The 57671-nt window shown below is 34.7% G+C and carries 45 protein-coding genes, 3 tRNA genes, 1 pseudogene, 2 riboswitches and 1 other annotated feature; of the genes and pseudogenes, 15 read left to right on the forward strand and 34 right to left on the reverse strand.

Annotation, left to right across the window (positions count from 1 at the left end; all coding sequences use genetic code 11):
• Positions 1–185 precede the first annotated feature (185 nt).
• A complete protein-coding gene (locus tag EKM77_RS09875; RefSeq protein WP_125593902.1) occupies positions 186–1163 on the forward strand; it encodes a GMP reductase in 978 nt (325 codons plus the stop codon).
• A 586-nt stretch (positions 1164–1749) separates the two neighbouring features.
• Here the strand turns inward: EKM77_RS09875 and EKM77_RS09880 are convergent.
• The gene (locus EKM77_RS09880; protein ID WP_125593903.1) at positions 1750–2712 is read right to left on the reverse strand and encodes a glycosyltransferase family 2 protein; all 963 of its coding nucleotides are present in this window, start codon (positions 2710–2712) and stop codon (positions 1750–1752) included.
• A 15-nt stretch (positions 2713–2727) separates the two neighbouring features.
• Positions 2728–4992, reverse strand: coding sequence for a glycosyltransferase family 39 protein (locus EKM77_RS09885; RefSeq protein ID WP_125593904.1), 2265 nt, complete (start codon positions 4990–4992; stop codon positions 2728–2730).
• 222 nt (positions 4993–5214) lie between these two features.
• On the opposite strand from EKM77_RS09885, the gene EKM77_RS09890 reads away from it, so the two are divergent.
• Positions 5215–5901, forward strand: a complete 687-nt coding sequence (locus EKM77_RS09890) for a response regulator transcription factor (protein WP_125593905.1) — start codon at positions 5215–5217, stop codon at positions 5899–5901.
• Positions 5891–7192 (forward strand): sensor histidine kinase, encoded by a 1302-nt coding sequence (locus EKM77_RS09895; protein WP_164507769.1) that lies wholly within the window; start codon positions 5891–5893, stop codon positions 7190–7192. Before EKM77_RS09890 ends, EKM77_RS09895 begins: the two co-directional genes overlap by 11 nt.
• A gap of 255 nt (positions 7193–7447) precedes the next feature.
• Here the strand turns inward: EKM77_RS09895 and EKM77_RS09900 are convergent, their stop codons facing one another.
• On the reverse strand, positions 7448–7969 hold the full coding sequence (locus EKM77_RS09900) for a GNAT family N-acetyltransferase (RefSeq protein ID WP_125593907.1): 522 nt from the start codon (positions 7967–7969) through the stop codon (positions 7448–7450).
• 287 nt (positions 7970–8256) lie between these two features.
• Here EKM77_RS09900 and EKM77_RS09905 point away from each other — a divergent pair, with 287 nt between their 5' ends.
• Positions 8257–10776, forward strand: a complete 2520-nt coding sequence (locus EKM77_RS09905) for a hypothetical protein (RefSeq protein ID WP_125593908.1) — start codon at positions 8257–8259, stop codon at positions 10774–10776.
• Positions 10777–10837: 61 nt separating this feature from the next.
• Here the strand turns inward: EKM77_RS09905 and EKM77_RS09910 are convergent, their stop codons facing one another.
• The 4 genes from EKM77_RS09910 to EKM77_RS09925 all read right to left on the reverse strand — a co-directional run bounded on the left by EKM77_RS09910 (position 10838) and on the right by EKM77_RS09925 (position 17091).
• A complete protein-coding gene (locus EKM77_RS09910) occupies positions 10838–14059 on the reverse strand; it encodes a BspA family leucine-rich repeat surface protein (protein ID WP_125593909.1) in 3222 nt (1073 codons plus the stop codon).
• 211 nt (positions 14060–14270) lie between these two features.
• The gene (locus EKM77_RS09915; RefSeq protein ID WP_125593910.1) at positions 14271–16196 is read right to left on the reverse strand and encodes a copper-translocating P-type ATPase; all 1926 of its coding nucleotides are present in this window, start codon (positions 16194–16196) and stop codon (positions 14271–14273) included.
• A gap of 15 nt (positions 16197–16211) precedes the next feature.
• Positions 16212–16583, reverse strand: coding sequence for a cupredoxin domain-containing protein (locus tag EKM77_RS09920; protein ID WP_125593911.1), 372 nt, complete (start codon positions 16581–16583; stop codon positions 16212–16214).
• An 82-nt stretch (positions 16584–16665) separates the two neighbouring features.
• On the reverse strand, positions 16666–17091 hold the full coding sequence (locus EKM77_RS09925; protein ID WP_125593912.1) for a MerR family transcriptional regulator: 426 nt from the start codon (positions 17089–17091) through the stop codon (positions 16666–16668).
• A gap of 90 nt (positions 17092–17181) precedes the next feature.
• On the opposite strand from EKM77_RS09925, the gene EKM77_RS09930 reads away from it, so the two are divergent.
• Positions 17182–18210, forward strand: a complete 1029-nt coding sequence (locus tag EKM77_RS09930; protein ID WP_125593913.1) for an NAD-dependent epimerase/dehydratase family protein — start codon at positions 17182–17184, stop codon at positions 18208–18210.
• Positions 18211–18300: 90 nt separating this feature from the next.
• Here EKM77_RS09930 and EKM77_RS09935 read toward each other — a convergent pair whose 3' ends face one another.
• From EKM77_RS09935 to EKM77_RS09945, 3 genes are all read right to left on the reverse strand, one after another.
• Positions 18301–20211 carry an SLAP domain-containing protein gene (locus EKM77_RS09935; protein WP_125593914.1) on the reverse strand — a complete coding sequence of 637 codons (1911 nt, stop codon included), beginning with the start codon at positions 20209–20211 and terminating at the stop codon, positions 18301–18303.
• Between the two features lie 138 nt (positions 20212–20349).
• A complete protein-coding gene (gene argH / locus EKM77_RS09940) occupies positions 20350–21735 on the reverse strand; it encodes an argininosuccinate lyase (protein ID WP_125593915.1) in 1386 nt (461 codons plus the stop codon).
• Complete coding sequence (locus EKM77_RS09945) at positions 21735–22961, reverse strand: argininosuccinate synthase (protein ID WP_125593916.1); 1227 nt, start codon at positions 22959–22961, stop codon at positions 21735–21737. The genes argH and EKM77_RS09945 overlap by 1 nt, the downstream gene beginning before the upstream one ends.
• A 627-nt stretch (positions 22962–23588) precedes the next feature.
• Between EKM77_RS09945 and brnQ the strand changes: the two genes are divergently transcribed.
• On the forward strand, positions 23589–24998 hold the full coding sequence (gene brnQ / locus EKM77_RS09950; protein ID WP_125593917.1) for a branched-chain amino acid transport system II carrier protein: 1410 nt from the start codon (positions 23589–23591) through the stop codon (positions 24996–24998).
• A 222-nt stretch (positions 24999–25220) separates the two neighbouring features.
• On the opposite strand, the gene EKM77_RS09955 is transcribed toward brnQ, so the two are convergent.
• The 10 genes from EKM77_RS09955 to EKM77_RS10000 form a co-directional block, all read right to left on the reverse strand.
• Positions 25221–25787: a TetR/AcrR family transcriptional regulator gene (locus tag EKM77_RS09955; protein ID WP_125593918.1), complete on the reverse strand. Its 567-nt coding sequence runs from the start codon at positions 25785–25787 to the stop codon at positions 25221–25223.
• 20 nt (positions 25788–25807) lie between these two features.
• Entirely contained in the window at positions 25808–27814 is a 2007-nt protein-coding gene (locus EKM77_RS09960) for a cation:proton antiporter (protein ID WP_125593919.1), read from the reverse strand.
• 122 nt (positions 27815–27936) lie between these two features.
• On the reverse strand, positions 27937–28578 hold the full coding sequence (gene thiE / locus EKM77_RS09965) for a thiamine phosphate synthase (RefSeq protein ID WP_125593920.1): 642 nt from the start codon (positions 28576–28578) through the stop codon (positions 27937–27939).
• The gene (gene thiD / locus EKM77_RS09970; protein ID WP_125593958.1) at positions 28568–29395 is read right to left on the reverse strand and encodes a bifunctional hydroxymethylpyrimidine kinase/phosphomethylpyrimidine kinase; all 828 of its coding nucleotides are present in this window, start codon (positions 29393–29395) and stop codon (positions 28568–28570) included. The genes thiE and thiD overlap by 11 nt, the downstream gene beginning before the upstream one ends.
• Positions 29388–30188, reverse strand: a complete 801-nt coding sequence (gene thiM, locus EKM77_RS09975; protein ID WP_164507770.1) for a hydroxyethylthiazole kinase — start codon at positions 30186–30188, stop codon at positions 29388–29390. Before thiM ends, thiD begins: the two co-directional genes overlap by 8 nt.
• A 75-nt stretch (positions 30189–30263) precedes the next feature.
• Positions 30264–30365, reverse strand: a riboswitch (TPP riboswitch).
• A gap of 28 nt (positions 30366–30393) precedes the next feature.
• Complete coding sequence (mscL, locus tag EKM77_RS09980; protein ID WP_125593922.1) at positions 30394–30771, reverse strand: large-conductance mechanosensitive channel protein MscL; 378 nt, start codon at positions 30769–30771, stop codon at positions 30394–30396.
• 15 nt (positions 30772–30786) lie between these two features.
• Positions 30787–31167 (reverse strand): DUF805 domain-containing protein, encoded by a 381-nt coding sequence (locus EKM77_RS09985; RefSeq protein WP_125593923.1) that lies wholly within the window; start codon positions 31165–31167, stop codon positions 30787–30789.
• 72 nt (positions 31168–31239) lie between these two features.
• Positions 31240–31788, reverse strand: coding sequence for an O-acetyl-ADP-ribose deacetylase (locus EKM77_RS09990; protein ID WP_125593924.1), 549 nt, complete (start codon positions 31786–31788; stop codon positions 31240–31242).
• 77 nt (positions 31789–31865) lie between these two features.
• A complete protein-coding gene (locus tag EKM77_RS09995) occupies positions 31866–32777 on the reverse strand; it encodes a peptidoglycan recognition protein family protein (RefSeq protein ID WP_125593925.1) in 912 nt (303 codons plus the stop codon).
• 132 nt (positions 32778–32909) lie between these two features.
• Positions 32910–32993 (reverse strand) — tRNA-Leu (locus EKM77_RS10000).
• Positions 32994–33063: 70 nt separating this feature from the next.
• Here EKM77_RS10000 and EKM77_RS10005 point away from each other — a divergent pair.
• Together EKM77_RS10005 and EKM77_RS10010 are read left to right on the forward strand one after the other, a co-directional pair.
• Positions 33064–33903 carry an NAD(P)H-hydrate dehydratase gene (locus EKM77_RS10005; protein ID WP_125593926.1) on the forward strand — a complete coding sequence of 280 codons (840 nt, stop codon included), beginning with the start codon at positions 33064–33066 and terminating at the stop codon, positions 33901–33903.
• 20 nt (positions 33904–33923) lie between these two features.
• Positions 33924–34778, forward strand: coding sequence for an alpha/beta hydrolase (locus EKM77_RS10010; protein ID WP_125593927.1), 855 nt, complete (start codon positions 33924–33926; stop codon positions 34776–34778).
• A gap of 57 nt (positions 34779–34835) precedes the next feature.
• Here the strand turns inward: EKM77_RS10010 and EKM77_RS11095 are convergent.
• From EKM77_RS11095 to EKM77_RS10030, 3 genes and pseudogenes are all read right to left on the reverse strand, one after another.
• A pseudogene (locus tag EKM77_RS11095) lies at positions 34836–35219 on the reverse strand (iron-sulfur cluster biosynthesis family protein).
• 15 nt (positions 35220–35234) lie between these two features.
• Positions 35235–35600 (reverse strand): iron-sulfur cluster biosynthesis family protein, encoded by a 366-nt coding sequence (locus EKM77_RS10025; RefSeq protein WP_125593930.1) that lies wholly within the window; start codon positions 35598–35600, stop codon positions 35235–35237.
• Between the two features lie 311 nt (positions 35601–35911).
• Positions 35912–37507 carry a putative polysaccharide biosynthesis protein gene (locus EKM77_RS10030; protein ID WP_125593959.1) on the reverse strand — a complete coding sequence of 532 codons (1596 nt, stop codon included), beginning with the start codon at positions 37505–37507 and terminating at the stop codon, positions 35912–35914.
• Positions 37508–37746: 239 nt separating this feature from the next.
• Here EKM77_RS10030 and EKM77_RS10035 point away from each other — a divergent pair, with 239 nt between their 5' ends.
• On the forward strand, positions 37747–39078 hold the full coding sequence (locus EKM77_RS10035) for a replication-associated recombination protein A (RefSeq protein ID WP_125593931.1): 1332 nt from the start codon (positions 37747–37749) through the stop codon (positions 39076–39078).
• 233 nt (positions 39079–39311) lie between these two features.
• On the opposite strand, the gene leuS is transcribed toward EKM77_RS10035, so the two are convergent.
• Positions 39312–41732 carry a leucine--tRNA ligase gene (gene leuS, locus EKM77_RS10040; RefSeq protein WP_125593932.1) on the reverse strand — a complete coding sequence of 807 codons (2421 nt, stop codon included), beginning with the start codon at positions 41730–41732 and terminating at the stop codon, positions 39312–39314.
• A 53-nt stretch (positions 41733–41785) separates the two neighbouring features.
• Positions 41786–41991 (reverse strand) — a binding site (T-box leader).
• Complete coding sequence (locus EKM77_RS10045) at positions 41991–43190, reverse strand: glucosaminidase domain-containing protein (RefSeq protein ID WP_164507771.1); 1200 nt, start codon at positions 43188–43190, stop codon at positions 41991–41993. Its footprint overlaps the feature before it by 1 nt.
• Before the next feature lie 58 nt (positions 43191–43248).
• Between EKM77_RS10045 and EKM77_RS10050 the strand changes: the two genes are divergently transcribed.
• The gene (locus EKM77_RS10050; RefSeq protein WP_125593934.1) at positions 43249–43908 is read left to right on the forward strand and encodes a phosphatase PAP2 family protein; all 660 of its coding nucleotides are present in this window, start codon (positions 43249–43251) and stop codon (positions 43906–43908) included.
• Here the strand turns inward: EKM77_RS10050 and EKM77_RS10055 are convergent.
• Positions 43843–45312 carry an MDR family MFS transporter gene (locus EKM77_RS10055; protein WP_125593935.1) on the reverse strand — a complete coding sequence of 490 codons (1470 nt, stop codon included), beginning with the start codon at positions 45310–45312 and terminating at the stop codon, positions 43843–43845. The genes EKM77_RS10050 and EKM77_RS10055 overlap by 66 nt on opposite strands.
• Positions 45313–45381: 69 nt before the next feature.
• On the reverse strand, positions 45382–46578 hold the full coding sequence (gene metK / locus EKM77_RS10060; protein ID WP_125593936.1) for a methionine adenosyltransferase: 1197 nt from the start codon (positions 46576–46578) through the stop codon (positions 45382–45384).
• A riboswitch (SMK box riboswitch) is annotated at positions 46576–46668 on the reverse strand. (Overlaps the previous gene by 3 nt.)
• 90 nt (positions 46669–46758) lie before the next feature.
• Between metK and EKM77_RS10065 the strand changes: the two genes are divergently transcribed.
• Positions 46759–47424 (forward strand): hypothetical protein, encoded by a 666-nt coding sequence (locus EKM77_RS10065; protein ID WP_125593937.1) that lies wholly within the window; start codon positions 46759–46761, stop codon positions 47422–47424.
• A gap of 231 nt (positions 47425–47655) precedes the next feature.
• On the opposite strand, the gene EKM77_RS10070 is transcribed toward EKM77_RS10065, so the two are convergent.
• Positions 47656–47728 (reverse strand) — tRNA-Val (locus EKM77_RS10070).
• Between the two features lie 9 nt (positions 47729–47737).
• Positions 47738–47809 (reverse strand) — tRNA-Glu (locus EKM77_RS10075).
• Between the two features lie 104 nt (positions 47810–47913).
• Here EKM77_RS10075 and EKM77_RS10080 point away from each other — a divergent pair.
• Positions 47914–48537 (forward strand): DNA-3-methyladenine glycosylase, encoded by a 624-nt coding sequence (locus tag EKM77_RS10080; protein ID WP_125593938.1) that lies wholly within the window; start codon positions 47914–47916, stop codon positions 48535–48537.
• On the opposite strand, the gene EKM77_RS10085 is transcribed toward EKM77_RS10080, so the two are convergent.
• The 3 genes from EKM77_RS10085 to nrdD all read right to left on the reverse strand — a co-directional run bounded on the left by EKM77_RS10085 (position 48532) and on the right by nrdD (position 53159).
• Entirely contained in the window at positions 48532–50325 is a 1794-nt protein-coding gene (locus tag EKM77_RS10085; protein WP_125593939.1) for a heavy metal translocating P-type ATPase, read from the reverse strand. The genes EKM77_RS10080 and EKM77_RS10085 overlap by 6 nt on opposite strands.
• 100 nt (positions 50326–50425) lie before the next feature.
• The gene (gene nrdG, locus EKM77_RS10090) at positions 50426–51007 is read right to left on the reverse strand and encodes an anaerobic ribonucleoside-triphosphate reductase activating protein (RefSeq protein ID WP_125593940.1); all 582 of its coding nucleotides are present in this window, start codon (positions 51005–51007) and stop codon (positions 50426–50428) included.
• Positions 50952–53159, reverse strand: a complete 2208-nt coding sequence (gene nrdD, locus EKM77_RS10095) for an anaerobic ribonucleoside-triphosphate reductase (RefSeq protein WP_125593941.1) — start codon at positions 53157–53159, stop codon at positions 50952–50954. Before nrdD ends, nrdG begins: the two co-directional genes overlap by 56 nt.
• Positions 53160–53506: 347 nt before the next feature.
• Here nrdD and EKM77_RS10100 point away from each other — a divergent pair, with 347 nt between their 5' ends.
• The 3 genes from EKM77_RS10100 to EKM77_RS10110 are packed head-to-tail and all read left to right on the forward strand — an operon-like array spanning position 53507 to position 55784.
• Complete coding sequence (locus tag EKM77_RS10100) at positions 53507–54025, forward strand: TetR/AcrR family transcriptional regulator (protein WP_125593942.1); 519 nt, start codon at positions 53507–53509, stop codon at positions 54023–54025.
• Positions 54026–55087 carry an ABC transporter permease gene (locus tag EKM77_RS10105; protein WP_125593943.1) on the forward strand — a complete coding sequence of 354 codons (1062 nt, stop codon included), beginning with the start codon at positions 54026–54028 and terminating at the stop codon, positions 55085–55087.
• Position 55088: 1 nt separating this feature from the next.
• Positions 55089–55784: an ABC transporter ATP-binding protein gene (locus EKM77_RS10110; protein ID WP_125593944.1), complete on the forward strand. Its 696-nt coding sequence runs from the start codon at positions 55089–55091 to the stop codon at positions 55782–55784.
• Here EKM77_RS10110 and EKM77_RS10115 read toward each other — a convergent pair.
• Together EKM77_RS10115 and EKM77_RS10120 are read right to left on the reverse strand one after the other, a co-directional pair.
• A complete protein-coding gene (locus tag EKM77_RS10115; RefSeq protein ID WP_125593945.1) occupies positions 55781–57091 on the reverse strand; it encodes a hypothetical protein in 1311 nt (436 codons plus the stop codon). The genes EKM77_RS10110 and EKM77_RS10115 overlap by 4 nt on opposite strands.
• Positions 57092–57114: 23 nt before the next feature.
• Positions 57115–57669 carry a sugar O-acetyltransferase gene (locus tag EKM77_RS10120; protein WP_125593946.1) on the reverse strand — a complete coding sequence of 185 codons (555 nt, stop codon included), beginning with the start codon at positions 57667–57669 and terminating at the stop codon, positions 57115–57117.
• Between the last annotated feature and the right edge of the window lie 2 nt (positions 57670–57671).

Here is a 57671-nt window from a genome sequence, read left to right on the forward strand (position 1 = left end):
GGCAATCGCTGTATCTAAGCAAATTGTGGTCGTTACACTATTAAGTGCAATTCTCACAAGCTTCTGACTTTAGTCAGGAGCGGTTGACATTTGACAATACAACAATTACAAGTTAAATTGTATCTATACGAACGAATTAAAAAATAAATATAATTATTGTTCGTCATTATGGAGTGATTAAGCAAATGCAAGTATTTGATTATGAGGATATTCAATTAGTTCCGAATAAATGTATTATTGATAGTAGATCTGAATGCGACACAAGTATTAAATTTGGACCAAAGACATTTAAAATTCCAGTCGTTCCAGCTAATATGCAGACTGTAATTGATGAAAATCTTGCAGAAATGTTTGCAAGCAATGATTATTTTTACGTAATGCATCGTTTTGAACCCGAAAAACGTATTGATTTTATGAAAGATATGGAAGAAAAAAATCTTTATACTTCTATTAGTGTTGGAATCAAACAAGAGGAATTTGATTTTATAGATTCATTAGTAGAACAAAAAATGATTCCTGATTATATTACGATCGATATTGCCCACGGTCATAGTGATCGTGTTATCAATATGATCAAATACATCAAAGAAAAGTTACCAGAATCATTTTTAATTGCCGGAAACGTCGGTACACCTGAAGCTGTTAGAGAACTTGAACATGCCGGTGCAGATGCTACTAAAGTTGGGATCGGTCCTGGAAAAGCTTGTATTACTAAGTTAAAAACAGGATTTGGTACTGGCGGTTGGCAATTAGCTGCCATTAGACTTTGTGCAAAAGCTGCAACTAAGCCGATCATCGCTGATGGTGGTATTAGAACCGATGGAGATATTACCAAATCGATCCGTTTTGGTGCTGATATGGTTATGATCGGTTCTATGCTTGCCGGTCATCAAGAATCCCCTGGTTCAGTTTATGTTGAAAACGGTAAAACATATAAAGAATATTTTGGTTCAGCCTCAGAATATCAAAAAGGCGAATATCGAAATGTTGAAGGAAAAAGAATGTTGCTTCCTGAAAAAGGACCAATTATGGATACTCTAAAAGAAATGCAGCAAGATCTTCAATCATCTATTTCCTATGCCGGTGGCAAAGATCTAATGTCCCTACGTAAAGTAGACTACGTTATTGTTAAGAATTCTATCTACAATGGCGACTTACATTAAAATTACGTATAGCACAGTTGATTATAAATTTTGAATCTACTTTAAAAATCTGAAACGTTTTAAAAAGAATAAAAAACTAGTCGGAGAAGCTGAAAAAGAATTATTGGCAGTGAAAGTGGCGTTAGCGATTTATCGCTTACACCACCAGGCGTGTTTGAAGACTTGCTGAACTTGCAAGGCTTCAAACCGAGGCTAGAGACTGCTTCTCAGGCTCTGGCCGGTCTGCACCGCCAATGATTCTTTTTTCGGCTTCGGAGACGGCATATTAACTAGGTATTTAAATATAAAAAAGAAGCTGACGACTGGGTGTTCGTCAGCTTCTTTAAATGAATGGGATAGTTCATATTCAATTTGACAAAAGTTGCTACTCCTATCAAATTTAACATTACTGTAACATATTGACCTAACTTTAAAAAGTATCTTAACCTCACTTTTTAAAATTTTACTAAGTTAATTTGGAGAACCGGTTTTCACCTCCTTTTCTTATTCTTCGGACCAATATCACTCGGTAGCATCAACAGTCCTAAAGATATGAATAACGCCGAAACCATTAACAAGATTTTAAGCATCTCTATTCCTTATTTCACTAATTTTGAGATCTGGCATGCAAATGGTGGATGCCTTTATTGCGTTCTTGAAATCCTTTAGTCTCACTAACAATAAATCTGGGACGATTGTTCACTTGATCTAAAACCCGACCTAAATAACTTCCTAAAATTCCGATCGACAATAACAATAAACCAAGTGTAAATAATAAGATCGTCACACCAACCGAGGCCAAACTATAACTGCCGCTAGCGAGTAAATATCCTAAACTAAATATTCCACTGACAATCGGTACGATCGAGAAAATATTTGCTAATTGCAATGGTTTCATCGAAAACGATGTTATTCCGTCAATTGCCAAACTGATCATCTTTGTTAAAGGATATTTCGTTTCACCGGCAATTCTTTCTTGACGATGATACATAACACTTGTTTGCTTAAATCCGATCCACGTCACTTGTCCTCTAACAAAAGGATCTTGTTCATGTAATTTTCTTAATTGATCAACCGCTCTTCGATTCATTAATCTGAAATCACCAGTATCTAGCGGCATATCGATCGTGGAAATTTTCTTAAAAATTCGATAAAAAGCTGATGCTGTAAACTTTTTAAAGACAGTTTCACCATCTCTTTTTATTCTTTTGCCATATACTATATCGTAGCCTTCGTGCCATTTTTGAATCATTTCTGGAATGACTTCAGGTGGATCTTGCAAATCTGCATCCATAACTACCACAGCATCCCCAGTGGCATACTGTAAACCAGCCGTTATTGCCAATTGATGTCCAAAATTTCTTGAAAATCTAACTAATTTAATATTCTCATTTAACTGCATAGATTTTTCAATAATTTTAGCAGAATTGTCTTTAGAACCATCATCAACAAAAATTAATTCATAACGTTCTTTTTGTTGTTCGACGTAATTTAATAAGGTATCAATCGTGGATTGAATTCCTGCCTCTTCATTGAATACAGGCAGAATAATAGAAATTAATTGATCCATGATCACCATTCCTTTCTAATCATAAATGCTCGATAGATCATATAAAGTACCCGATTGTCCGGGTCCGCCACCTTCTGACATTCCGCCAGGTGCATTTGTACCTGATGGTTTCTTAGAAGGTTTTTTCATTTTCTTAGATCCACTAGGTTTTTTCATGCCTTCTGGAGCATTGCCGCCAGATGGAGGAGTTCCTTGTTGTCCAGGATTTGCTCCACTTGGTGCGCTCGGTGGATTTGATGAGCTCTTAGTTTTGGTACTTGTTGTTATAGAAGATACTGCTGAGGTTTCACTATTTTTTAAGGTAACTTTCTTAGCATTTTTCTTGATCCAGTTAACAATTTCAGAGTTACTGCTGCCGGTCTTTCCAGCGGCGTAGTAATACTTGATTTTTCCTTCTTTAACTAACTTTTTAAATTGTTTCAAAGTTATAGCCTTATCGGTACCATTAAAGCCACCCATAGCCATAACTGCTTTTCCAGTTTTTATAATGTATGGGGCTGCTGTACTTGAATCATCGGTAGCAAATAAATATTCAGCACTACCTTGATGTTTTTCAAGATAACTCAATAAGGTATTATCGACTGAACCACTGCCGACACCACCGCTACCCATGCCACCAGAACTTAACAGCGATGGTCCAGCACTTGGGATTCCATCACTAGAACCTGCGATCGTTGGTGTTAATGACCACCAAGTTGGAGCAAGCATTACTAAGATCACACTGGCAGTCGTTAAAGGCTTTCCAATCTTTAATTTGCTTGAGATCCACGGAAGGATAAATAGTGGAATCGAGATTATAATTCCTAATGCCAATAAAACCCAAGCTAAAACTTTGTAATCATCATAGATATACCAAGACTGCAATGCAGTTGTAGCAAGTATCGAAATTGGTAAAAGCATTGATAATCCAGTCTTGTCTTTCCACTGTTTGATCATGGTAAAAATACCGATACCAGCTAAAACTGAAATTGCTGGAGCTAACATGATCGTGTAATAAGGGTGGAAGAAACTAGCAACCGAGAAAAATCCAAATACTGGAACTAGCCAGCCCGTCCACAGCCAAAGTTCTTTTCTTTGTGGAGTCAATGAATACCAACGTTTCATTTTTGAACCACGATAATAGAAGTAACTGGAAATCAATCCTAATAATGAAATGATCAATAACCAACTAATTTGAGGTCCCAATTCTTTTTGGAATAAACGCAATGGACCAGCAGTACCAATATTAAAGGCACCACCACCAGCTCCGCCAGTTCCTGGATTTCCTTTTTTAGAATTTCCGCCCGGTACAGCAGGTGCACCGGTTTTTTTACTTCCAGAAGGTGGTGTCGGAGCATTTTCTGAAGACTTAGCTTTTGTGCCACCAGGTGGTGTATTTGACTTACTACTCTTTTTAGATGAATTTCCCATTCCGGGAAAGGCGCCTCCGGTACCTGTTGTTTGTCCTAATAATCTTTGTGTCCCGTTATAGCCAAAGGCCAATTCCAATGCGGAATTAGTTTCAGAACCACCTTCATAAGGACGATTAGCCGAATTAGTCATATCAACTGATAATGGCCAAATCAAAGTAAAAATTGCTAAAAATACTGTGGCAATTGATAAATGTATTAATTTCTTTTTCCAGTTAATATTTGTAGCGATCCAGTAATACAAATATAGTGCTGGAAGGATCATAAATGCCTGCAACATTTTGACGTTAAATGAAACACCCATCAAAGCAAAACCAATCCACAAATATCTTTGCTGCCCCTTTAAAACAGCCTTTTGAACAAAGTAAACTGATAACAATAAGAAGAATACTAAAGTAGCATCCATATTATTAGTTCGAGAATCAGCGACCACGATCGGCGTTAAAGTCATAAATAATGCGGCTAGTCTTGCTGGAATTTTACCAAATCTTTTATGAACTAGGTTATAGATCAAATATACCGATCCAATACCGAACAAAATTGAAGGTAAAACAACACTCCAACCATGAACACCAAATATTTTGGCACTAATGGTCATAAACCATAACGCTACTGGAGGTTTATCGACAGTTATAAATCCAGCCGGATCAAAACTGGCATACCAAAAATTTTTAAAACTCTTGGTCATACTTACAATGGCAGCAGTATAAAAGTTATTAGCTTCCCCTGCTTCCCAAATGTTCCATGCATATAAAAACGCGGCCAAAATCAAAATAGCAATCAACCAATAATCATATTTAATTCCTTTAAATCTGGTTAAAAAATCTGCTCTTTTGTTCCTAGTTGAACGCGTAGAATCTTTTTGTTCCATAATTTATCAATCTCCAATTCTTAAAAAGTAATATTAATTAAGAAACAAATGATTGAATAAATAAGGAGTGAGACTAGTATTGCTCTTGATTTCATCAACTTATTTTTCATTTGTTTAACATCCTTTCTTCATGACGAAATCTAGATTATCCAAACTAACTTAAATTAAGCTTAAATTGAAATTATTGCTTTATAATGGAACCATCGATTAAAGGAGTTAAGTATGCAAAATAATATAAAAATTCTTGTCGTTGAGGATGACGAGAATTTAGCCAAGAATGTTGCCTCATTTCTTTCTGATTTTGCTCAAGTGGATATCGAAAATGATGGTCTTAGTGGAAAGTTTGCGGCAATAGAAGATGTACATGATTTAATAATTCTTGATTTAATGTTGCCAGGAATGAATGGTTACGACATTTTAAAAAACATTCGTGAAGAAAAGATCAATACACCGGTTTTAATTTTAACTGCCAAGACTGAACTGGATGATAAAGTCCACGGCTTTAACTTAGGTGCTGATGATTATTTAACAAAGCCATTTCATCGAGAGGAATTACAAGCTCGTGTTAAAGCACTTCTTAAACGAAGTGGTATCGCAGCTGATGAATCAGTTTTAAAGCTGAATAACATTGCAATTAATTTAAATAATCATGAAGTGACAATTAATAGTGAAACTGTTGCCCTAAATGGAAAAGAATATGATTTATTAGTCTACCTTTTACAAAATAAAAATATTATTCTAACTAAAGATCAAATATTTGAACGTATCTGGGGCTTTGATTCTGACACTTCCATCACCGTGGTTGAGGTTTATATGAGTAATTTGCGGAAAAAATTACGACCATCAAAAAATGATTATTTGATCAAAACTATCAGAAATGTTGGGTATATTTGCCAAGATGAAAACTAAAACTAAGCAAAAAAAAATAACCCGTCGACAACAATCGAGGTTATTCATTTCAATCATGGCAACCTTTGCCATTTTATTTTTAACTTTAGGAATAATTATTTTCAATCGTTTTCAAAATTCAACCTATCGAAGTATCGACCAGGATATTAAAAGTCAGGTCAATACCATTCAAAAACAACCTGATATGAAGCCAGATCAAGGGGATCCACACGGACCTGATGATAATAAAAAACAACCTGAACCACGCGCTCCCTTTCAGACTTCTATTTTAGTATTTGACTCTAAAGGAAATCTTTTAAACAAAACTAGTTTAGGTAATCGTTATTCTGTACTCAAAAAAATCAAATTAAACAAGAAAAATCTTAATACTAAGCAGACTTTAACTGTTAAAAAAATGAATTTTAGGACTCTTTTAATCAAAGTCTCCAAGAAAAATAATAATCCCATGTATGCAGGAAATTATGTTTTGGTCATGCAAAATATTGATACTCAAATGCAATCAATGGAAAACTTTGAAAAGATCTTGATTGCGACCTTCTTCATTTTCTGGGTCATTGCCTTGGTATTATCTTATGTTCTAACTAGAATAACTATGTTTCCGATCATTAAATCATGGAAACAGCAAAGTGAATTTGTTAACGACGCAGCCCACGAGTTGAGAACTCCTTTAACTATCATTCAAGGAAAATTAGAATATATGCTGACTCGGCCTAAAAATACCATTATGGATGAAGCTGAATCGATTTCTGTTTCGCTTGATGAAGTTAACCGTTTAAATTCTCTAACTAATAATCTATTAACTTTAGCTCGAGCTGATCAGGCAACGACCAAATTCGACTTTAAATTAACTAAACCAGATTACTTTATCAAAGATCCAATTATGCCCTTCAAAGAAATAATCAATTCTCAATCAAAAGTATTTCAAGAAAATATTCGACATACTGTAACCTTGAATGTTGATCGAGATAAGATCAAACAGGTTTTGATTATTCTTTTGGACAACGCTACTAAATATACTCCAGAAAACGGAACCATTAGAATTTATGACAATGTTGAAGGTTCTAAATATCAAATTATTATTTCAGATACTGGTATTGGTGTTAAAGATATTGATAAGAAAAAAATCTTTGGACGCTTTTATCGTGTTGATAAATCAAGAAATCGCAACAGCGGTGGTCATGGATTGGGATTAGCCATCGCCCAGCAAATTATGAATGAACACCACGGGAAAATTTTTGTTCGTGATAATTTACCACAAGGTAGTGAGTTTGTGATCGAATTTAGAATTTAGATTGTAGTGGTGTGCCGCCTCTGGACGCAGGAAAACTAGTCCGCTGTGGGGAACGGGCTCGAGCCAGGAACGTCTCGAACCTCGATTTTGAACTTCGAGAAGTACACTCGAATTTCAAAATTCGTCCCGCGGAGTAAGTGCTAAAGCACTAACTCCGCCTTCACTACGGACTGGTTTTCCTGCATCCAGAGGCTAAATTGTGGTTTGTTTTCTTATAAGTTTAACCTTTAGATATTTATTGAAACGCTCTTCTTTTTACATATTCAATTCATATGCAAGACGACGATCGTCTTCTTTTGGTCCTACATAAATAATTCCTCGATATTTGAAACCGGCTTTTATGGAGATGTGCTGCATCCCCTTATTCATGGCATGCGTATCGATTCTAAAATTTCTAAACCCTAATTCATAACCAATGGTAAATAAATTTGATATCATAAAATCACTTAAATGTTTGCCACGGTACCCATCTGCAATTGATACACGATGTAAGGTTGCATATTTATCAGTCGTATTATTCCAAGCACCATCTTGAATAATTTCGTAATGTGGATCACTGGTCTGCATCAAAGCGGTATATCCCACGACTATTTCATTAACTACTAATACGTATCCGCGACCGACTTTTAAATCTTCTTCTAAAACGGATCTACTAGGTTGGCCGTCTTGCCATTGCGGACTGCCTGTTCCCTTAATTAATTTTTTGGCATCATTTATAACTTCGATAATTTTAGGTAAATCATCAGCTAAAGCTTTTCTAACAAATACATTAAACAAAGTGACCACTCCTCTTATTCTAGAAAAAATATTATTTATAATGATAGCCCTACTATCCCTTATGTCAAACCAGTAAAGCGTGCATTAAGACACCTTCCACAAAATAAAAAAAATTCATTTTTTAATATTTTACCTCTCAAAATTGATAAGCTCGTCTTATAAAAAACGAATACATTTCATAAGTTTTTCGTGATAATATAATAAAATGTCAATCAGAGAGGAAATGTTTTTAGATGAGAAAACGCACCTTAAGCTTATTCCTAGCAATAATTGTAGGGATATTTTTTTTGTTCTTTAACACATATGTGGGAAACGCTGAAACTGAAGAAATCGTCAACGATAATTCAAATGAAGCAACTTCATCACTACTTACAGAATCAAGTGATTCCAATATTTTAGAAGCTGATCCTAATACATCAGAAGATCAAGATTCTGAAAATAATTCAAACAACCAAGAAAATACTGACATTAACGAAAATCAAATCAATGATACTGATATTCAAGAAAATCAAGATGACGATACTGATCAGCCTGACACAGATGAAATAACTTGGACTAGAAGTGACAGTTTGAGAATAAGCCGTGGTCCGATCCTTCGTCATGCTGATGGTACGTCTGCTGTTCCATATATTTATTTTGGTGACTACACTTATGCATCTGCCAATATTAAAGTCAAAGCTGCATTCGCAAAGGATATCCATGATAGCTACGCTCACGGACGAGTTGATAGTCTAACCGCTCCCAATTCATTAGTAATAACTGTTCCTAGAGGTGGCAGTATTGAAAATGGTCCTAACAGTGGTGGCAATCACATCTATGGAAATGCCTATGGTGATGCCCATTCACAGGACGGTTCACTAGGTTCAAAGGGGGATTTCATTACAACTGATATTTATAATTTAGAAGTTCCATCTGACAAATTATCTAAACCATCCGTTGCAGGTCCAGGTATTTTAGATAAAAAATATAGTATGTCTGAATCACCAATATTTTCATATCGAGTTGATCCAGAAACTGGATTTGAACAACAACGAATGATTTTTTATCAGCAAGTAAAACGTAATAAAGATTTATATGAGGTTGAAGTAAAGATCGTTCAAAAATTTGAAAAAAATGGTCGTGTTGTGACTGAAATCACCTACACCAATGTGGGCGATAAACCGATCCAAAGATTCATGGGATTTGCTTTTAAAGATTTTTCCCTAACAAAAGATTTTAAAGAAATTAGAGACAACAAAGGTAAAAAAGTTGGTGATTTTATTCCGATCAGGGCCCTTGGTAATGGTCGTGGTATTTACCTGCAATCTGGGATTATCGAATCCAGATACAACCTATTCACCAATCTTCCTAATGGCCCTTCAAGTTGGGCAGGACGTTCGATCAGCAAGGCCCACGATCAACAAAAAGGTTATGAAAGCGGCTTTTTAGGAATTGGTAGTAGTTCAAAATTCCCTTGGGCCCCTGGTGAAGGTGATATATCGAATGGCCACTATAAATCACCTGATCTCCCTAAAGGACTAAAGAACAGTTTTTCAGATATGAATGACTTGGGGGATGCCGGACTTAATCTTAATGCTGGAGCACGTTTAGGTGGCGTAAAGGAAACTGAAAAGTTCTGGGATTCTGGTTTTGCCATGCATACTAAACAACAAACATTAGAAAAAGAAAAATCTGTAGTAATGAACTATGCATCCCAAATTGATATTGTTGGTGCTAAGTTTGCCCCCGCTATTGAGCTGGATCAAAAAGGTACTGAAGCCGTACCCGATATTATTCAATCAGGTGCCGAAAACTACCGTATTACCGGTACTTGGTACGATTTTGACAGTACCAATGCTGAACTCTACTATACCGTCGATCTTGATGACACTCATCACGGTAAATTAATTAAAAGCTTGAGCCAGTCTGAACAAAACTCAAAAGCTGGTAAGCCGCAAGAATGGTCCAACAGTATCTCTATTGCTGACTTAGAAGAAGGAATTCATTACCTTAGAGTTTGGGTAAAAGATAGTGATGGAAACTTATCAGAAGTGGCTCAAACGGTCATCAATATTACCGCTCCACCAAATCTAGTTCCCACGATCGATATTTTAAGCCCTGAATCATCTGAAGGTAATCCTTATAATCCAACTACTAATAGTTTATCTATCACTGGTACTTGGTCAGATGCAGATAGTAAGACAATGAAAAGTGCTACTTATAAAGTTGACGATGATGATGAAGTTGTTTTATATGAAAACTTTGATAATGAAAAACCAGGTTCTACTTATTTTTGGGAACTCCCAGAGTTGTCGATCAGTAAGTATAATGATTTAAAACTTCACCAAATAAAGTTCACCTTGACCGATGATGAAGGTAATAGCGATAGTAAAAGTTTTTACTTTAAGCATCAAGATGGATCATTTCAACTCGTAGCTCCCCACTCTATCGATTTTGGTACAGAGCATTTATTTGGAGAAAATACTAAAAAAATAAAACCAGAGATCGATGGCAGCTTGCAAGTACACGATTTCAGATCTAAAAATCAGTCTCCACTAAAAGTTACTTTATCAGTCGATGATTTTATCAATGAAGACGATACAAATTGCACTCTCGACCACAGAGTCTATTGGAAAAATCAAAGAAGAGTCGAACAAGAATTATTTATCGCTGAAACACCTGCCGCAAGTAGCGAGAATTGGTTGACTACCACTAATTTAACTGATTTAGTCAAAGAAAATATTAAATTAGATTTCAAAGGTAACGAAACCACTACTTCTGGAACATATACTAGTAATTGGACTTGGAAAACCGTTGAATCAGTTTAAAAACGTATGACAAATAAGCACAGTAATACCAAATTAATTGGATTACCGTGCTTATTTTTTTCTAATTTATATCCGATTTTTTTACAAATCCATTAGTAGAAACTCGATAATATGGTTCATTGTTTATTTGAACGATCTTATCGGTTTTATAATCCATATCAGGCTTTAATGTCTGCGAAAGACGATTTCCACGTTCATCAAAAATTGGAGTTGCCCTTTTTGAATGAATTATGTTTGATGAATCTTGATATTCATAGACTTTATCAATTGGTACAAATTCATTAGTTGAAACTCGATAATATGTTTGACCAGCAAAAATTGCATACCGATCAGTTTTCCAATCAGTTGAAGGCATTAGAATTCGAGCATTATCCAAATGAGAATTCTTTAGTTGAACATTACTTTCCTTATAAGTTCTAATTTTTGAAGGATGCTCCACATAAACATAAACGTCATCGGCCTTGACCCATTCATCTGTGGATACACGATAATATGTTTGTCCGTTTAAAACCATTTCTTGATCATTTTTCCAATCAGTATTAACACCTAATAAGCGGTCTGAAATAATATTACCGTCATAATCATACAGATGTACTGCCGGTCGATCGCTAAAAGTTGCACTAGTTTGATTAATATCTTGGACAACTCGATTGATAGCTGTTCCTCCAGAATGACTAGGATTTCCAGTATCAGGTTTATACGCCACGGTTATTTCTATATTTAACGGCGTTAGGACCTCTTGTTTATCATCTTCACGTCCGAGATACTTAATGATGTCTCCGACAAGTGATTTAACGGTTTTTGCCGGTGATGCCAGTTCTAGCATTAAATAAAATCGAGTTTCTGACACATCTTGACCCATCAAACTAATCATAGTTTTATCAGGATCAAGTTGCTTTGTGTTATTCAAATTTTGTAACGTCCGATTATCTTTTATAGCATTAGGATCATTTACGGTCAGACTAATAGTATCTGGAACATCACTAATTTTGATAACAAATGGGGGTACCGCTTTGACTCTAACCGTATACACTAAATTATCAGCAGCAGGTGTTCCATATTCAGGCAAAGTTTGACGAGACATTAGATCATCATCATCAAGATCATAATTTTCTGAACTATCGTACCCTGGAACATTTGTCCCCTGACTGGTAAATAACGTAGGTATAACAACGGTCCAACCTTCTCGACCAGACGTATTTATATCATAACTTGAATTTATATCCTTTTTTGTATCGTAATCGACATATTTTATTTGGTAATTAATAGTTTTACGCTCGGCAATCACCCATGTTTCATCAGGACCACTGCCATTTGTATATGTACTCATCATTTCATCGCCGTCGTGTAATCCTAAATTACTTTCAGGGTCATCATCACTTCCGTTACCGACATTATTCCAACCCTTATAAATATTGTAATAACTTAGACTTGTACCATCCAAATCAACTTTGTTATTTAATATTAATTTGAATAAATGATCAGCTCCATAGAACATGCTCATTTTATTAGCATTCTGGGGAACTACAAACGTAGAGAAGTCCAATAAATTTAATTTACCACATTGACTAAGCATATAACTCATATTAAGTGTAGGGTAAACCGGATTATCAAACTTTGGCAACTTTAAATTAATCAAGTTGGTACAACCGCTTAAAAACTCATCGAGAAATTGAGCATTGTTAATAGTCCATTTTGACAAATCCAGATTGGTTAACGAGGTATCCCCTTGAAACATTGATCCTAAATTATTTGCTGAAGTCATATCCCATGATTCAACTTCTGGAAGTTTAGTAATACTGACACAGGTAGAAAACATTGAATTAAAATCTTTTACCTTTGAAGTATTAAATTTACTCAAAAAGTTCAGATCATTCTCAGTTAAACTCATATCACCAGAGAACATACTATCAAATGAAGTGGCAGAATCAGTTGAAACATCAGGCCAAATTATTGTCGTTAATTTTGGACATTTATAAAACATATTTCCATAATTATTAATATTTTTACCGTCAAATTTAGATAGATCAACCTTTTGTAAACTGGAACAATTTTCAAATTCATTCCAGACTGCCAAATTATTGTTATCTTTATCAATCAGATTAGGCGTATTTAAATTGCTTAAATTAATTTCTGTCAATTGACTGGCACTATCAAACATTTGAGACATCGTATTTAAACTATCACCAACAAAGTTTGATAAATCTAATTTCCCAATGATTTTAGACGACAAAAACATACTATTCATCTTTGTTACTTTTGAAGTGTTAAAATTCTTTAATCCGCTTGGGTCAAAATTAAGTTCCGCAAACATGAAGGACATATCAGTTGTATTTGAAGTATCCCAATTTTCTAGACCCTTGATATCAACAACTCCAGTATTTGCACTACCTACGCCATGAAACATATTTTGCATATTAGTTACATTACCGGTCTTAAAACCGGAGACATCCAATGATTCAATATTTTTGTCATCATCAAACATATTGGAAAAATCAGTGGCGTTACTAGTATTTAAACCGGTTAGATCCAAGGATTGTAATGTTGAACTATTTGCAAACATTGATGAAAAATTAGTTACATCCGATGTATCAAAATTTGCTAAATTTTTAATAGAATTTGCCGTAGTTCCTTGGAAGAAATTGGCGACACTTCCATGGGCTGTAACTTTACCATCAAAAGTAATTGTATTGTAACTTTTTACTTGTCTAAATATTGAACCGTCTTCTTTTTGATCACTTTTAACTTGATTATAAAGAGTATCGTATTGATCTTGAGTAAAATCACCCGCACCAATATGTAGAACTTGGTTGTCATCGACGTAATATTGGCAAGTTCCTAAATTATAAACATCGTTTGTGTTAGTTGTTTCACCTGTTGAATCTGCTTGTACTTGATTTGTTGTTTGAACCGGAGCTTGCGCACTGGTTTGTGCAGCTGGTTTTGTTACAGTTTGATTATTACTTATTTGAACATTCTGAGCCTGTGAATTATTTTGATTTACTTCTGTTTCTTGATCATCAACCGGTTTATCATCCATAGTATTTGTATTCACATTAGAATCAATTTTGGTAGTATCGTTTGTTTGCTGCGACCCGGAGTCCTCCGTCGTTTCTGTGGGTGTTACAGTATCAGCAGAAACATTTATAACTTGAGTTGCTCCAAAAAGGATCAATCCACCGGCAAAACTTAAACTTGATTTAACGATCCAATTTTTCCCTGATTTATAAAGTCTTTTCTTTAAAACTACATTGGACATTTTCTTTAATTGTTCAAATCTCATGATAATCGCTTTCCCCTCTTGGTTATTATCATAGTTCAATTTCAAAAAAAGTGATCAAGAAAATGAAATATATTCTGGAGAAGAAATAAATTTTTACTTAGCTAAAAAACATCTTGACATAACTTGATTTTTTTGACTAAAAAAACAGGGATAGTAATCTAAAAATCGAATTACTATCCCTGTATTAAAATACTCTAAAAATTAATTTATATTATGCAAATTTAGCCTTACTTGTAATTTTAGATTTATTTAATAACATCGAACTAGTTACAACCGATAGTGAGCTAAATGCCATCGCTAAGCCTGCTAACTCAGGACTTAGACTTAATCCAATACCATAGAATATACCTGCAGCTACGGGAATTCCTAAGATGTTGTAAATAAATGCCCAGAATAAGTTTAGCTTTATTCTATTAAAGGTCTTTTTACTCAATGCCAATGCACGATCAACATCCCTCAAATCGTTTTTAACAAGTACGATACCACCGGATTCAATCGCAATATCGGTACCAGAACCCATGGCAATACCGACATCGGCAACTGTTAAGGCTGGGGCATCATTTATACCATCACCTACAAAAGCAACCTTGCCATCTTGCTGTAAAGATTTAACATGATCAGCTTTATCACTTGGCAAAACGTCAGCTATAACTGAATCGATGCCAACTTGTTTTGCAATAGCTTTGGCAACTCGTTGGTTATCACCAGTTAACATAACTGTCTTTAGTCCACGAGCTTTCAGATCAGCAATTGCTTCTTTAGAAGTTTCCTTAGGCGCGTCTTGAATTGCAATCAATCCAATAACTTCATTTTCCACTCCAACAAAGACAACCGTCTTAGCCTCTTCTTGAAGTTTTATAACTCGTTGCTTCAATTCAGCGTTAATTTTAACATCTGAAAGTAATTTATCATTACCAATAAAAGCACTTTGACCATTAACCGTTGCTTTTACACCCTTACCTTCAATTGCTTTAAATTGACTAACTGAAGGTACATTAATATTTTCACTTTTAGCTTTCTTTAAAATCGCAGAAGCTAGGGGATGCTCTGAAGATTGCTCCAAACCTGTGGCAAAGTTTAGAATATTTTTCTCATCCCCGATAATGTCGGTAACTTCAGGTTTACCAATTGTAATAGTCCCTGTTTTATCAAAAACTACTGTTTTAATATCATTAACTGCTTCAAGGACTTCACCATTTTTAATCAGAATACCCATTTTAGCAGAACGACCTGTACCAACCATAAGTGCTGTTGGTGTTGCCAAACCTAAAGCACAAGGACATGCGATAACAACTACGGCAACCGCGAAAATCAATGAACTGGCAACTGTTGCTCCTAAGAAGACATACCAAACCATAAACGTTAATATCGCTATTACTAAAACTGTTGGAACAAAAATATCAGATACTTTGTCAGTTAAATTTTGAATCGGAGCATGGCTATTTTGGGCTTTTTTAACAAGTTCCACGATCTGTGAAAGCATTGTATCATCGCCAACTTTTTCCGCCTTAAACATGAAAGTTCCATTACTGTTTATTGTCGAACCAATAACTTTGTCACCCGTTTTCTTTGAAACAGGCATACTTTCACCAGTCACCATCGACTCATCAATTGTTGAAGTACCTTCAGTAATAACACCGTCAACAGCAATTTTTTGTCCTGGTTTTACACGGATAATATCACCAACGACAACTTCTGAAAGCGGAATTTTTACTAATTCACCATTACGCATAACTTCAGCATCTTTTGCTTGAAGATCGACTAATTTTTCCACAGCATTTGAGGCATTATTTCTCATACGTTCTTCAAAAACTTGTCCTAACAAGACAAAAGTTGTAACAAAAGCTGCACTTTCAAAGAAAACTGCCTGATGTGTCGCCATAGCATAAATACTATATACATATGCAGTAACCGTACCTATTGCAACTAATGTATCCATATTGGAATGATGCTTAGTAAAAGATGCCCAGGCACTTTGCCAAAATGGTACGGTCGAAATCGCCATAATGACTGTTGTCAAAATTAATTGTGTCCAATTACCTCCAGGCAAATGCCAGCCAAAGGGCATTAAAATCATATTTGCCAACATGGGTAATGAAAAAATTAATGATATCCAAAATCTTTTTGTAATTGACATTTATAATTCACCTCCTTATTTGATGATCAATTTACCGTGGAACATATCCATACCGCAGGCCCATTGATATTCACCAGCTTTACTTGTATCAATTTTAATTTCTTCTTTTTTATTAATAGGTAAAGCTTGATTAATTCCAAAGTCAGAAAATACTACTCGGTCTAAGCAACTCGACTTATCTTTTCTTGTGAAATTAAGTGTTGCAGGAACCCCTTGTTTCAAAACAACTGTTTCAGGTGAATATCCCCCATTGACCTCAACATCGATACTTTGTCCATCATTAGATAGATCTGCTGAAATTTCTGCTACCTCATGTTTTCCAAAGAACCACCAAACTATAAATCCAATTACTAAAAGCCCAACGATCAATACTAATAATTTTGCCATGATTATTCCTCATTTCTATGTTTACATTTGTAATCAACAAATACATTCTATTATTGATGTTTACATTTGTCAACATAGAAAGTTATAAATTCAATTTTTTCTTCTCTCTAGCTACATATTCCAATTCATTCTTTATCACACTTTCAGCATCTGGAGATTCATATTTTTTGATTTTAAAATCGACCTCTCTTAAATTATCAGCAAGAACTTGTTGTTCTTGAAGAACCTGACGCCTATGGTTCAATAAAAGCTTTTTACGCTCATCAATGGAGCTTGGGCCAGCCATTACTAATTCAATATAAGTCTTAATATTATTAATAGACATTCCAGTATTCTTTAAACAAACAATGGTCTTAATTAAATTCAAATCGGTTTCCGTAAAAATTCGATATCCGGCTGCATTTTTAGCAACGAATGGTAGTAATCCTCGTTTATCATAATATCTAATTGTCGAAATAGATAAATCAAATTTTTTAGCGACTTCTTTTATAGAAAAAGTTTTTAACATTATTTTCTCCTAACGGTTGCCCTAAACTATAGTTTAGGGTTTAAGATCATGATATTGAATTAATATTAATTAAGCAATGGAGAAATTTAAATGACAGAAACAGTTTTAGTAACAGGTGGTACGGGATTTTTAGGATTACATATTTTATTACAATTAATGAAAACTGATTATAACGTTAGAACCACAATTCGCTCGCTAGGTAAAAAAAATCACGTTTTAAAAATATTAAAAGAGAATGGTATAGATAATTTAGATCGATTGAGTTTTTACGAAGCTAACTTAACTTCTGATGAGGGTTGGGATGAAGCCATGGACAATGTAAATTATGTTTTAAGTGTCGCCTCACCCGTATTCTTCGATAATTCAAAAAAAGAAATAGACGCCATTCGTCCAGCTACTGATGGTATTACTAGAATTTTAAAAATGGCTCAAAGAAAACATGTTAAGCGCGTTGTCATGACCGGAAATTTTGGAGCCATCGGCTTCAGTAACAAACCATCATCAATACCAACGACCGAAGAGGATTGGACAAAAACCGATCAACCTGGAATTTCCATCTACGAAAAATCAAAGTTGATTGCTGAAAAAGCGGCTTGGAAAATAATTGACCAACCTAGCAATATGCTCGAATTTACAACTATAAATCCCGTGGCCATGTTAGGTGATTCATTAGATTCTCATGTTTCAGGAAGTTTTGATATTATTACAAATATTTTGAATGGTTCTATGAAGAGAGTGCCAAATATCAACTTAAATATTGTCGATGTGAGAGACGTTGCCGCTTTGCACATCAAGGCAATGACTGAACCTAAGGCAAATCATGAACGCTTTATTGCTTCAGCAGATGGTTCAATATCATTACCTGAAATTGCAAATTTAGTTAGACATGAATACCCTGACCTAGCTCCTAAAATATCCTCGAAAATATTACCTGACTGGATAATTAAATTGGGATCATATTTTAATCAAACTGCCAAAGAAGGTAAATTATTATTAGAAGTCAATCGAAACATTAGTAATCAAAAGGCTAAAGATATTTTGAATTGGTCACCAATCGCTGATAACAAAGAAATAATTTTTGACTCAGTAAACACATTGTTAAAGAATAATTTAATTTAAAATTTCTGATATTGATGACAAACAAAAACCGTAATCCCATTTTTTGGATTACGGTTTTATTCGGGCCTAAGTCAAATCATATTGGTAAGACTAGCCATTTTCTGTTACAACATCATCAGCTTTAACCCACTCATTGGTTGAAACACGATACATAAGCACACCATCAATAATATCTGATGAACTTCTATCCACTTTCCAACTAGTATCAGCCATTAATGCACGATTATTAACTAAAGATCCGTGGCTATTATATAAATTAGTTTGCTTAGTCGTTAAAACATTATTACTTAGATCTTGGTAAATATAGATATCAGGTACTTTTACCCATTCATGAGTAGAGACACGATAATAAACTGTCTTTTTACCGTTTACTGTATTCATACGCTTTTTATCGACTAACCAATCTGTATTCTGTGCTAGTGCTCGGTTATCAGACGCTTTACCATTGTCATCATACAAACTAACAATGCCATCTTCAGGATATGTTGCCGCCTTTAAATTTACATTATTAGTTGAACTATTATTGTTATTTTGCTCAGAATTACTAACTATTTTCTTAACCAATACAACTTGTGGCAAGCTACTGTCACTAGAATCTTTAATAGTTAATTCTGAATTATTAACTAATTCATAACCCTTAGGAACTAATTTTTTTAATTCATCTAAAGGAAACTTATCTCCAATAACTCCATAGATTACTTGTTTGCCATCAACAACCTTTTTATCTGAAGTTTCAAAACTAATTGGATTTGTAACCTCATTATCTTTAGCGTCAAAAACTAAATTGGCTGTAATATCAAGACCAACTGGATTATCAACATAAGCGTCATTTATAGAATCAAACAGATCACTCATGTATCCAGATACTGAATCACTATCAGATACATAATTATCCGTATTGTTACCAAGGATAAAACTATATCCATTTTGTTCGACAACCTGAACGTAAGTTTTTTCATTTGAGAATGTTCGATCAGAAATATCAGAAGGGACTTTTAAACTTTCAGTTGAATTAATCGGAATGGAATCAGTTTCGGAATCCTTAATTGGTATTAAATTACCATCGACAGAAGCATAATAATTGGTCGTCAAGTTAATTTCTTGCTTATTCAATAGGACATCGACTGTTCCCTTAGCATAATCCGCCTTTATATCAGACTTACTTTCTGGTTTTCCATATCCTTGCAAATATTTTTCTTTATCTCCTTCAGGAATTTTTGAATAAAATCCATCTGGATCTCCCAAAGTATCTGGTTCTTCACTTGTTCCAGAACCAAAGATGAAAACACTTGCTGATGCTGGTTCATCCATCGAATAAAGCTTTTCTCCAGCATCATTATAATAATTAAAAGTAACCGGTTTAAATGGACGATAATATAACTTAACAACAGGTTTTTCAGGTAATGTACTATCCTTGCCTGGATCTATCTTGTATTGAAATTTGTCATTACCGCTGGCCCAGCCCAAAGGTGTAGATACATAATAGTTATCGGAATAATTAGGGTTATATATTACCTTTTTATCTTCCATATTCGGATAGGAATTTGTGAACAAGTTAGTGGTAAAACTACCAATTTGCTTACCCGTTGTCATATCGTATTGTTCGACGCTTGCCTCATACGCCATTGGAGTCGTGTAGGAAACTTTTAAGGGCTTTGACGAATCCCATGTCAATGTTTGAGACATATCATTAATAGTATCAGTACCCTGTGTTGCATTTGTAAAACTATATCCATAATAATTGGGTTCAAAATAATCAGATAATTTGAATTGCTTTCCATCTGACAACGGTAAGGAAATACTTTCGTCCTTCTTCGTTTCATCAATTGCATTTGGCATACTATTACCATATACAATCTCTGCATTCACATCTGCTTTAGCAATAGTTGTTAAAGACGATATATTATTGTTTTTATCAATAAATACTTGTGTCCCTACTAATAAAGCCAATGCTGCTAAAATCAAAGTTCCAACATACAAAAATTTCTTTATATAAGTCATTTCATCACCCCTATTCAAATGCATTATAAAATATTTTATTTATGTTTAAAAGTAATTGATATACAAAACAAAAAACCGTAATCCTTTTTTCTGGATTACGGTTTTTTCTAGAGAATTAAACCTACTTAGTTTTGTTCTCTATTTTTCAGCCAACTCTAGTTTGGCTTGTTGTATTTGTTTCTTTACTTGCTCGAAACCTGTTCCGCCATATGAGTTTCTTCTGGCAACGGCAACTTCCGGCTGCAGGACCGGATAGACATCTTCTTCGATTAAAGGAGAGATCTTCTTAAATTCTTCCATCGTAATGTCTTGCAAGTTTCGATGCTCTTCAAGGCCCTTCAAAACTAATTGGCCAACTATACCATGAGCTTCTCTAAATGGAATTCCCTTGGTTGCCAAATAATCGGCCAATTCTGTTGCGTTAGAAAAATCATTAATTGTCGCATGATGCATTTTTTCTTTATTAACTTTCATGGTAGAAATCATCCCATTAAAGACCTTCAAAGCAGGCAACAAGGTTTTGACGGTATCAAAAGTACCTTCTTTATCCTCTTGCAGATCCTTATTATAAGCCAACGGTAATGACTTCATAGTCGAAAGCAATCCCAAAAGATGACCATAGACACGGCCACTCTTACCACGAATAAGTTCTGCCATATCAGGATTTTTCTTTTGCGGCATTATTGAACTTCCGGTTGTATATTGGTCGCTCAATTCAATATATTTGAATTCATAGCTGACCCACATACTTAACTCTTCACAAAAACGTGATAAATGCATCATTAAGATTGAAGCATTACTTAAAAATTCCAATGCAAAATCACGATCCGAAACTGCATCTAATGAATTAGTATAAATATTATCAAATCCTAATTCATCGGCTGTAAATTGACGGTCAATTGGGAAAGTCGTTCCTGCCAATGCTGCAGCACCTAGTGGTGAAATATCTGTATGTTTCATATTAAATTCAAATCGTTCAACGTCACGTTTCAACATAGAATAGTAAGCCATTAAATAATGACCATAAGAAATTGGTTGAGCGTGTTGCAAATGCGTGTAACCTGGCATAACCGTTTCAACATTTTTATCAGCCAAATCAACTAAACTACTTTGAATAGTTTTTATTTCTTCAATAATCTTTGGTAAACGATTTTTAACGTAGAGATGAAAGTCAGTCGCCACTTGATCATTCCGTGATCGGCCGGTATGAAGTTTCCCAGCAACTGGACCAATCTCATCAGTTAAGATACTCTCTAAGTTCATATGAATATCTTCATTTTCAACTGTAAAATGTAACTTTCCATCATGTAATTCTTGTTGAAGATTTTCAAGTCCGGCAATAATTTGATCACTGTCAGACTCATTTAATATCTTCGTCTTCTTAAGCATTTTAACGTGTGCTAAAGAACCCTCAAGATCTTCATCGGCCATTAATTGATCGAATCCTATCGAGGCACCAAATTCATCGACCCAAGTTTCAGCTTGAGCCTGGAAACGTCCACCCCAGAGTTTTTTAGTACTCATTATTTTACCTCATCCTTATTCTTATCAGCATTTTTAGCAGCTACTTGAGCAGCAACTTCTGTTGGAAGTCCCCATAATTTAATGAATCCTTCAGCAGCCTTTTGATCGAATGAATCGGATGATGTATATGTAGCAAGATCAAGATCATATAATGAATTTTCTGACTTACGTCCTTGAATCCAAATATTACCCTTGAATAATTGTAACTTGATAACACCGTTAACATACTTTTGACTTTCATCTAAGAATGCTAGAAGTGATTTCATCAATGGTGAGAACCAAAGGCCGTTATAAATAATTTCACTTAATTCTTTTTCGATAACTGGTTTGAAATGACCTAAGTCACGTTCAAGAGTTAAATCTTCAAGTTCTTTATGAGCCTTGATCAAAATCATAGCTGCAGGTGCTTCGTAAACTTCACGAGACTTGATACCAACTAATCTATTTTCGATATGGTCAATTCTTCCAACACCGTTTTCTCCACCGACTTTGTTGATTTCTTTAATAATATCGGCAAATTTCATCTCTACACCATCTAAAGCAACTGGAACACCTTTTTCAAAGGTAATTTCAATACTTGTTGGTGTATCTGGTGTTTCTGCAATTGGAGTTGTAATACCGAAGGCGTCTTCTGGAGCTTCTGCCCATGGATCTTCTAGAACACCACATTCATTAGCACGTCCCCAAATGTTGGCGTCGATTGAGTATGGTGAGTCCAAATTGATAGGAATAGGAATGTTATTTTCCTTAGCGTAATCAATTTCTTCTTCACGTGACCAATGCCAGTCACGAACTGGTCCAAGAACTTCTAGTTCTGGTGCCAAAGCATGAATTGCCAATTCAAATCTAACTTGGTCATTACCTTTACCGGTACAACCATGAGCAATAGCATCTGCTCCTTCTTGATGTGCTAGTTCTACTAATTTTTTACTAATCAGAGGTCGGGATAGTGCGGAGAGTAAAGGATATGTTCCTTCATATAGAGTATGTCCTTGCAATGCTACTAAAGCATATTCATCAGCAAACTCATCTAGGGCGTCAATTGAAAATGCATCAATTGCACCCACCTGAATCGCTTTATTCTTAATAAACTCAGGATCTTTTCCCTCTCCTACATTAATACAACAGGCAATTACGTCATATCCTTTGTTCTTAAGCCAAGGAATGGCAACTGATGTATCTAAACCTCCTGAATAAGCTAAAACTACTTTCTTTGTTTCTGTCATAATATTGTTCCCTCCGTTGATTAGAAAAAAATTAATTTTGTAAAAACACCCTAACATTAAATTGTTATGATTACAAGCGTCTGGAAAAGTGTTTTTTTGAAAGCGTTGCCCAATCCTATTAAACCGGCATCTTCAAAAAAATAATTTTTTCATGATTTTTTTGAATTTAACTAATTATAAAGTAGAAGAATGATTTTTAATATGTTTATAAATAAAATAAATTAGAATTAAATTAAATATAACCCTTGAAATTTAATTTTCTTGTGAATATAATATGAGTCATTAATAAACAAGACGTTGAGGAAAAAAGTAGAAATCTCAATTACGCCCAGTGAGTCACGTTAAGTGAGAAGTGACCGTTAAGAGAATTTTGAAAATCATTTCCGAGTTCGGTGTCGATAATGTAGAACATCGTGGTTGCCACCAATATCTGGCTAGCGGATAATTTGTCCGTTATTAAAGTGAGTAATTTTTGATTACTCAAAAAAGGTGGTACCGTTCTATTTGAGCCCTTTTCCTTAGTTGGAAGAGGGCTCTTTTTTTATCAATTAAAAGAGGTGGTTAGTTTGGAATCTGACATTAGTGGCATTATACAGATTAAGTTTTATAACATTTGGAGGGTTTGTTATGCAAAACAATTTATTAGAAAAGAAATCAAAAAAGAGTAAGTTTTTTCAACTATTAGTAGTCAGTTCTTTGATCTTTGGAATGTTCTTTGGATCTGGTAATCTAATTTTTCCAGTTCATTTAGGCCAAATGGCAGGTAATAACTGGTTTTCAGCTGCTGTTGGCTTTGCTGTATCAGGTTCACTATTTCCATTGTTGGCAATTTTGGCAGTCGTAGTTACTAAAAGTGATGGTCTTTACGATCTTGCTAAACCAGTCGGACGTCATTATGCAGCTTTGTTCTTAGTCTTAGTTCATTTAACAATCGGACCATTCTTCGGTACTCCACGTACAGCTGCAACTGCATATGAAATGGCCGTCAAACCATTTCTACCAGCTCAATTTGATCGAGTTAGCATGTTGATCTTTACCGCTTTATTCTTTGGAGTTGCTTACCTATTAACTGTTCATCAAAGTCGCCTTCTCAAATATGTTGGCAAATATTTAAATACAATTTTCTTGGTATTATTAGCTATCGTCTTTTTAGTCGCATTTTTAAATCCCATGGGTGGATTAAATCACATGCCAACTACCGCTTATCAAACAACTTCAACTGTAAGTGGTATGTTGGAAGGCTACAACACCGTTGATGCCGTAGCCTTATTAGCATTAAGTGTTACATTTGTTCACGCCGTTAGAGGCCTTGGTTATCGTGATAAAGAGTTATCCAAAGTAACTGCTAAAGCCGGTACTTTAAGTATCGTATTAGAAGTTTTGATCTATTTAGGCTTAGTTTTATTAGGTGCTTTTAGTTTAAATAAAATGAAATTATCTGCTAATGGTGGGGATGCACTATCCTCAATCGTTGATTTATATTTTGGTAATTTTGGAGCCGCTTTACTTGGTGTATTAGTAACATTGGGGGTATTTACAACCGCAATGGGACTTGTCGCTTCATTTGCCCAAGACTTCCATAAATTGTTCCCTAAAGTCAGTTACTTAGCTTGGTTACGTGTAACATGTTTTGTCTCATTTGTCGTCGCAAACGCTGGATTAGACACTATCATCAGCTGGTCATTGCCTGTCTTGATGCTATTGTATCCTCTATCATTAGCTTTGATCTTAGTATCATTAACAGTTCATGCAAAACCATATGCCGGTGTAGTTTACAAGATGACGATCGCCTTCACAGTAGTACCAGCCATCTTAGATATGTTAAATTCATCCCCAGCAGTTGTTACAAACTTAACTGCCGTTAAATATCTATTAAACGTTTATCACCAATACATTCCTTTCGCCAGTTTAGGACTAGGTTGGGTAACACCTACCTTATTAGGTTTTGTAGTCGGATTAGTTATTTCCAAAATGGGATTATTTGTAACTAACAACAAACCAGTAACACAAGAGTCAAATAAAGTTTCTAATTATTAAAATTATTTTATTGTTTAAAAAAGCGAGAAACACCTGTGGCAGGAAGATCCTGTGTTAGGTATTTCTCGCTTTTTATGTTTTATATCCTCTATAAATGAAGTCGCTTACAGCACAGAACGTATTTTTAGATTCACAAAGTGAAGCTAAAAATCGAGTTTGAAGACCAAGGCTTCAAACGTTTCTCACAGCAGGCCGTCCTCATTTTCAACCGGAGACAAAAACTTATTTAAGTATAACCCCCAGAATCCCTTCGATCATATCATTCATCAATTGATAATAATCATTTGTTTCAATCTCACTCTGATGAAAATCTACTATTATTAAAGCATCAAACAAACTAATTATCCGGTCACGATCCATATTATCTTTAACCATATCTTCACCGATCCAACGATCAATTAGTTTCATCAAAGTTGAATAGATCAAACTGTCTTGAACTGCCGTCTCATTTTTAGCCGCAATAATTTTATTTAATTTTTTATTTGAGAACCATTCTTTCAAAATGGCGTTATTACTAGATAATTTAAAGATTTGATCAATAATTTCATGAATTAATTTAACAGGCTCACCATCAAGATCAACTTTTTCCAAAATCTGTTGCTTGATATCTTCATTCTCGCGATTATAAACCTGAACAAAAACATCCTCTTTTGAGTTGAAATATAGATAAAAAGATCCCACTGCTACATCTGCTAATCCAGCAATATCAGAGATCCCAGTCGCCTTAAAACCTCGCTCTAAAAATAAAACATGTGCCGCATCAAATAATCTTTTCTTTTTGTCATCCATTTAAATCACCACCTGTTTAGTTAGTCAGAGAAGGTTTGAAAACATACCAATTGATCGGTAGATATTTGCTGATACATTTCATTTCCAACTTCACGACTATATTTGTTTGAAGCAACTTGTGTCTGAATGAAATTATGTTCATGTTGAAATGCTTGAATTAAAATTTCATTTTGAGAATCTTCCATTGCACGTGTCCCTGATAAACGTCTGTGAGTTTGATCGTAAGCACGTCGAACGATACCTATTTCTATCTCATTTTCATCAGTCATCTGATCAGTCAAATATTTTATAACAGCCTTATAGGGAGTTACTTCGATCTCTTTCATTCTATTCCAAATCTGACGGTTTTGTCGAATCGCCTCATCACGAGTACGTCCTCGATAATCACGTTTTACTCTTCTAATATCTTGACGACGTTTGCGAGCTTTTTTATTTAATGATATTTTTGCCAAAAATACAAACTTGATCATTAAAATAGCTTGTTTACGAAATCCTCTTTGATTATGAATCAGGATCTGTCTGGCAACATTCATATACATATTAGACTCTTGTATCGTTATTTCACCGTTAGAAAGCATCTTATCAACTATATCTTTCTCAATTTCAAAAGTTTGGGCAAATAAATATTCTAATTTCCCTCTATTGGGACGTCCTTCATATGTTCTCTGGCCTTCCAATATTCTAATAACTTCACCACATTCAGCTGAATCATTAAAATCTCTTTGAACCATTTGCACAGCACTTCGAACCATTTCCGATTTAGCTTTGGATAATTCATTTTCAGTAATTGCTGGAACTTTTTTAGGCAACATAAACGGCAATACTAAAGTTGGAACGATCAAACTAGTTAAAATAACTACGGAAGCTATAAAAATTATATCAACTCGATACGTAAAAGCGTGTCCAGATAAGGTTAATGGTAAAGAAAACGCCATTGCTAAAGTGATGGTTCCATGTACACCACTTAATGCCATCACCAAACTATTCATAATTTTATCATGTGAACTCCAAGCTCGTATCTCGGCAAAGCCAAGTTGTGTCCATAGAAATCTCATAATCGTCATGATGAGATATAAAAGAATTCCCAGACCGATCAAAATAGCGACCGAACTCGTATCACGCTCATGTAAATGTCCTATTACACCAGGCAATGAAGCTCCTAAAAGAACAAAGACGATCCCATTTAATATGCTAGAAATGATCGACCAAGTTGTACTCATCACAATTTGTAATCTAGATGTAGTTAACCGCAATCGATCTTGTTGCATCCCGTGAATAAGACCCGTTGCTACAACCGCAAGAATACCTGACACTCCAATCATTTCAGCAAATAAATAAACGATAAAGGGTGTTAATAAAGTAAATGGGACAATTACTGAAGGTGTATCAACACGCATGTTGATCAACATAATTCTAATGGCAACGATAACGTACCCGAGAACTAGGCCTAACAATATTCCACCAACAAATACATATAAGAAACTACTAATCCCACTAGTTATAGAGAATTTGCCAGTAACTAAGGTAGCAATTGCTAAATTAAATGCCACGATACCTGAAGCATCATTAAATAATGATTCGTTTTCTAAAGTATTCATGGCATCAGTCGGTACCAAAACTTTGCTAGTTATTGAAGAAACCGCCACAGCGTCTGTTGGAGTAATAATAGCTCCTAGTGCCAAGGCCAAAGGCAATGAAAATTGTGGTATTAAATTATGCGTTACAACCCCGACAACTAATATTGTCAAAATTGCCAGAACAACTGATAGTGACAAAGTTGTTCCCATTTGATGCATCAGCTTACGAATGTTTGTATTCTGGCCATCATTAAACATTAAAATCGAAATAATTACTAACAAGAATATTTCCGGTTCAAATTCAAAATGTTTATATACTGGTAAAAATGACAAAATATATCCGCCAGCCATTTGTAAAAAAGCCACCGGTATTAAATCAAAACGAGCGTAGATAGCATTAGCACCAACAACGGCCGCGATTAATAACAAAACTAAAAAAACAGTTTCCATAGAAATTACCCTCCCTGGCAATTCTCAATCTTTTTAATTTTAACGCAACAAATTAATTTATTGCATAAAAAAAGTAGCAATTACCGACTTTTGTTTATAAGGCGATAATTACTACTTAATATTTAATCAAAAACATTTAAAACATCTTTAACACTGGCCTCAATATCATCTGATTGCGTGATCAGCGTAATAAATGCGGCCCCAACTGCACCATTGTCACGTAAGGATCGCAGGTTGGACTTTAAAATTCCTCCAATAGCGACGATCGGTACCTTGCTGGCATGAGACATATCATTTAATAGAGATAATCCCATTGGATCTACTGCATCAGGTTTAGAAGTTGTCGGAAAAATTGGTCCAGCACCTATATAATCAATTCTTTTAATTTTATTAGCTATTTTTATTTGATCTAAGGTTTGCGCTGATAAGCCTATCATCATATCTGGTGAAGTTTCAGCGATTACTTTTTTTATTTGTTCATCTTTTTGACCAACGTGAATTCCATCGGCACTTAACTTGTTAGCAAGCTCAACATCATCGTCAACTATAAAAGGGACTTTTTCAGAACGGCAAATATCACGTAGTCTTTCCCCTAACTCTAAACGTTCTTGTGAAGTTAAAGTCGAACTACCCTTATCTCGGAATTGAAAAGCCGTGATACCAGACTCAATACTTTTTTCTAATAATTTTTCAAAATCCTGCCCATCTAAATCTTGACTGCCACAGACAAAATAAGCTTTTAACATTTCAGAATTAAATTTCATTGTTATTTCCCCCGGCATTATAGGCCCAATGATTAAGCGGACCATGACCATGTCCAACTTGAATAGTATTCTTGATCGCAGCCTCAACAAAATCTTTCCCATACAAAATAGCAGATTTCATATCATCACCTAAAGCCAATCTTGAAACTATTGCCGAAGAAATGGTATCTCCCGTGCCATGAGTTCTGATCGTATCAACTCGTTTGCTCTTCATCCAAAAATGACTTTCATCATCTAACAAAACTAAATCATTTACTTCAAGAGATTCGCTATGTCCCCCTTTAATAAGAACATTTTTAGCACCCATTTCCTTTATCTTCTTTGCGGCTAACAACATATCATCTTTATTTTTTATTTCACAGTCCGCTAAACGTTCTGCTTCAGGGATATTCGGAGTTATCAATTCTGACAATTTTACAAGGTCATTTTTGATAGTATTGATTCCTTCGTCGGATAATAATTGTGCGCCACCTTTTGCAATCATAACTGGATCTAATACTAGTGGACCAAAATCATATTTTTTCAGATTATCAACGACGATCGAAACATGTTCAGCATCAGCTAACATCCCCGTCTTACAAGCTCTAATTTTAAAATCACCATTAATTGATGAAAACTGTTCATTGATCAATTTAGGATCTAATGCTTGAAAATCTTGAACTCCCAAGGTATTTTGGGCTGTCACTGCTACAATTACCGCTGTCGAAAAAGCACCGCATTCCTGCATTGTTTTCATATCTGCCATAATTCCGGCTCCACCGCCACTATCAGTTCCAGCAATCGTTAAAGTCTGTGGAAAACTATTTATTTCACTCATCATATTTTCCCCATCTCTTAATATCTTCGACATTTACTGTATACAGTTGATCCAATAATCTACTAGAAAAAGCCGAGGGACCAACATTTGGCGTCTCTTTCATGACTAATTCACCTGATAAGCTAAATACTAAGCAAGCCATTTTAGCCGCTTCATAATAATTACCATCTGAAACTGCCGCAAATACAGCAATGATCGATGATAACATATCACCTGTTCCGACCCTAACAGTAAACATATTACTTCCATTTGAAATATGACTGATTTTATCACTAGTTGCAATCGTATCTGTTGCACCGGTAACAACGACTACACATTGATATTTCTCAGCACAGTTTTTAGCTATTTCATCAATCGAATCAGTTTTATCCTCATCTATTGAGTCAATTCCCTTGGCAGACCATGAAATATCAACCAAACTAGCTATTTCTCCAGCATTTCCACGAATAATATCAGGAGTTTCTTTTTCACATAACTCTTTGATAAAAGATAATCTTTCCGGAACAGCGCCTATCCCAACTGGATCTAGGACTGACGGCTTACTATATTTTTTAGCCTGCTTTAAGAGTTCTAAACTAAGTTTATTTTGCTCTTGATTCAAAGTCCCAATATTAACGCAAACGGCATTTGCCATTTTGGTGATCGAAGCAATTTCTTTATCATAATTAGTCATTAGTGGCGATCCACCAATAGCGCTGATTCCGTTAGCTACATCACTTTGGGTAACCGAATTAGCAATATTTAAAATCATTGGATTAGCAGTCTTTACTTTTTTTAAAAGTTCAATTTCCATGTCGAATTCCTCCAGTGAATTATTAAAAAAAGCCACAATTCTCATCGTAGGATTAAGAATCATGACTAAATAAATGTCTTGATTATCGCACTTTCCTACGCAAGTATTAACTTACAGGTTCAAAGGGATCGGTTAGTTCCATCTCAGTTTCTTAAAGAAACACCCCTAGTGCTCATTCAATTTAATTTCAGTGTAACATAGCTTTCTACTTCTTATCTAAAGATTCGGAAATTTTCTTAAGATACTCGATCATTTCATCTTCCTTAGTCTTTTCTGATTCAGCCTCTTCTTCTCTTTTACTGATCACTTTGTTCATAATCTTAACTAAGAAAAAGACTACTAAGGCAATAATCAAGAAATTGATGATCGATTCAATAAAAGTACCGTACTTAAAAGTTGCATCCCCAACCGCAAAGGTTAAATTTGATAGATCAATTTTTCCCAAAAACAAACCGATCAACGGATTAACCAAATTACTTACTAAAGATTGAACAATCGCTGTAAATGCGGCCCCCATAATTACACCGACTGCCAAGTCCATTACATTTCCACGACTAATAAAATCTCTAAATTCTTTTAACATAAAAAGATCTCCTAACTAATTAATATCTGCTTGATTAATAGTCCAGCGACTAGGTCTTGATGCAGTTATCATCAAGATAAATAACCAGATGAAGCCAATTAATGGAACAAGTTCAATTAACATCCACCAATTGCTTTTATTAATATCATGCAATCGTCTGGCACGAACGGTAAAATTAGCTAGCCATAATAAAGCCGTAATAATAACAAAAGTGATCGAATTGATAGTTAAATGCATATTATAAGTTCCATTAACCACGTATTGGGCCTGATTTGTCAATTCATAATAAATTGCCAAAAGAAAATAATTCGCAATTGTAGGAATCCAATACTGGCTTCTCGTAGCCGTTGCATTAAAAACGGTCATTTTTTTCCAAAAATCAAAGTATTTTGACATATATTCTCCTCATATAACTTTATAAATAATATTATCCTTTTTAGTCGCAGATACGCAATAAATAACGATTCATCACTTTAAATTACTCAAATATTTATTATTACCAGAATAATTTTTGAGATAATTTGAATATGACTTATAAACGCGATCGTCAAAACAAGTCAGTAAAATTTCCATTCGATAATCAGAATTTTCAGTTAACCAATTGGCTGACGTATCTAATGCAACTTTGGCGGCTTCGTCAAAGGGATAACCATAGACACCAGTTGAAATTGCTGAAAAAGCTATCGTATGCAAGTTCTTCTTCTTTGCCAAACCTAAAGAATTTTTGTAACAATTGGTTAGATTAATTTCATCACTAGGACTACCTGAATAAACTGGTCCAACCGTATGAATAATATATTTAGCAGGTAAATTGTACCCTTTAGTAATTTTAGCTTCTCCTGTTTTGCAACCATGTAATGATCGGCATTCTTCTAATAACTTTGGCCCTTCAGCACGATGAATCGCACCATCAACACCACCGCCGCCTAAAAGAGTTCTATTAGCAGCATTTACGATACAATCACATTCAATTGTTGTAATATCAATTGTTTTAAACTCTAATTTACTTGTATGCATAAGTCAGACCCCCCCTTTTAATATAACATCTATCTATTTTTGACCACAAAAAAAGCGTGACCATTCACGCTTAATTTTTAAGAAAAACTTGTTACATAAGTATCTAAGACCCATTCGTTAGTTGATACACGATAGTAAGTATGACCATCAAAATCTTTTTGTTGATCATATTGCCATGGAGTATTGTTAGCTAGACCACGGTTTTGAACATCATTTTTGTTACCTGACTCGTCAAAAGATACTAATGGAACAAAGATCGCCTTGTCATTATTAACAGAAAGTACCGTAGCTTTGTTATCATCACCACTATTATTGGCATTTCCATAAAGAGTGCCTGAATCTTTGAGGTTATTATAGTAGTACGAGATCAAATCATTAAATTGATCCATATCATAGCCCCATTTGGCAAAGTAGCCATCAGGATCTGAATGATCTGTTTCTCTATACATATTACTTACTTGATGATGTGAGACAACAGTTTGACCAGGAATATCCGGTAAATTGTATTGAATCAATCGTTTAGCAATGTAAAAAGCATCATTTGATAATGAACGTGCGAAAGCATCATAATCATGGACCTCGCAAAGTTCAACTTGAATGAATTTATAGTTGGCAGTGTGTCCTGCTCCCCAAACACCGTAATCTGCACTATGGATGTTGATAATTTCGTTGTTATCTACAAAGGCATGGACATATGTTTGAAGACTAGGCCATTCCCGATTAAAATAAGCCACTTCATTTTCCGCTGTGGCATTGGCATCGGCTGTTTCATGAACAACTACACCTTCAGGCTTTCCCACCCCATTTTCATAGCCAAACCATTGATCAAAAGTACCTTCACGGTATTGTATCTCTGCTGGTTGAATCTTATTTCCTAAAATATAACTGTTAACAGTATCAGCTTTAACATTTGTTCCACCAAATGAGACGAACAAGATCCCAATTAGTACAGTTAAAATACTTGAAAACAGAATTTTCCCCTTTTTCATTATGCTCCCCCTATTTATTTTTCAATATCAGTTTAACAAAGCTGATACAGTCATAACATCAATATGTAATAAATGAAAAGAAAATGTAACAAAAAAAGCTTGGAACTTTGTCCCAAGCTTTAATCTATTCTATGCCTCCGACAAGAGTCGAACTTGCACATGGAAAACCATACAGCGACCTGAACACTGCGCGTCTGCCAATTCCGCCACGGAGGCAAAACCCAATACAATATTTCTTGTATTAAGATTACAATAATAAATGATACTACAAAAAGGAGAACTTGTAATGCAAAAAATTGATGAATCAATTCTTTCAGAAGTAATCCACAAAAGACCAGACATATCATATAAGGGAAATTACGGTCGTATTTTAATAATTGCTGGTTCAACTCACTTTGGAGGAGCGGCATTGATGTCAGCACGTGCAGCAGTCAACTCCGGAGCTGGACTAGTCACCGTTGCTACTGTTCCAGAAAAATTTACTGCAATTAATGTTGATATACCTGAAGCTATGACAATTGATTACAATAATCTTCAAGATTTAGATGAATCGATCCAAAAAAATAATGTAATTGTCATTGGACCAGGATTAGGTTCATCCGATTCTACTGTCAATTTAATAAAAACAGTTATTAAAAATATCAGTGATCAAATAATTATCATGGATGCTTCCGCATTAACAATGGTTTCAGAGAAAAAAATCGATTTAAATGCCATTAAAAATTTAATTTTGACTCCACATCAAGGCGAATGGCAGCGTTTATCAGGCTTAAAAATCCCCGATCAGACGTCAAAAAATAATCTTAAAAAAATAAACTCATTAGCACCGAACAGTTTATTAATTGTTAAAAAACATCTCTCAGAAATTTACTATCAAAATAATGTTTATCAACTGCTCAATGGAAACCCTGGTATGGCAACCGGAGGCATGGGGGATACACTAACTGGGATCATTGCGGCTTTTGTTGGACAATTTGGTTTTTCTTTAAAAGTTGTAAGCGCTGCATTGTACTTGCATAGCCATATTGCTGATAAAATTTATCAAAAAGATTATGTTGTTTTACCAACAAAGTTAGCTAGTAAAATACCTCAAACTATGCAAAAATTTGCATGTAGCAAAAAATAATATTATTAGGAGTCGGGGCAATGAAAAAAGAAATCGAAATTCCCATAACACGTGACGGACTTTGGCTTGATAGTGACATCACTTATGCACAAGTACCTGGTTGGTTAGGCAACTCTACTCGTGATTTGAAGTTATCTGTCATTCGCCACTTTCCTACTAACGACGAAAACACTAAATATCCAGTTATCTTCTGGTTTGCTGGTGGCGGCTGGATGGATGTGGATCATAATATTCATCTGCCTAATTTAGTTGATCTTGCTCGCAAGGGTTACGTTATCGTTAGTGTTGAATATCGTGACAGCAATAAAATTAATTTCCCTGGTCAATTGAATGATGCTAAGGCAGCAATTCGCTATATGCGAAAAAATGCTAACAAATTTCAAATTGATCCAGAAAAATTTGTGGCAATGGGTGAATCAGCCGGTGGACATTTAGCAAGTATGTTGGGTGTTACAAACGATATTGATAAATTTGATGTTGGCGACAATTTGGAATTCATGAGTGACGTTCAACTATCTATCCCATTATATGGTGTAGTTGATCCACTTACTGCTAAACAAGGCAGTTTAAGTAATGACTTTGACTTTGTTTATCGTAATCTGCTTGGTGCTGAACCTGAAGATAACGCTGAATTAGATGCAGCTGCCAATCCTCTAACATATATTAATGATAAAACTGTTCCATTTCTAATTTTCCATGGTGATCAAGATGTAGTTGTTCCAATTGAAGATGGTGAGAAACTTTATGACACTTTGATTGAAAATAATGCTAAAGCCGACTTTTACAAAATAAACGGTGCGGGTCATATGGACATTCGCTATTGGCAACCTGAAATCGTTGATATTATCAGTGACTTCTTAGATAAATACTTATAATAGACATGAAAAAAGGCCGAACTATCCAAAAATGGATTGATCGGTCTTTTTTAATACCTAACACTCACCCGAATTGGTTGATTTAACAGCAACTTTATCCCAGTCGATAATATTAACTGAACTATCGATCAATTCACGAGCATTTTTAAACACAATTAATTGTGTCTTAGGATTTACTTCTAATTTCATATCTTTTTGAACATAATCTTTCGCAAAATCTTTAAAATAAATCGGTCCAATATCACTTTCCAAAGTGATTCCGTAATCAGATTTAGGTGCATCTTTATCAATAGCAATAAATCTGAAACTCGTTACTAGAGCTCAATTACCCTCTGCAGAATATGGTCCTAAACCATTATCAAGATCTAATAACATAACCTTGCCTGCTTTAACGTATGGTTCTAGTCTGTTCTTGACCTCATTTGTCATTTCAATCTTCATTAATGTACCAACTTTCTATGAATGAGACTTTACAACGTCATAATCAATAATATTTACACTATTATCAATAATTTCATTGGCATTCTTAAAGATTAACAATTGTGTTTTGGGATTTACATCCAACTTAAGACTATTGTCGATAAATTCTTCAGCACTTTGTTTGTAATAAATATCGCCGATATCACTATTCAAGATTATCGAATAATCAGATAGATCCTCATTAGCGCTTACTACAATAATTCTAAACTTAGTTATTAAAGCACAATCACCTTCACCTGAAAAACGTCCCAATCCATCATCAAGATCTAAGATGATTTTCTTACCTGCATCAACATATGGTTGTAATTTATTTTTGGCATCATTTGTAATTTCAATTTTCATTATATATGCACCCCTTTGTCACAATTTATATTCCTACAAACAAAATGAATATATTCAATATATTCTAGGAATATATTACGAATTCATTATACAAAACCCCGTTCAAAATGTATCTTAACTTGCTCATAGATTTTTCCGCTTAAAACAACAAGCCCAGTAATCCAATCGGATTACTAGGCTTGTATGGTTTAATGCTCGAAAGCTGAACATGTTGTTTTTATTTAAAACGCGTGCCATAAGGCAGAGACCTCCGCTTATCTACGAATATGCTCAGTCTCTAACCGCCTTATGTTACGCTCTACTGTATCACACTATTTAATTTTAACTAATCTTCTAATTCGTTCAACTCTTGATCCAAGGATCTTATCTGCAAGTTTAGTTTTTAACACTAGATATCCATAAATAGCTGAACCAACCAATGCTTCAATTACTAAAATAACTACACTAACAATACGATCTGAATTACCAATAAATTTAAACGCCACACTGTTAATAAAGAAAATAGCGATGAACATTACTAGTGAGAATACAATGATCCCACTAATTCGTCTGGAGATTCGATTTGGATCGAATGGATATAATTTATGAAGTTTACGCATCATTAGGAAACAAGTAACTCCCATACCGATGCTTGTGGCAACTAAGGGGCCAAATTCGTGAAAGAATCCAATCATAGGAACTTGGACGGCTACCTTTACTATCAGGCCGACAATGAAGTATTGAATTGCTAATCGATTACAATATAGTGCCTGTAAAACTGTCGACAAAACTGTAAACATCCCCATTAAAATAGAGATAATTGACGAGAATTGCAACATCCAAATACCTAATTGATCATATCGATAAAAAGTTGTCCAAAGTGGCTGCGAAACAGCATACATTCCTAATGCTGCTGGGATCATAATGAAAAAGAATAGTTCCAAAGTATTTGAGATCTGATCCTCAATATCTTTTTTAACTCCTTTTGAAAATAACCCTGAAAGAATTGGAATTGCTGTTGCCGACATGGCTGTTGCCAACGAAACAATGATCATGATCAGCTTATTTGCCTGAAAACCAAACAATGAGTAGTAATTATCAAGTTGAGCATTAGTAGCTTTAACAAACATTCTCATGATTTGATTAAAAGTAGATTGATCAAACAAATTAAACAGCGTTATTCCTGAACCTAGAATGATAAAAGGAATTGCCTGCTCAAAAATTTCTTTAGTAAAGTTTTTATTTAATTTTTCAGGAGCTTTACCATTTCTTGATAAGGCTCGTAATTTAGGCAGTTTCTTAGCAAAAGCAAGTAATAGAATGGCAATTGCCACAACCGCACCTATAAATGCCGCAAAAGTTGATTGGACAACAGCAGAAATATAATTTCCACCCTGAACTTTCATAATAAGATACGTTGCCAATAACATATAAATAACACGTGCAATTTGTTCAACAAATTGTGATATAGCAGATGGTGCCATATCGGAGTATCCTTGCATGTACCCTCTTAGAATACTCAAAATTGGAATGATTAAAACCGCGATTGCTAATGATTGAATAACAGGAATACTTCTAGGATCACCGTCCGCAAAAATTGCCGCCATAAACGAAGATCCAAAATACATCAGTGCTCCAAAAAGAAGTCCCATGAAGATCATTATCTTTAGGCCTTGCTTAAACAGCTTATTTCCTGTCGAATACTCATCCAAAGCATTATAATGTGATATCTGTTTAGAAATTGCCCCTGGAATACCGGCCGTTGAGATAATTATAAAAAGACTATAAATATTATAACCTTTAGCGTAAAGCGCATTGGCTGCGGGATAAGATGAACCCATCCAAGCCATCCAAGGAATAATATAAACAGCACCTAAAATACGTGAAAAAATACTACCAGCGGTCATCCAAGCCGACCCCTTGAGCATAGTATCTTGAGAAGATGACTCAGGATTAATAACTGGTATAACTTCATCACTATTCTGGTTGTTATTTTCGTTCAAGTTTTGCACCACCTTAAAAACATCTCTTCAATTATAGCAAAGTTCTAATCTCGGAAACTTTAAAATACTCTTAAATTTTACAAAATGCAAGGGTACTCAAATTTTGTCATTATTAAATTAGCTATATAATATATTTATGAAACTCCAAAAGGAGGCAACATATTTTGGAACAAGAATCGCTTTTCTCAAATAATGCCACGGATAATGCTAACAATTCCCCTTTAGCCAATCGAGTTCGTCCAAACAGTCTCGATGAATTTGTCGGTCAAGAACACTTATTAGATAAAGGAAAAATCTTACGTGAAATAATCGATGCTGATCAATTACCTTCTATTATACTTTGGGGGCCACCGGGCGTTGGTAAAACAACATTAGCCCATATCATTGCCGAAAAGACTAAATCTAATTTCATTACTTTTAGTGCTGTGACTAGTGGTATAAAAGATATTAGGAAAATAATGGAAGAAGCTGAAATGAATCGTGAAATCGGGCAAAAAACGATTGTCTTTATCGACGAAATTCATCGATTCAATAAAGCTCAACAAGATGCCTTTCTGCCATTTGTAGAAAAAGGCAGCATAACTCTAATCGGAGCTACAACTGAAAATCCATCATTTGAAATCAATTCTGCCCTTTTATCAAGATGCAAAGTTTTTATCCTAAAGGAATTGACTAAAGAAAACTTAGTTCAATTGTTGAATAATACTCTCCAAAATAAACATGCTTTCCCTAAATTACAAATACATATCGATCAACAATCAATTGATATTATTGCTGAATTTGCTAATGGTGATGCTAGAATTGCCCTGAATACACTGGAAATGGCTATTTTAAATGGTGACAGAGACAAGGATGTCATTACGATCAACCAAAAAACACTAAGTCAGACTATTACAACTAAATCACTACGTTACGATAAACACGGCGAGGAACACTACAACATCATTTCCGCTCTACATAAATCGATGCGTAATAGTGATGTCGATGCGGCTATCTATTGGCTAAACAGAATGCTCGACGGCGGTGAAGATCCAATATATATCGCTAGAAGATTAGTAAGATTTGCTAGTGAAGATATTGGTCTGGCCGACACACATGCACTATCAGTTACTATTGACGTTTTTCAAGCTTGTCAATTCATCGGTATGCCAGAGTGTGATGTGCATTTAACTGAAGCTGTCATTTATTTGTCTTTGGCACCGAAATCTAATGCGGTTTATGTAGCCAAAAGTAAGGCGAAACATGACATTAAAGAATATGGCAACTTACCTGTTCCATTACAGATTCGAAATGCACCAACCAAATTAATGAAAGATGCTGGTTATGGTAAAAATTATCAATACGCTCATGATGAAAAAGATAAACTAACGGATATGCAAACTGCTCCGCCTGAAATAAAGGGACATCAATATTATCTTCCAACTGAACAAGGTAAAGAGATCCGTTTTAAACAACGTTTGGCTTACATTAAAGAATGGCATAATAAGCATAAATAATTTCTTATTGTTTTTGACCTTAAACACGTGAATATACACAGCTTCCTCCGTTTAACTTACCTTTATCTTAAATTGCAATTCATTTTTCTATCTTTATTTCCTCTGACTGCTGCTTAAACGCGTGAATATACACAGCTTCCTCCGTTTAACTACAAAAAGAGCCGCATTTACTTTGTAAATACGACTCTTTTTTACGTTATACTCAGAAGCTAAACGTGTATATTCACGCTCTCCTACTTAACAACGATATTAACAATTTTGTTAGGTATAACGATAACTTTAACGATATTTTTGCCTTCAACAAATTTCTTGATCTTTTCATCTGTTGTAGCAAGTTTTTCGACTTCTTTTTTATCCATGTCAACTGGTAATTCCATCTTATCACGTAACTTACCATTAACTTGAATAATGACTTCAACAGTATCTGATACTAACTTGCTTTCATCATATGTTGGCCATGCTGCATATGAGATTGATCCTTCGTGACCTAGTTTACTCCATAATTCTTCCATCATATGTGGTGCTATTGGAGCTAACAATTTGATAAATCCTTCGGCGTAGTCCTTTGGCATTGTATCAACTTTGTGAGCTTCATTAATAAAGACCATAATTTGTGAAATGGCAGTATTGAAACGTAATTGGTCAAAGTCTTCTGTTACTTTTTTAACTGTTTCATTGTAAACTTTATCCAATTTACCATCATTATTATCAGTCAAGAATCCTTCTTTAACGGTACTGTAATCATCATCATTAATGAATAATCTCCAGACACGATCGAGGAATTTATGAGCACCTGATAGTCCGTTTTCTGACCACGGAATTGAAGCATCCAAAGGTCCCATGAACATTTCATAAACTCTTAAAGTATCCGCACCATATGATTCAACGACATCATCTGGATTGACTACATTTCCTTTAGATTTAGACATTTTTTCATGGTTATCTCCAAGGATCATTCCTTGATTAAATAACTTTTGGAATGGTTCTTTTGTTGGAACAACTCCCAAATCATACAATACCTTATGCCAAAATCTTGCATATAGTAAGTGAAGTACGGCATGTTCTGCACCACCAATATAAATATCAACTGGCAACCATTGTTTTAATAGGTCATAATCAGCTAATTTTTGATCATTATGAGGATCGATATATCTCAAGTAATACCATGAACTACCTGCCCATTGTGGCATAGTGTTTGTTTCACGGCGGCCTTTACGTCCATTTTTATCAACCACATTTACCCAATCAGTTAAATTGGCAAGTGGTGATTCACCAGTTCCTGATGGTTTGATATCAGCTTCTGCTGGTAATTTAAGTGGCAATTCGTCTTCAGGTACTAGTGTTGTTTCCCCATCTTCCCAATGAATAACAGGAATTGGTTCACCCCAATATCTTTGACGTGAGAATAACCAATCACGAAGTTTATAGTTAACAAACTTCTTACCGTAGCCTTTGTCTTCAAGAAATTCGATCATTTTATCAATAGCTTCTTTTTGATGAAGACCATTTAAAAAGTCAGAATTAATATGCGCACCGTCTCCGCCAAAAGCACCTTTAGAAATATCTCCACCTTCAACAACTGGTTTGATAGGTAGATTAAATTTAGTTGCAAAGGCAAAGTCACGATCATCATGAGCTGGAACTGCCATAACAGCACCTGTTCCATAAGTAGCTAAAACATAATCTGAGATCCAGATTTGAACTTTTTCACCATTTACCGGATTAATTGCATATGCGCCAGTAAATGTACCAGTTTTATCATGATTCAAATCAGTTCTATCAAGGTCTGACTTTCTTGCTGCTTCTTCTTTATATGCTTCAACAGCACCACGTTGTTCATCAGTAGTAATAACATCAACTAATTCATTTTCAGGTGCTAAAACAATATATGAAACACCAAAGACAGTATCTGCACGTGTTGTGAAGACTGTTATTTTTTTATCGTCATAGCCGTCGATTGGAAAACTGATGTGGGCACCAATAGAGCGTCCGATCCAATTTCTTTGCATTTCTTTGATGCTTTCAGGCCAATCGATCAAGTCTAGATCATCTAGCAATCTATCAGCATAGGCTGTAATTTTTAACATCCATTGACGCATTGGCTTTCTGACAACTGGAAAACCACCACGTTCAGTCTTACCATCAATAACTTCTTCGTTTGCGACAACTGTTCCAAGATCTGGACTCCAGTTAACTGGGACTTCAGCTTCATAGGCGAGACCCTTTTTGTACATTTGTTCAAAGATCCATTGTGTCCACTTGTAATATTTAGGATCAGTTGTTTGAACTTCACGATCCCAATCATATGAAAAACCAAGTGAATTTATTTGACGTTTAAAATTATTAATATTTTTTTCAGTAAAATCTGCTGGATTATGACCAGTATCCATTGCGTATTGTTCAGCAGGAAGTCCAAAGGCATCAAACCCCATAGGATGCAAAACGTTATAACCTTGGGCACGTTTCATACGAGCTAAAATATCCGTAGCTGTGTAACCTTCGGGATGTCCAACATGTAATCCTTGACCTGAAGGATAAGGAAACATATCTAGCGCATAAAAATTATCCTTATTCTTATCAGTTGTTGTTTTAAAGGTTTGATTTTCTTTCCAATATTTTTGCCATTTTTTTTCAACAGCATTGTGATTATACATATAACTTCCTCCAATATTTATCAGTGCAATAAAAAAGTCCTATGATTATTTAATCATAGGACGAATTATCGCGTTACCACCTAAGTTCCGCCATTTGGCGACTCTTGATATCTTTAACGCAGAATGTACGTGATCTCTTACTTAATTTCAGTGATCAAACTTAAGTGGATGAGTTCGGTTTAACAAGTTACACGTTCACATTAACCACGTGCTTTCTGAAATTCTTCTTAAACTTACTACTTCCGTTTGTTGTTAATACTATACCATTAATTTCTGTCCGACAACTAATAAATCTGAATTTAAATTGTTGTCTTGTTTAATTTGATCAACCGAAGTTCCTGCTTGAGTGGCGATAGAATCAATCGTATCACCAGATTGAACAGTTACAGTATTTGATTGATTTGATGGAGTATCTGAAATAGTATTATCTACACTAATACTCTTAGTGTGTTTCTTAACACCATTAGTTTCATCTTTTGCGATTATAGGTGCTTGATTTGAGCCGTATACATCTTTAGTTGTATCATCAATTGTATTCGTTACGTTAATTGCATCTGTTGTATCTTGTGCTTGAGCTTGGTTAGAAACTGTCAAAGTTTTACCAGGATAAACATAACTGTCTGATTTAACGTTGTTCAAAGTCATCAATGAATTAACATCCATGTTAAATTTACTTGCAACTGATTGTAAAGTATCACCTTGTGCAACAACATATGACTGATCTTGAACTGAATCATCAGCTTGATCAAACTTAGTTAAATCATACTTTTCGATCACACTATTCAATTTATCAGCATAGCTAGTATCTGTCGCATAAAGCCCTGTTAAATAAGACGTTGCATCTTTATAAGATGAAGTGTTGCTCTTCCATGCTCCGGAATAAATTTGCGGATCACCAGAGACACCACCTCTGATCAAATAAACATAATCTTCAAGTGATTCTTTATATGAAGGATATTTTTTGAAATCTGAATTGATTGAGTAAAGACTACCAGTTCCGTCATCTTCCTGTGTACCCATATTTACAGAGTCACCTTTATAAGAACCCTTGATCCCAAATAAATTATAATTTGGAGCACTAGCTAATCCACTAGTTCCCCAGCCACTTTCAACCATTGCTTGTGCAATCATAACTGAAGCGTATATATCATTATTTTGAGCCAGCTTGCGAGCAGAATTTCCGATATAATCGATAAATTCTTGGTCACCAACGCCACGAGGTGTAATGATTTGACTTGAATCGGTTGTTGCTTGTTCATCATCTGATGAATTACTGTATGTATCAGCATGTACAGTTGGTAAAATTGCATTACTTGCTTCAGCAACTGCTCCACCAACAAAAAGTCCGGCACCCAAAACCGTCATTTTCTTTTTTAAATTTGCTCTTTTAGCTTTTTTATTATTTAATCTAGTCAATCGGCTTTCTTCAACCATACGTTGACGACGTGAAATTGTCATAATAATCTGTACCCCCGTACGTAATGAAAATAATATAGACATCAAAGGATTTTACTTAATGAAAACTTCAAAAAAACTCACTTTAGCAATTATTTTACTGCTTGCATTTATAATTTTAAGCATCAATGTAGCGCTTAAAACATCCCCAATCAAGTTATTTGATAATTTCTTCATTTCTGAAATTTATCATCATTCAACTTGGTCCCTGAATTTATTTAGGGGGATCACATTCCTTGGTAACACTAATCAAACTATTGCAATTGTTGTTGCTTTTTCAATTATTTTACTTTGGAAGCGTTATTATTATGCCATGTTTTTTTTGATCATAAATAAAATTTTAGTAACATCTATCAATACTACAATAAAATACTTAGTCGAACGTGAACGCCCTAGCCACCACCATTTTGTTTACGCAGGTGGATTTAGTTATCCCAGTGGACACTCAGCTAGTGCATTTGCATTGTACATATCATTACTTATTATAGCATGGTTTGTTTTTAAAAATATAAAATTACGTGTGCTAATTGGAATAACTTGTCTAAGTTTTGTACTTCTAATTGGGTACAGTAGGATCTTTCTAGGCGTCCACTATCCAAGTGATGTCTTAGGCGGTTACTTATTAGCTGCAACCATCATGAGTTTCACTACTATATTATTCACCAAGGATTCGACGGTTCTTAATCTCAAAGGCATTGATCACCAAAGCAATAAACAATAATATAATAGAAGCAATGTAGATATTATGAAGTCCTGAGAACAATATTTGTCTCATCTTAGGCAACAATTCAACTGGTAACTGACTGGCGGTTTGAGGATCAATTAATTGATTCATCATATCGACAGTTATTTTTTTATTTTCAGCCGCCCCTTTTGCCAAAGCAGTATTCAAAACAACTCCACAAATTGAAACCATCATTGATTGACCAATTGTTCTTAGCAAAGTATTAAAACTAGTTGCGACACCAACATTTTCCGATGGGACAACCGTCTGTGCGGTAACCGTCGTAGTAGTGATTGTTAAACCAAATCCTAATCCAGCCACTGCTGCTAAAGCACAAAAATAAATAAATGGTGAAGTTACACTTGCGAATATCAAAGCCCCTCCAGCTATTAATAGGAAGAACAAACTAATATATATAATCCTGTTTGGAGCCATCTTTTTAATTAAATGACCTGCCCAAAATGATCCAAAGATCCAAACAATTGAACTAGGAGTAACAGCAAATCCTCCCATGGATGGACTTAATCCCAAAATTCCTTGCATCCAAGTTGGGATATATGCCTCAAATCCAATTAAAAAGCCACTAACTAGTAAGGCAATAACATTTTGAACGACAAAAGTTTTATTTGCGAATAAATGCAACGGTAAAATAGGATCACTAACACGTTTTTCAACAACGATAAATAAAATTACGGCAATAATCGAGATCATCGTCAATGATAATGGAACGATTGCTGAACCGACACCAATTTTTTGTAGAGCTAACATTAATGGCAATAATACAGCTACCAATAAAACCGTACCTATATAATCAATTTTAATTTTTTCATGTTCTTTTTTCTCTTCTTTAAAGAAGAACCAAATTAATGTAATTGTTATTAATCCCACAGGTAAATTAATTAAAAAGACCCAATGCCAGCTTAACTTTTCAACGATAAATCCTCCTAATAACGGAGCAATAACGGCTGCAATTCCCCAAGAAGATCCGTTCAATCCTAAAATACGAGCTCTTTTTTCTAAGGGATAAATATCTGCGATTATTGTAAAAGTCAGCGGCTGAATGGCACCAGAACCAATACCTTGCACAGCACGAGCTAAGATCAGCGTCAACATTGAATTAGACATACTGCAAAGAGTTGATCCGATAACAAATAAAACAAGTCCTAAAATAAAAATTGGCTTTCGACCAACGATATCTGACAGCTTTCCATAAATCGGCGTTGCCACAGCTGTCATTAGTAAATATATTGAAAAGACCCAATTCATCAAACTTACACCATGTAAACTACCAATAATAGTTGGCATGGCTGTTGAAACGATGGTTCCCTCAATTGCAGTCATGAAAGTAGCAATAAATACGGCAATTGTAACTACTAAAACATGAGATTGTTTCTTTTCCATTAATTTCCTCCAAAAAAAAAGAGGATTCTTTAAAGAAATATCTTTAAAGAACGCCTCTGTAATCACTGACTACTTCTTTAAGAAACTCTTGATGTCATCAACTTTATCAAGTTTTTCCCATGGAAGATCAATATCTGTACGTCCGAAATGACCATATGCGGCCGTCTTCTTATAAATTGGTCTTTGTAAGTCGAGCATTTTAATAATACCTAATGGTCTTAAATCAAAATACTTATTGATACATGCAACGATTTGTTCTTCTGAATAATCGCTTGTTCCAAATGTATCAACATGAATTGAAACAGGTCTAGCAACTCCGATAGCATAAGCTATTTGAATTTCACATTTATCGGCAATACCTGCAGCAACCAAGTTTTTAGCAATATATCTTGCGGCATAACTGGCTGAACGATCAACTTTAGTAGCATCTTTACCAGAAAAGGCACCACCACCATGGCGAGCAAATCCACCATATGTATCAACAATAACTTTTCTACCAGTTAAACCGGAATCTCCTTCTGGACCACCGATAACAAAACGTCCAGTTGGGTTGATCAAAAATTTAGTATTTTCATCGATCAAATTCTTTGGTACAACTTCATCAATAACATACTTCTTGATATCTTTTTGCACTTGTTCAAGAGTTGCTTCTTCTTTATGTTGAGTGCTTAAAACAATTGTATCTACACGTAATGGTTTATCATTTCCATCATATTCAATTGTAACTTGTGATTTTGCATCAGGCATCAAGTAATCAATTGTTTTATTCTTTCTAACTTCGGCTGTTTTTCGCATTAATTTATGTGCTAGAGAGATTGGCAATGGCATATATTCTTTAGTTTCATTTGTAGCAAAACCGAATACAAAACCTTGATCTCCGGCACCGATTTGATCCAATGGATCGAAATCTTTATCGTTTCCACGCTTTTCAAGCGCATCATCAACACCTTGGGCGATATCAGGCGATTGCTCATCTAAAGCAACAAGGACAGCACAGCTGTTACCATCAAAGCCTGGATTAGTTCCGTCGTAACCAATTTCTTTAATTGTATTACGAACGACATTTTGAATATCAACATAAGCAGTAGTTGAAATTTCACCAACAACTAAAACTAAACCAGTAGTAACAGTTGTTTCACAGGCTACACGAGCGTTTTTATCCTTTTCTAGGATAGCATCGAGAATTGAATCACTGATTTGATCAGCGACTTTATCAGGATGTCCTTCTGAGACTGATTCAGAAGTAAATAAGTAATTCTTTGACATATTTTTTCCACCTTTCGGTTACAGGGCTTCTCCTTTTATCCAGTTTCCCAGAAATAAAAAAAGGATCCCATCAGGAACCTCTTAATAGATTAACACATATTTTCCGTATTTTCAGGAAAAAGTTGAATTGACGTGTAAGTTTTTCTACACTAATATGTCTTTATACATAAAGGAGTCACTATGAATAATCGCAAATTGATCGTTGCCTTGCTGGAGTTTATCAGCTATCATATTTTCCCCATAAGTTTCTTATTTACACATCATCTTAATAACTATTCAATAAATTTCTATTTGATAGTTATGGTTGCTATGATCGCCTTTTATAAAGAATACGTTAGAACCCTAAAGCCTAATTTTTATTTCAATGGACTTTATAGTATTTGCTTCTTTATTCTAGCTTTCATATCGTATCGAACGATGAATATTAACGTTATTATTTTGGTCTTTATTCAATTAGTTTTCTTATACTTAACCAAATACATTTCCAAAAAATACCAAATATTAGAAATATTGATCGACAATTTTATAATTCCTAGCTTTACTTCTATTGCCATTGCTTATACATATGCTCATTTTATTTCTGTTAATTTTATTGTTCCGTTACTATTAGTTAATATTGCTGCTGTTTTGATTACCTATTTTGAGGGAGAAACAACTGACTTTATCCAATTAGTAACACTCGCAGGCTTAACACTAGTCTTATTCTTACTAGGTTATATCAATATTATTACCGCAGTAACAATAGTTATTTTCGTAGTAGCCGCCACCCTGCTAAAAGAATTCAAACAAATATCAGTTTCAAATCTGATCTATCGTTTAATTGGAAATGTTTTATTATTAATCTAGAGCGTGAAATAAGGCGATTAGAGACCGGAGCATAGTCTAGAATATCGAATAATTGTGTACTTACAATTGTTCGATGTTTGTAACTATGTTCCGGTCTCTGCCTTATTTCACGCGTTTTAAAAAATAATAACCACCATAAAAAGGATGTGACTCTCGCCACATCCTTTTGTATTTGCGCTAATGCACAAAAAAAGCTAGGACAGCGTCCTAGCTAAATCGTTTTTTATTTGATGGAGGATACAGGGATCGAACCTGTGACCTCCTGCTTGTAAGGCAGATGCTCTCCCAGCTGAGCTAATCCTCCAAATAAAAGTGACCCGTACGGGATTTGAACCCATGTTACCGCCGTGAAAGGGCGGTGTCTTAACCACTTGACCAACGGGTCATTTAATTATGTCTTTCTCAAGCACAAAAAATATTATATATTAACTACAAAGGCGTGACAAGCCTTTTTTAAAGTTTTTGTAAAAAAGTCAGTGGAGGCATAGATTGAATATATCGGATTTTTTTGAAAATGGGGAAACAATAAACATTGCAAAAGAGATGTTAGGTCATACTTTTACATATAATTCAGATCAAGGAAAACTATCAGGTATCATTGTGGAAACAGAAGCTTACTTAGGAGAAATTGATAAAGCGGCCCACTCCTACAACGGTCGGCACACACCTGCAAACGATCCTCTTTATCAAGCAGGCGGCACAATATACATTTATTCGATTCATAGTTGGCTGGATATGGATATTAGTATTCAGAAAAAAGGCGTTCCAAATGGAATCTTAATTCGTGGTTTGCAACCGATCGATGGTCTAGAAATTATGGAAAAAAATCGTAAAAAAAATAATTTTGAAGTTACTAATGGTCCCGCAAAATGGATCAGAGCTTTTGGAATTCGAGATAAAGCTCTCTCAGGTACAATGTTAAATTCTGATAATTTCTTTTTTTCCGAAAAAAAAGTCCAGACTCCTCAAAATATTTTAGCAACACCTAGAATCGGTGTACCAAATAAAGAGCCTTGGACTTCTAAAAAAATGCGTTTTATTGTTGAAGGAAACCCATACGTTTCTAAAATATATAAAAAAGATATGAATTTGGATACTTATGGCTGGTTATAGCCGATCACTTCTTGCTCTTAAAGCATAAAGGATCGTCACAGTATCGACCACTTCTTGCAGTAAAGCTCCAATAATAGTTGGTATAAGACCAAATCCAGCTATTATCATCAATACGATACAAATAAAAATTCCTATCAAAACTGCTTCTTTAGCAACTTTTAAGGTATCTCGTGAAATTTTGACGACATCAGCTACCTTACCAAAGTCATCTTGCAAAATAACAGCATCAGCGGACTCACTAGCAGCATTAGCACCTTGATAGCCCATTGCGATACCAGCATCTGCCAAAGCTAGCGCAGGAGCATCATTTACGCCATCCCCGACCATAATGGTTGGATGCGTATCTAAATTTTTAATTATTTTAACTTTATCATTGGGTAGACTTTCTGGATAAATTTGGTCTATCCCTACTTCTGAAGCAACCATTTCGGTTGTTTCTTTTTTGTCTCCGGTAATAAGAAGAATATTTTTAATACCAAATGCTTTAAGTTTTTGAATAGTTGAAGCAGATTCAGGTCTGATTTGATCTAACAAACTGAATACACCAGCATATTTTCCATCAATAGAAACATAGACTCCAGATCCCTTAACTGTATCCACGTCTTCATCAGTTACAAATTTACCTTGTCCAACTTTTACATAATGACCTTCTACAAAACCAACGATCCCCTGTGCTGTATACTCTTTGATCTTCGTAACTGGCTCTAATTTTAATTTTCGATCAACTGCATAGTTAACAATTGTCTTAGCCATTATATGACTAGAATTTTCTTCTAGTGAAGCAGCATATTTCAAAACTGTATCTTTATCATATTCTGGTTTTATTATTGCTTCGTCGATCACTAATTTACCACGGGTGATCGTTCCGGTCTTATCAAAGGCAATCGTTTTAGCAGAAGAGATCTTCTCTAAGGTTGTACCTGATTTGACAATGATTCCATTACGACTAGTTCTACTCATCCCCGAAACAAAAGCAATTGGAGCTGCCAATATTAAGGGACATGGTGAAGCTACGACTAAAACTTGTGCAATTCTGACAGGATCTTTTGATAAATACCAGGCAATACCGGCAATTACATAGGCAATAATAGTAAACGGTACCGCATATCTATCAGCTAACCTTACAAAATGAGCTGGATTAGATTCTGACTCTTTGACTAATTTAACGATCGCTTGATATTCACTATCGGCAGCAATCTTTTTAGCTTCCATTTTAAATGGTGTTTCACCATTGATAGACCCGGACATGACCTTTGACCCGATCCCGATCTCAACTGGCATAGCTTCCCCAGTTAATGAAGATTCATCAACTTCTGATTGCCCATCAATTACTGCACCATCAACTGGAACTTGTTCTTTAGGTCTGATTAATAAAATATCCCCGATTTCAACATCATCAATATCAATATCCCTAATTCCCGATGAAGTAATTTTATGTGCGAAGGAAGGCGCATTGTCTAACAGGGATTTAAGCTCACTTTTGGCTTTATTAGCGGCGTATTCCTCGAGTGTGTCTCCACCTGTCAGCATTAATAAAATTACCCAGCCGGCCCAATACTGGCCTAAAACTATTGTTGCCACGATCGCAGTTATGGCTAACAAGTCGACTCCGAAATCACCAGTTTTTAAAACTTTGATCATATCAACAAACATTATCAAAGCTAAGATAAGTCCTAAAATACTAATAATCAGTTGTGAATAAAATGGCAAATTAAACAAAAATTCCAAAATAAACGCAACAACTCCAATGGTTAAAGTACCATAAAGTTTTAATTTGTCTGAATTCATGACTATCCCCCGTAATAAATATGATATTTCACATACAGTATAACTAAAAAAGTAGTACACGTGAAGTTTTTCCACACGGACCTACTTTTTATTTTGGGATCTATTTAACCAAGTTCTCCCAAATAACTACTTTCTTCTCTTTAAGTGATTTTTGAACATCGATTATTCTTTGGTTTGAACTACCTCGAAATTGTAATGACAGATCCTTTTTAGCTTGTAAAAATCTACCATCTACTAAAATATCGATCAAAGATAGTAACTCTAGCTTATCATCTGATTCTTTCATCAATTCATCCCAAGAATAACCTGTCCAAGACCAAATATCTTTAGTATTACCAAACTCTTTGCGCACTCTTTTACATAGCGATAAACAAACTTGTGTATTAACAAAGGGTTCGCCACCTAATAAAGTTAGTCCTTGAACATAACTTTGACCTAGGTCTTCAATTATTTGATCCTCTAGTTCTTTGGTATACGGCTTACCATATCTGAAGTCTTGCGCTGCCACATTGTAGCAACCAGGGCATCTGAACAAACATCCACTGACATAGAGACTGCATCTAACACCTTCTCCATCGACAAAGTTAAAGGGCTTATAATCGGCAATACGTTTTTGACTTAAATCTTTAGCCATCCACTCTTTGGGTGTCGGATTGTTTGGTTCTCTGGTAATTCGCGGCATTTCTTATCATCTCCGGTGTCATATTTTTTCTTCTTGATGCGATTTCGACATGACGTCCATGGATCATTGGGCGTTGTTGTGGATTACCTAGATATCCACAAGTTCTTTTAACAACATCACAAAACTTAGGGTCATGATTTCCACATTCTGGACAGACAAATCCTCTAGCAGTAGCTTTAAATTCGCCTTTGAATCCACATTTAAAACATTGATCGATTGAAGTATTTGTTCCTAAATATCCAACATGGTCATAGGCCCAATCCCAAACAGATTCTAAAGCTTTAGGATTTTGCTTTAAGTTTGGATATTCACAATAATGAATAAATCCACCTGAAGCATATTTTGGAAATACTTCTTCAAAAGATAATTTTTCAAAAGGTGATGGATGTTTTCTAACATCATAATGGAAACTATTTGTGTAATACTCTTTATCAGTAATATCAGGGATACGACCAAATTTCTTGATATCATCACGACAAAATGTATCTGTTAAGGATTCGGCTGGAGTTGAATACAAACTATAGTGATATCCACTCTCCTCTGCCCACAAACTACATTTATCATGCAATGCTTTAACAATACTTTCCGCAAAGTCATGAGCTTCTTGATCATGTTCCCAATCTTTTCCAAAGAATTCAGTACAGACTTCATAAATTCCAATATAACCTAGTGAAACAGTTGCTCTTTGATCTTTAAATAATTCATCAATACTGTCAGTTTCTTTTAAACGCTTCCCAAAAGCACCATACATATAAAGTAAAGGTGCATTTTCTGGTTTGGCTTCTTTAGTTCTCTCAATACGATATTCCAGTGCTTCATGGCATAGAGACATTTTTTCTTCAAAAATATCCCAGAATAATTTTTTATCACCATTTGACTCTAAAGCGATTCTTGGTAAATTAACCGTAACAACGCCTAGATTCATCCGACCTGAATTTACTTCTTTACCATTCTCGTCTTCCCAGCCTTGTAGAAATGAACGGCAACCCATAGGAGTTTTAAAACTTCCTGTTAATTCAATGATCTTGTCATACATTAATAAATCAGGATACATTCTCTTAGTTGAGCATTCCAAAGCTAACTCTTTGATATCGTAATTAGGGTCACTTGGTGCTAAATTCAATCCTCTTTTAACTGTAAAAGTTAACTTAGGGAAAATAGCTGTTCTGTGTTCTTTTCCTAAACCCTTAATACGGATTTTCAAGATAGACTTTTGAATCTCACGTTCGATCCAACTTGTTCCCAATCCAAAGTTAATGGTTGTAAAAGGAGTTTGACCTTGAGATGAATATAAAGTATTAATTTCATATTCCAAAGCTTGCATGGCATCATAGATGTCTTTTTTAGTCTTTTCTTTAGCAAACTCATCTTGCTTATCTTCTACGACCCATTTTTTAGCATCAGCCAAATGCTTTTCATAATTTATTTTGGCATAAGGGGCTAACAATTGATCGATTCTATTTGCTGAACAACCGCCATATTGAAGTGAAGCCACATTAGCGATTATTTGCGACATTTGCGCAGTTGCAGTTTGAATGGATCTTGGTGAGGCAACCCAGGCATTACCAATTTTAAAACCATTAGTTAACATTTCATCAAAATCTATCAAACAACAATTTGTTTCAGGCGTAACTGGTGAGTAGTCAAGATCATGCCAATGAAGATCTCCTCTTAAATGGGCCTTAGCTACTAAATCTGGCAACATTTTAAGACCAATTGCCCGACTGGCTACCCCTGCCTCTAGATCACGCTGAGTATTAAAGACTTTACTGTCTTTATTGGCATTTTCATGAACGATAGCTTCATTATTGCCAAATAATTTATTAATATTCTTTTCGACATTCGTTGCATCAGAAAAAGCTTCCTTTTCTCGAGTAAAGTTGGCCTCATATAATTCAACCTGTGTCGTCAATTTATACTTATTCATCAAATCAACAAGTAATTGATGTAATTCAGTGGTTTCAATTACGGAATTATCTTGCAATTCTGTAACTACATCTCGTTTAATTTGACTGATCAAATCAGGATCGTCAATTAGTTTATTTAAAACAAAATCGATTTTATAAGCATAAAATTTTGTTCTTTCTCCGGATCTTTTTATGACTGGAATTTCACTTAAAGTGTCCAATACATTTTCTTTTATTTCTTGCATACACACACAACCTTTATGGAATAAATAACATTATATTGAGTTATTTCATTTAAATCAATATCTAGTGGTACAACCATTTTGTTTCACACCATATCTAGTATGTGATTCCTAGAAGGTAATTTATTTTTCCCCAATATGTTTCATAAAAAATCCAAAATTGAGCAAAAAAATCAAGCAATTTTTTTAGTTAATTTATTTATCAATTTTTGCATTTTATTACTTTAGTATATAAATGATATCTAGTTTAAGATTGTCAAAAAATCATCCAAACTAGTTGACACCGTGTCACTTTAGATTTAAGATGACTTCATAATAATTAGTGACACAGTGTCACATTGGAGGTCATTATGGTTTCAAATACCTTTAAAAATTTAGACGACGAAAAAAAATTACGTATCACCGATGCATTTTTAAATGAATTTTCAAATCACACATTGATGGAAGCTCAAGTTTCAAGGATCGTAAAGGAATCAGGCATAGCTCGAGGAGCTTTTTATAAGTATTTCGATGACTTAAAAGACGCTTACACTTACCTTTACGGTATGGCGATGAAAGAAATACATAAAGATATTCAAACAGATCACGCAGCAAGTCCAGTTGATTTTGTAAAACAGACTAGAGAATTCGTTGAAAAAAGCAAGGACAGTAGTTTCTATGCTCTTGTCAAAATGCATATTCTCCACAATGAATCAGTTTTTATTTCTTCTTTTAATGATCAAGTGATAACTGAAAGTGAATATCAGTGGGCAACACAAGTAATGATCCATGAGACGATCAAGCAAATTATGTTGGAACCAAGTGCTAAAGATGTTTTGCTGAATAAACTCACAAATGTGTTAACTGCCCTAGTAAAAGAGGATGATTAGATGTTTTTATCGCTAAAAGAAATTAAAAAAGAAAAATTCAGATACGGATTAATTGTGACAATGATCGTTATGATTTGTTATTTAATATTTATTTTGACCAGCCTTGCAATGGGATTATCTAGCCAAAATACCGACGCTATCAATTCTTGGAATATGAAAAGTATCGTTTTAGATAAAGATTCAAACACTAGTCTTTCACAGTCACTGATCACCAAAAATCAAAAGAAAAATATTAATCTATCCAGTAAAGAAGCGTTGATCGGTCAAGCTTCAGTTGTAGCAAAGAAATCTGGTTTAAAAAAAGAATCGGCTCAATTTTTAGGATTAAATAACAAACAATTCATTGCTAAAGATTTAGTGCTGACTTCTGGTAAAAAAGTTAACGGACCACATCAAATCGTCGTTGATGAGCAGTTCAAAAATGACGGATATAACTTAAATGACAAATTAAAATTCAATTCAAACAAAACTGAATACACTATTGTAGGCTTTGTGAAAAATGCCAAATTGAATATTGCTCCTGTTATTTACGGAAATATTGCCGCTTGGCAAAATATAAAGAATCTAAATGATCAATTCGTCGGTAGTGCCATTGTTTCAAAAGATGCTAATTATGATGCAAATAACCAACAACTTAAAACATATTCAAAATCGGTATTTATCTCTAAATTACCTGGATATGCGGCACAAAACTCGACATTTATTTTCATGATCGGATTCTTAATGATAATTTCATTAATTGTGATCGCCGTATTCCTATACATTTTAACTATTCAAAAATTGCAAAATTATGCCGTATTGAGAGCTCAAGGAATACCGGCAAAAACATTAGTTAATGCTACTATTTCCCAATCAATAATCTTAGTCATTAGTGGTCTATTGATCGGAACAATTTTAACTATTTTCACTGCCCTATTAATTCCAAATTCCGTTCCCATGAGTTTCAACATCCCCATTTTAACCAGTGTAGGAATAGGGTTGATTTTTACTAGTCTAATAGGTTCTTTGATACCAATTAAATTGATCTTAAATGTAGATCCAGTAAGTGTTATAGGAGGATAAAATGACAACTTTAAAACTTAATAATATTGATAAATTTTTTGGAGTTGATTCAAGTCGTGTTCAAGTATTAAAAAATATTAACTTTACCGCCAAAAAAGGTGAAATTAATCTAGTAATAGGTCCTTCTGGGTCTGGTAAAAGCACATTTTTAACCATTGCTGGCGGTTTACAGACTCCTTCTGATGGTTCAGTAGTCCTTGAAGGTCAGTCACTTAAAACTCTTTCAAACAAGCAACGAGATGCACTTAGACTGAATAAAATTGGATTTATTCTACAGTCTTACAATTTGATCCCCTACCTGACCGTAAAAGAACAATTCAAGTTAGTTAAAAAAATTAAGAAAAATCATAATTTGGATGATCATTCACTTAATGATTTGATGAAACGACTTGAAATATCAAACTTAGAAAACAAATATCCCGGAGAGTTATCCGGTGGACAAAGTCAAAGAGTTGCGATAGCTCGTGCATTGTATACTAAACCAGATATAATTCTCGCAGATGAACCGACTGCAGCCTTAGATAGTGAACGCGTCATCGAAGTCGGAAAGATTTTCCAAAAATTGGCTAGAGAACAAAATACTGCCGTTATTATCGTTACTCATGACTTGCGACTTGCTAAATTTGCAGACAAAGTTTACGAAATAATGGACGGATCCATGAATCTAAATAATGAGCTAAAGAAAAAAGCAGGTTAATCACCTGCTTTTTTTTCGATAAAATAATATGTCACAACTGTTGAAAGTAAAGCAATTAAAGTCACCGGAAGTCTGACTATCAATAATAATTTTCCAGAAACATTTCCACTGGTACTAAAAAAGTTTAAGGCGTTGGTTTGGCTGTAGAAACTAACCAAATAGACAATTATCATATAAAACAATTGTTGAGAAATATTTCCAATTGCTGAAAGTTGATACTTTACTAAAAATGCTCGTTCAGACTCGATTTTAGGATCATGATAAAGTGAATTATTTAAAATTGAATTATCAGATCCAACGAATAATGAACAACAAAGTATCCCGATAAAGTAGGTAAAATTAAATAAAGACAAGATTAATCCAATAATTACTAATGGATAACGTAAATTTAAATGATTTCGTAAAATAAACGGACCTACTTCAAATCCAAATAAGTATAAGAGATATACGACTAATAATGTACTGAATCCAAACCGTAAACTACTATCAAAGATCGTATATAACAACACAAAATTCATGACTATTCCACGATTGATCGATGCTAAACTCAAGGGAAATAATTTTTGGTGAATTTTTAATTGATAGATCCACAAAATAGTTAATGCAAATACTGCGATAAAACCAATGTATAGGTCTTCGATCCTCATAATATTCTTTAATCTAGTGTATCGAATCATAAAGACTAGCATCACCAAAATAACTATAAAAATCATTCCGATTGCAGAATAATTGCGTTGATGCGTAGAGAATTCATGTTTTCGGTAAAATCCAATTTGTCTGTTGACCTTAAATCCACCCCACATTGAAAATAGAAATAGTAATGCCAAAATGACAAATGAGATCCAGTATTCTGACGTTTTAATTGCTAATAATTCTACAACGATCAACAAAATCATCGAAACAAGCGACCCTAACCAATGCAACTTGGTTAAATGAAAATCATTGGTAATTTTTCCCTTAGTTCTGACTGTTAAAAAATATGGCCAGATCCAGCTGGATGCTAATCCTAGGAGTATCCCGCCAATAACACCAAACCAAATATTTTTAGCAAAGATCAAACATAACGACCCAATAACGCCAAACAAGTTCGAGATTATCAACATTAATGAAGCTGAATAACGTATATAAACCGTAAGCAACATACCTATCGATCTAAATGTATAGAGCATCAAGAATGGTAAAACGTACGCGGCAACACTTTTATTATGATTATAGAGTGATAAACAGAAAAAATAAGGAATCACGACGCCGATATTAGCGAATAAATTCAATACACCTTCAGAAAAGTTTTCAACCAGTTTTTTCAACTTTTTTCTCCAGTCTAAAAATATTAACTTAGCTTCTTAATGACTTTAGCGGGAACACCACCAACTAAAGAGTTGTCCGGAATATCTTTGGTAATGATTGCACCGGCTGCAACAACTACGTTATTTCCTATCGTTACACCTGGCATAATGGCAGCCTTGCCGCCGATCCAAACATCGTTTCCAATATTGACAGGTTTGGCAATTGCCTTATAATCTCTTCTACCCTGAACCGTCATAGGATGATTGACCGTATATATATCAACATTAGGACCGATCATCACGTTATGTCCAATATTAACCGGAGCAATATCTAAAATCGTTAAATTATAATTGCTTAAAAAATCTTCTCCCACATGGATATTAATCCCATTATCACAATTAAAGTTTGCCTGAACTGAGACGCGTTTTCCATAGGAACCAAATATCTCTTTTATTTTAGCTGTCTGTTTTTCAGGTTCAGTGGCAGGGATCTCATTAAATTCTTGGCACAACTTTGCAGCTCGTGCCTTTCTTTTTGCAACCTCATCATCTAGAAAATAGTATTCTAATCCTGCATCTAGTTTTTCTATTTCTTTCATAA

Origin of the sequence: Companilactobacillus baiquanensis (assembly GCF_003946605.1) — a bacterium.
In the GTDB taxonomy this organism is placed as follows: domain Bacteria; phylum Bacillota; class Bacilli; order Lactobacillales; family Lactobacillaceae; genus Companilactobacillus; species Companilactobacillus baiquanensis.

Excerpts from the sequence above, each read along its gene's own strand:
- nrdD (WP_125593941.1), bottom strand. The coding sequence starts at position 53,159 with ATGCAAGAAATAAAAGAAAATGTATTGGACACTTTAAGTGAAATTCCA.
- EKM77_RS09995 (WP_125593925.1), bottom strand. The coding sequence starts at position 32,777 with ATGAAAAAGGGGAAAATTCTGTTTTCAAGTATTTTAACTGTACTAATT.
- EKM77_RS09945 (WP_125593916.1), bottom strand. The coding sequence starts at position 22,961 with ATGACAGAAACAAAGAAAGTAGTTTTAGCTTATTCAGGAGGTTTAGAT.
- EKM77_RS09890 (WP_125593905.1), top strand. The coding sequence starts at position 5,215 with ATGCAAAATAATATAAAAATTCTTGTCGTTGAGGATGACGAGAATTTA.
- EKM77_RS09925 (WP_125593912.1), bottom strand. The coding sequence starts at position 17,091 with ATGTTAAAAACTTTTTCTATAAAAGAAGTCGCTAAAAAATTTGATTTA.
- EKM77_RS09920 (WP_125593911.1), bottom strand. The coding sequence starts at position 16,583 with ATGGCAAAATTATTAGTATTGATCGTTGGGCTTTTAGTAATTGGATTT.
- EKM77_RS10055 (WP_125593935.1), bottom strand. The coding sequence starts at position 45,312 with ATGGAAAAGAAACAATCTCATGTTTTAGTAGTTACAATTGCCGTATTT.
- argH (WP_125593915.1), bottom strand. The coding sequence starts at position 21,735 with ATGAGTACTAAAAAACTCTGGGGTGGACGTTTCCAGGCTCAAGCTGAA.
- EKM77_RS09990 (WP_125593924.1), bottom strand. The coding sequence starts at position 31,788 with ATGCATACAAGTAAATTAGAGTTTAAAACAATTGATATTACAACAATT.
- EKM77_RS09895 (WP_164507769.1), top strand. The coding sequence starts at position 5,891 with ATGAAAACTAAAACTAAGCAAAAAAAAATAACCCGTCGACAACAATCG.
- EKM77_RS09955 (WP_125593918.1), bottom strand. The coding sequence starts at position 25,787 with ATGGATGACAAAAAGAAAAGATTATTTGATGCGGCACATGTTTTATTT.
- EKM77_RS09960 (WP_125593919.1), bottom strand. The coding sequence starts at position 27,814 with ATGGAAACTGTTTTTTTAGTTTTGTTATTAATCGCGGCCGTTGTTGGT.
- thiM (WP_164507770.1), bottom strand. The coding sequence starts at position 30,188 with ATGGAAATTGAACTTTTAAAAAAAGTAAAGACTGCTAATCCAATGATT.
- EKM77_RS10100 (WP_125593942.1), top strand. The coding sequence starts at position 53,507 with ATGGTTTCAAATACCTTTAAAAATTTAGACGACGAAAAAAAATTACGT.
- EKM77_RS10110 (WP_125593944.1), top strand. The coding sequence starts at position 55,089 with ATGACAACTTTAAAACTTAATAATATTGATAAATTTTTTGGAGTTGAT.
- EKM77_RS10120 (WP_125593946.1), bottom strand. The coding sequence starts at position 57,669 with ATGAAAGAAATAGAAAAACTAGATGCAGGATTAGAATACTATTTTCTA.
- EKM77_RS09935 (WP_125593914.1), bottom strand. The coding sequence starts at position 20,211 with ATGACTTATATAAAGAAATTTTTGTATGTTGGAACTTTGATTTTAGCA.
- EKM77_RS10005 (WP_125593926.1), top strand. The coding sequence starts at position 33,064 with ATGCAAAAAATTGATGAATCAATTCTTTCAGAAGTAATCCACAAAAGA.
- EKM77_RS10065 (WP_125593937.1), top strand. The coding sequence starts at position 46,759 with ATGAATAATCGCAAATTGATCGTTGCCTTGCTGGAGTTTATCAGCTAT.
- EKM77_RS09910 (WP_125593909.1), bottom strand. The coding sequence starts at position 14,059 with ATGAGATTTGAACAATTAAAGAAAATGTCCAATGTAGTTTTAAAGAAA.
- thiE (WP_125593920.1), bottom strand. The coding sequence starts at position 28,578 with ATGAAATTTAATTCTGAAATGTTAAAAGCTTATTTTGTCTGTGGCAGT.
- EKM77_RS10010 (WP_125593927.1), top strand. The coding sequence starts at position 33,924 with ATGAAAAAAGAAATCGAAATTCCCATAACACGTGACGGACTTTGGCTT.
- thiD (WP_125593958.1), bottom strand. The coding sequence starts at position 29,395 with ATGAGTGAAATAAATAGTTTTCCACAGACTTTAACGATTGCTGGAACT.
- leuS (WP_125593932.1), bottom strand. The coding sequence starts at position 41,732 with ATGTATAATCACAATGCTGTTGAAAAAAAATGGCAAAAATATTGGAAA.
- EKM77_RS09915 (WP_125593910.1), bottom strand. The coding sequence starts at position 16,196 with ATGTCAATTACAAAAAGATTTTGGATATCATTAATTTTTTCATTACCC.
- EKM77_RS10105 (WP_125593943.1), top strand. The coding sequence starts at position 54,026 with ATGTTTTTATCGCTAAAAGAAATTAAAAAAGAAAAATTCAGATACGGA.
- EKM77_RS09880 (WP_125593903.1), bottom strand. The coding sequence starts at position 2,712 with ATGGATCAATTAATTTCTATTATTCTGCCTGTATTCAATGAAGAGGCA.
- metK (WP_125593936.1), bottom strand. The coding sequence starts at position 46,578 with ATGTCAAAGAATTACTTATTTACTTCTGAATCAGTCTCAGAAGGACAT.
- mscL (WP_125593922.1), bottom strand. The coding sequence starts at position 30,771 with ATGTTAAAAGAATTTAGAGATTTTATTAGTCGTGGAAATGTAATGGAC.
- EKM77_RS09985 (WP_125593923.1), bottom strand. The coding sequence starts at position 31,167 with ATGTCAAAATACTTTGATTTTTGGAAAAAAATGACCGTTTTTAATGCA.
- EKM77_RS09875 (WP_125593902.1), top strand. The coding sequence starts at position 186 with ATGCAAGTATTTGATTATGAGGATATTCAATTAGTTCCGAATAAATGT.
- EKM77_RS09930 (WP_125593913.1), top strand. The coding sequence starts at position 17,182 with ATGACAGAAACAGTTTTAGTAACAGGTGGTACGGGATTTTTAGGATTA.
- EKM77_RS10025 (WP_125593930.1), bottom strand. The coding sequence starts at position 35,600 with ATGAAAATTGAAATTACAAATGATGCCAAAAATAAATTACAACCATAT.
- EKM77_RS09885 (WP_125593904.1), bottom strand. The coding sequence starts at position 4,992 with ATGGAACAAAAAGATTCTACGCGTTCAACTAGGAACAAAAGAGCAGAT.
- EKM77_RS10045 (WP_164507771.1), bottom strand. The coding sequence starts at position 43,190 with ATGACAATTTCACGTCGTCAACGTATGGTTGAAGAAAGCCGATTGACT.
- brnQ (WP_125593917.1), top strand. The coding sequence starts at position 23,589 with ATGCAAAACAATTTATTAGAAAAGAAATCAAAAAAGAGTAAGTTTTTT.
- EKM77_RS10030 (WP_125593959.1), bottom strand. The coding sequence starts at position 37,507 with ATGCTCAAGGGGTCGGCTTGGATGACCGCTGGTAGTATTTTTTCACGT.
- EKM77_RS10050 (WP_125593934.1), top strand. The coding sequence starts at position 43,249 with ATGAAAACTTCAAAAAAACTCACTTTAGCAATTATTTTACTGCTTGCA.
- EKM77_RS10085 (WP_125593939.1), bottom strand. The coding sequence starts at position 50,325 with ATGAATTCAGACAAATTAAAACTTTATGGTACTTTAACCATTGGAGTT.
- nrdG (WP_125593940.1), bottom strand. The coding sequence starts at position 51,007 with ATGCCGCGAATTACCAGAGAACCAAACAATCCGACACCCAAAGAGTGG.